Annotated in this window: 45 protein-coding genes and 2 pseudogenes (1 of these 47 running past the window's edge); 30 read left to right on the plus strand and 17 right to left on the minus strand. The window is 51.1% G+C overall.

The genetic code is table 11. The features are described 5' to 3' along the window. From PJI16_18570 to PJI16_18600, 7 genes are all read left to right on the plus strand, one after another. Nucleotides 1-788: the 3' portion of a phosphomannomutase/phosphoglucomutase gene (locus tag PJI16_18570; GenBank protein ID MDT3779572.1), read on the plus strand. The gene continues 610 nt to the left of window position 1, outside the view; the window shows 788 of its 1398 coding nt (coding positions 611-1398); its start codon lies off the left edge, out of view; the stop codon is at nucleotides 786-788. 257 nt (nucleotides 789-1045) lie between these two features. Next, nucleotides 1046-2053, plus strand: coding sequence for a class 1 fructose-bisphosphatase (gene fbp, locus PJI16_18575; GenBank protein MDT3779573.1), 1008 nt, complete (start codon nucleotides 1046-1048; stop codon nucleotides 2051-2053). Between the two features lie 16 nt (nucleotides 2054-2069). Continuing rightward, nucleotides 2070-3095: a TRAM domain-containing protein gene (locus PJI16_18580; GenBank protein ID MDT3779574.1), complete on the plus strand. Its 1026-nt coding sequence runs from the start codon at nucleotides 2070-2072 to the stop codon at nucleotides 3093-3095. Further along, nucleotides 3088-3792 carry a 2-C-methyl-D-erythritol 4-phosphate cytidylyltransferase gene (ispD, locus tag PJI16_18585; GenBank protein MDT3779575.1) on the plus strand — a complete coding sequence of 235 codons (705 nt, stop codon included), beginning with the start codon at nucleotides 3088-3090 and terminating at the stop codon, nucleotides 3790-3792. Before PJI16_18580 ends, ispD begins: the two co-directional genes overlap by 8 nt. A 58-nt stretch (nucleotides 3793-3850) precedes the next feature. Further along, nucleotides 3851-4333, plus strand: coding sequence for a 2-C-methyl-D-erythritol 2,4-cyclodiphosphate synthase (ispF, locus tag PJI16_18590; protein MDT3779576.1), 483 nt, complete (start codon nucleotides 3851-3853; stop codon nucleotides 4331-4333). Nucleotides 4334-4380: 47 nt separating this feature from the next. Next, nucleotides 4381-5025: a serine O-acetyltransferase gene (cysE, locus tag PJI16_18595; protein ID MDT3779577.1), complete on the plus strand. Its 645-nt coding sequence runs from the start codon at nucleotides 4381-4383 to the stop codon at nucleotides 5023-5025. Between the two features lie 131 nt (nucleotides 5026-5156). Then, the gene (locus PJI16_18600) at nucleotides 5157-6080 is read left to right on the plus strand and encodes a class I fructose-bisphosphate aldolase (protein ID MDT3779578.1); all 924 of its coding nucleotides are present in this window, start codon (nucleotides 5157-5159) and stop codon (nucleotides 6078-6080) included. Between the two features lie 36 nt (nucleotides 6081-6116). Here the strand turns inward: PJI16_18600 and PJI16_18605 are convergent, their stop codons facing one another. The 3 genes from PJI16_18605 to PJI16_18615 all read right to left on the minus strand — a co-directional run bounded on the left by PJI16_18605 (nucleotide 6117) and on the right by PJI16_18615 (nucleotide 9725). Further along, nucleotides 6117-7391 carry a Glu/Leu/Phe/Val dehydrogenase gene (locus tag PJI16_18605; GenBank protein ID MDT3779579.1) on the minus strand — a complete coding sequence of 425 codons (1275 nt, stop codon included), beginning with the start codon at nucleotides 7389-7391 and terminating at the stop codon, nucleotides 6117-6119. A 265-nt stretch (nucleotides 7392-7656) separates the two neighbouring features. After that, nucleotides 7657-8391: a tRNA pseudouridine(38-40) synthase TruA gene (gene truA / locus PJI16_18610; GenBank protein MDT3779580.1), complete on the minus strand. Its 735-nt coding sequence runs from the start codon at nucleotides 8389-8391 to the stop codon at nucleotides 7657-7659. 89 nt (nucleotides 8392-8480) lie between these two features. Further along, a complete protein-coding gene (locus tag PJI16_18615) occupies nucleotides 8481-9725 on the minus strand; it encodes an N-acetylmuramoyl-L-alanine amidase (GenBank protein MDT3779581.1) in 1245 nt (414 codons plus the stop codon). A gap of 138 nt (nucleotides 9726-9863) precedes the next feature. Between PJI16_18615 and PJI16_18620 the strand changes: the two genes are divergently transcribed. Further along, nucleotides 9864-10409 carry an NYN domain-containing protein gene (locus PJI16_18620; GenBank protein MDT3779582.1) on the plus strand — a complete coding sequence of 182 codons (546 nt, stop codon included), beginning with the start codon at nucleotides 9864-9866 and terminating at the stop codon, nucleotides 10407-10409. Here PJI16_18620 and PJI16_18625 read toward each other — a convergent pair. Beyond that, a complete protein-coding gene (locus tag PJI16_18625) occupies nucleotides 10393-11175 on the minus strand; it encodes a TatD family hydrolase (protein ID MDT3779583.1) in 783 nt (260 codons plus the stop codon). The genes PJI16_18620 and PJI16_18625 overlap by 17 nt on opposite strands. A gap of 105 nt (nucleotides 11176-11280) precedes the next feature. Between PJI16_18625 and PJI16_18630 the strand changes: the two genes are divergently transcribed. Further along, a complete protein-coding gene (locus PJI16_18630; GenBank protein ID MDT3779584.1) occupies nucleotides 11281-11823 on the plus strand; it encodes a phosphatase PAP2 family protein in 543 nt (180 codons plus the stop codon). On the opposite strand, the gene PJI16_18635 is transcribed toward PJI16_18630, so the two are convergent. The 6 genes from PJI16_18635 to PJI16_18660 all read right to left on the minus strand — a co-directional run bounded on the left by PJI16_18635 (nucleotide 11820) and on the right by PJI16_18660 (nucleotide 18023). Next, nucleotides 11820-12776: a cation diffusion facilitator family transporter gene (locus PJI16_18635; protein ID MDT3779585.1), complete on the minus strand. Its 957-nt coding sequence runs from the start codon at nucleotides 12774-12776 to the stop codon at nucleotides 11820-11822. The two genes, PJI16_18630 and PJI16_18635, sit on opposite strands and share 4 nt — an antisense overlap. Before the next feature lie 154 nt (nucleotides 12777-12930). After that, the gene (locus tag PJI16_18640; protein ID MDT3779586.1) at nucleotides 12931-13239 is read right to left on the minus strand and encodes a YtxH domain-containing protein; all 309 of its coding nucleotides are present in this window, start codon (nucleotides 13237-13239) and stop codon (nucleotides 12931-12933) included. A gap of 14 nt (nucleotides 13240-13253) precedes the next feature. After that, on the minus strand, nucleotides 13254-13529 hold the full coding sequence (locus tag PJI16_18645; protein MDT3779587.1) for a hypothetical protein: 276 nt from the start codon (nucleotides 13527-13529) through the stop codon (nucleotides 13254-13256). Beyond that, nucleotides 13526-16432 carry a malto-oligosyltrehalose synthase gene (treY, locus tag PJI16_18650; protein ID MDT3779588.1) on the minus strand — a complete coding sequence of 969 codons (2907 nt, stop codon included), beginning with the start codon at nucleotides 16430-16432 and terminating at the stop codon, nucleotides 13526-13528. The genes PJI16_18645 and treY overlap by 4 nt, the downstream gene beginning before the upstream one ends. A 10-nt stretch (nucleotides 16433-16442) precedes the next feature. Continuing rightward, a complete protein-coding gene (gene glgC, locus PJI16_18655; protein MDT3779589.1) occupies nucleotides 16443-17735 on the minus strand; it encodes a glucose-1-phosphate adenylyltransferase in 1293 nt (430 codons plus the stop codon). A 6-nt stretch (nucleotides 17736-17741) separates the two neighbouring features. Then, on the minus strand, nucleotides 17742-18023 hold the full coding sequence (locus PJI16_18660; protein MDT3779590.1) for a LapA family protein: 282 nt from the start codon (nucleotides 18021-18023) through the stop codon (nucleotides 17742-17744). 56 nt (nucleotides 18024-18079) lie between these two features. On the opposite strand from PJI16_18660, the gene glgB reads away from it, so the two are divergent. After that, nucleotides 18080-20284, plus strand: coding sequence for a 1,4-alpha-glucan branching protein GlgB (gene glgB / locus PJI16_18665; protein ID MDT3779591.1), 2205 nt, complete (start codon nucleotides 18080-18082; stop codon nucleotides 20282-20284). Between the two features lie 157 nt (nucleotides 20285-20441). On the opposite strand, the gene treZ is transcribed toward glgB, so the two are convergent. Next, the gene (treZ, locus tag PJI16_18670) at nucleotides 20442-22319 is read right to left on the minus strand and encodes a malto-oligosyltrehalose trehalohydrolase (protein MDT3779592.1); all 1878 of its coding nucleotides are present in this window, start codon (nucleotides 22317-22319) and stop codon (nucleotides 20442-20444) included. A 201-nt stretch (nucleotides 22320-22520) separates the two neighbouring features. On the opposite strand from treZ, the gene glgX reads away from it, so the two are divergent. Beyond that, nucleotides 22521-24656 carry a glycogen debranching protein GlgX gene (gene glgX / locus PJI16_18675; protein MDT3779593.1) on the plus strand — a complete coding sequence of 712 codons (2136 nt, stop codon included), beginning with the start codon at nucleotides 22521-22523 and terminating at the stop codon, nucleotides 24654-24656. Between the two features lie 152 nt (nucleotides 24657-24808). On the opposite strand, the gene PJI16_18680 is transcribed toward glgX, so the two are convergent. Both PJI16_18680 and PJI16_18685 read right to left on the minus strand, forming a co-directional pair. After that, the gene (locus PJI16_18680; GenBank protein MDT3779594.1) at nucleotides 24809-25036 is read right to left on the minus strand and encodes a YtxH domain-containing protein; all 228 of its coding nucleotides are present in this window, start codon (nucleotides 25034-25036) and stop codon (nucleotides 24809-24811) included. Nucleotides 25037-25113: 77 nt separating this feature from the next. Then, nucleotides 25114-25446 (minus strand): DUF2934 domain-containing protein, encoded by a 333-nt coding sequence (locus PJI16_18685; GenBank protein ID MDT3779595.1) that lies wholly within the window; start codon nucleotides 25444-25446, stop codon nucleotides 25114-25116. A gap of 531 nt (nucleotides 25447-25977) precedes the next feature. Between PJI16_18685 and malQ the strand changes: the two genes are divergently transcribed. The 6 genes from malQ to PJI16_18715 all read left to right on the plus strand — a co-directional run bounded on the left by malQ (nucleotide 25978) and on the right by PJI16_18715 (nucleotide 34157). Next, on the plus strand, nucleotides 25978-28212 hold the full coding sequence (gene malQ, locus PJI16_18690) for a 4-alpha-glucanotransferase (protein MDT3779596.1): 2235 nt from the start codon (nucleotides 25978-25980) through the stop codon (nucleotides 28210-28212). 205 nt (nucleotides 28213-28417) lie between these two features. Continuing rightward, complete coding sequence (locus PJI16_18695) at nucleotides 28418-29266, plus strand: mechanosensitive ion channel (GenBank protein MDT3779597.1); 849 nt, start codon at nucleotides 28418-28420, stop codon at nucleotides 29264-29266. Between the two features lie 3 nt (nucleotides 29267-29269). Further along, on the plus strand, nucleotides 29270-30106 hold the full coding sequence (locus PJI16_18700) for a CBS domain-containing protein (GenBank protein MDT3779598.1): 837 nt from the start codon (nucleotides 29270-29272) through the stop codon (nucleotides 30104-30106). Then, the gene (gene mgtE, locus PJI16_18705) at nucleotides 30103-31437 is read left to right on the plus strand and encodes a magnesium transporter (GenBank protein ID MDT3779599.1); all 1335 of its coding nucleotides are present in this window, start codon (nucleotides 30103-30105) and stop codon (nucleotides 31435-31437) included. Before PJI16_18700 ends, mgtE begins: the two co-directional genes overlap by 4 nt. 170 nt (nucleotides 31438-31607) lie before the next feature. Beyond that, a complete protein-coding gene (locus PJI16_18710) occupies nucleotides 31608-32375 on the plus strand; it encodes a CBS domain-containing protein (GenBank protein MDT3779600.1) in 768 nt (255 codons plus the stop codon). Between the two features lie 165 nt (nucleotides 32376-32540). After that, a complete protein-coding gene (locus tag PJI16_18715) occupies nucleotides 32541-34157 on the plus strand; it encodes a Do family serine endopeptidase (GenBank protein ID MDT3779601.1) in 1617 nt (538 codons plus the stop codon). A gap of 145 nt (nucleotides 34158-34302) precedes the next feature. On the opposite strand, the gene PJI16_18720 is transcribed toward PJI16_18715, so the two are convergent. From PJI16_18720 to PJI16_18730, 3 genes are all read right to left on the minus strand, one after another. Further along, on the minus strand, nucleotides 34303-34902 hold the full coding sequence (locus PJI16_18720) for a hypothetical protein (GenBank protein MDT3779602.1): 600 nt from the start codon (nucleotides 34900-34902) through the stop codon (nucleotides 34303-34305). A gap of 120 nt (nucleotides 34903-35022) precedes the next feature. Further along, complete coding sequence (locus tag PJI16_18725; GenBank protein ID MDT3779603.1) at nucleotides 35023-35463, minus strand: hypothetical protein; 441 nt, start codon at nucleotides 35461-35463, stop codon at nucleotides 35023-35025. Further along, entirely contained in the window at nucleotides 35460-35840 is a 381-nt protein-coding gene (locus PJI16_18730) for a hypothetical protein (protein MDT3779604.1), read from the minus strand. Before PJI16_18730 ends, PJI16_18725 begins: the two co-directional genes overlap by 4 nt. 490 nt (nucleotides 35841-36330) lie before the next feature. Here PJI16_18730 and PJI16_18735 point away from each other — a divergent pair, with 490 nt between their 5' ends. The 10 genes from PJI16_18735 (at nucleotide 36331) to PJI16_18780 (ending at nucleotide 49448) form a co-directional block, all read left to right on the plus strand. Further along, nucleotides 36331-36519, plus strand: coding sequence for a hypothetical protein (locus PJI16_18735; protein ID MDT3779605.1), 189 nt, complete (start codon nucleotides 36331-36333; stop codon nucleotides 36517-36519). Nucleotides 36520-37138: 619 nt separating this feature from the next. Continuing rightward, nucleotides 37139-37624: a hypothetical protein gene (locus PJI16_18740; GenBank protein ID MDT3779606.1), complete on the plus strand. Its 486-nt coding sequence runs from the start codon at nucleotides 37139-37141 to the stop codon at nucleotides 37622-37624. Next, nucleotides 37621-38133, plus strand: coding sequence for a hypothetical protein (locus PJI16_18745; GenBank protein ID MDT3779607.1), 513 nt, complete (start codon nucleotides 37621-37623; stop codon nucleotides 38131-38133). Before PJI16_18740 ends, PJI16_18745 begins: the two co-directional genes overlap by 4 nt. Nucleotides 38134-38413: 280 nt before the next feature. Further along, entirely contained in the window at nucleotides 38414-39820 is a 1407-nt protein-coding gene (sthA, locus tag PJI16_18750; GenBank protein MDT3779608.1) for a Si-specific NAD(P)(+) transhydrogenase, read from the plus strand. Between the two features lie 457 nt (nucleotides 39821-40277). Beyond that, nucleotides 40278-43457: an efflux RND transporter permease subunit gene (locus PJI16_18755; protein MDT3779609.1), complete on the plus strand. Its 3180-nt coding sequence runs from the start codon at nucleotides 40278-40280 to the stop codon at nucleotides 43455-43457. Next, nucleotides 43450-44700 carry an efflux RND transporter periplasmic adaptor subunit gene (locus tag PJI16_18760; GenBank protein ID MDT3779610.1) on the plus strand — a complete coding sequence of 417 codons (1251 nt, stop codon included), beginning with the start codon at nucleotides 43450-43452 and terminating at the stop codon, nucleotides 44698-44700. The genes PJI16_18755 and PJI16_18760 overlap by 8 nt, the downstream gene beginning before the upstream one ends. A gap of 47 nt (nucleotides 44701-44747) precedes the next feature. Beyond that, nucleotides 44748-46337, plus strand: a complete 1590-nt coding sequence (locus tag PJI16_18765) for an efflux transporter outer membrane subunit (protein MDT3779611.1) — start codon at nucleotides 44748-44750, stop codon at nucleotides 46335-46337. A 324-nt stretch (nucleotides 46338-46661) separates the two neighbouring features. Then, entirely contained in the window at nucleotides 46662-48005 is a 1344-nt protein-coding gene (locus tag PJI16_18770) for a cytochrome ubiquinol oxidase subunit I (GenBank protein ID MDT3779612.1), read from the plus strand. 12 nt (nucleotides 48006-48017) lie between these two features. Further along, a complete protein-coding gene (cydB, locus tag PJI16_18775; GenBank protein ID MDT3779613.1) occupies nucleotides 48018-49052 on the plus strand; it encodes a cytochrome d ubiquinol oxidase subunit II in 1035 nt (344 codons plus the stop codon). Nucleotides 49053-49316: 264 nt separating this feature from the next. Further along, nucleotides 49317-49448 carry a hypothetical protein gene (locus tag PJI16_18780; GenBank protein MDT3779614.1) on the plus strand — a complete coding sequence of 44 codons (132 nt, stop codon included), beginning with the start codon at nucleotides 49317-49319 and terminating at the stop codon, nucleotides 49446-49448. Between the two features lie 456 nt (nucleotides 49449-49904). Here PJI16_18780 and modA read toward each other — a convergent pair whose 3' ends face one another. Continuing rightward, a complete protein-coding gene (modA, locus tag PJI16_18785) occupies nucleotides 49905-50708 on the minus strand; it encodes a molybdate ABC transporter substrate-binding protein (protein ID MDT3779615.1) in 804 nt (267 codons plus the stop codon). Nucleotides 50709-51258: 550 nt separating this feature from the next. On the opposite strand from modA, the pseudogene PJI16_18790 reads away from it, so the two are divergent. The 3 genes and pseudogenes from PJI16_18790 to PJI16_18800 all read left to right on the plus strand — a co-directional run bounded on the left by PJI16_18790 (nucleotide 51259) and on the right by PJI16_18800 (nucleotide 57562). Continuing rightward, a pseudogene (locus PJI16_18790) lies at nucleotides 51259-54445 on the plus strand (efflux RND transporter permease subunit). A 1-nt stretch (nucleotide 54446) separates the two neighbouring features. Further along, a pseudogene (locus PJI16_18795) lies at nucleotides 54447-55610 on the plus strand (efflux RND transporter periplasmic adaptor subunit). A gap of 335 nt (nucleotides 55611-55945) precedes the next feature. Next, on the plus strand, nucleotides 55946-57562 hold the full coding sequence (locus PJI16_18800) for an efflux transporter outer membrane subunit (protein ID MDT3779616.1): 1617 nt from the start codon (nucleotides 55946-55948) through the stop codon (nucleotides 57560-57562). Nucleotides 57563-57671 lie beyond the last annotated feature (109 nt).

Genomic DNA, 57671 nt, shown 5'->3' on the forward strand with positions numbered 1-57671 from the left:
ACCATCATCCAGACCCCACTGTGCTGGATAATCTTAAGGACCTGATTGAAAAAGTCAGAGAAATCGGAGCAGATGTGGGAATCGGGTATGATGGTGATGCTGATCGAATTGGCGTCATTGATGAACAGGGCCAAATTATGTGGGGTGATCGGTTGTTGCTTCTTTTTGCCCGGGATGTGCTGGATACCAATCCAGGGTGTTCCATTATTTCAGAGGTGAAAGCCTCACAGGGGTTGTATGACGATATTCACAAACAAGGTGGACGGGGTATTATGTGGAAGACCGGACATTCCATCATTAAGGCCAAAATGAAAGAGGAAAAAGCGTTGCTCGCTGGAGAGATGTCGGGTCACCTGTTCTTTGCCGATCGGTACTATGGGTATGACGATGCTATTTATGCTTCTTGTCGGCTAATCGAAATTCTTGTGAAGCGGAAAAAGCCATTGTCTTCCCTGTTGGCGGATATTCCCCAAACGGTGGTGACGCCTGAAATTCGGGTAGATTGTCCGGATGATCAGAAATTTTCATTGGTAGAAATCGTCAAAAATCGGTTGAAGCACGCGGCCAGCACACAGAATCTGAAGACCTCACCTTTACCCATTCGTGACATCATTACGATTGATGGCATTCGTGTCCGATTCGATGAAGGGTGGGGTCTGATTCGAGCCTCAAACACTCAACCAGCATTAGTCCTTCGCTTTGAAGCCACTTCTCACGCTCATCTCACTCAAATCCAGTCCTATCTGGAAGGACAACTTTCTGAAGCCACAGCCGGCTCCACGGTCTAACTCTTATCACGGTATTTCACTTTTTCGATTTCAGTTTGTTTTTGAGCCCATTCTCAATCATTCCTGGTGATGGCATCGTCGATCGGATCAACGATTGGTGATGTCCGTCATTCAGGCTCCTCATTCAACAACGCAGCCGAGTCCGTCATTGGAGTTTTTTCAATATCGAAGCCATATTTCTGTCAAACGTGCGTTGCTCCTTTATGCGGAAAAGCATATAATGAAAATCCTCTAGAATTCCATTTGGATCGTGATTGATGACTCCGCGTTTTTCCTTATCGACACATACCTTTCGTGAGCAAGCGCTTATTCCCGGAACCTCCGGAGAATTTTCTCGTATCATCATGCAAATTGCCCTGGGTGGGAAGCTGATTGCCCAGGATCTGAGAAAAGCCGGATTGAGTCAATTTCTGGGTTCTACAGGGTTGATTAATGTTCAAGGCGAAGAGGTCCAAAAGTTGGACGAACGAGCCAATCAGATATTCCTGGATGTGTTTGAGCATATGGAACTGGTGAGTACGCTTGTTTCAGAGGAAATGGAAAAACCCTACCTCATTAAAGAAGCTGATGGTCAAGGGCGATATGCGGTCTTTTTGGATCCTTTGGATGGCTCCTCTAACATTGATGTGAACGCGTCCTTAGGGTCAATTTTTTCTATTCATCGACTTTCCGTTGAGGGGTTTCCCACTTCTGAAGATGCCCTGCGAAAAAAAGGGAGCGACCAAGTTGCGGCTGGATATATCCTCTATGGATCGAGTGTGCTGTTAGTCTATACCTGCGGCCATGGGGTTCACCAATTTACCTTGGATCAGGAGGCAGGTGAATTTTTTCTCTCAGCCAGGAATATTCAAATCCCCAAACGTGGGAAAATTTATAGTGTGAATGAAGGCAATCACCAAAAGTGGTCTACCGGCACACAGCAATTTCTTCACTATCTACAAGAAGTCGATGTCCAGACAGGCAGACCCTACACCAGTCGTTATTCCGGGTGTTTGGTGGCTGATGTGCATCGTGTTCTATGCAAGGGTGGCTTATATATGTATCCGGGAGAAAAGAAAAACCCCGAGGGGAAATTGAGGCTCATGTATGAAGCCGCCCCCCTATCATTTTTGGTTGAACAGGCCGGTGGCTTGGGGAGTACGGGAGGCGGGTCTGTCAATCAACTCATTCCCAAAGCCCTTCACCAGAGAGTCCCTCTATTTATTGGCAGTCAGGAGGATGTGACCAAAGCTGAAGCGTTCCTGCGGTCTGAGTTACCGATCTAGGGAAGGAGAATCTCTTATGGTGTTGCGAATGATATTTCTGGTTATTGCTGTGGTTCTGGGCATGGCCTTGGCATGGGGGGAAACTGACGGACAGACAGTCTTACTGCTCCTCGGCGCGGGAATAGGGGCCGCAGTCGGCGTAATAATTCTGGCCGTAGAACAGAGATTGAAGGTTATGTCTTTCCCGTTTGTCTTGTGTGGAGGGGGCGGATTAATCGTTGGTCTCCTTGTGGCAGGACTGATTGGGTCGGTGACGGGATTCGGCGCACGCTTTCCTTATTCCATCTTTAATATTTTGACGAGCTTGGTGTTCTTTTTGGGAATTCCCTATTGGGGATTGATCATGGGAGTCCGATTTGCCACTGAAGGATGGGACACACCAACTATTTCAACTGGAGATAGGGATTCCGTTCGCATCAAAAAACTTCTGGATACCAGCGTCATTATTGACGGCCGGATTGCAGATCTGTGCGAAACGGGCTTTATCGAGGGAACCCTTGTTGTTCCGCATTTTATTCTTCAGGAGTTACAGCATATTTCCGATTCCTCTGACGGATTAAAGCGGGCTCGTGGAAGGCGAGGGTTGGATATTTTGAATGTTCTTCAAAAAGTGAGCAATGTCAAGGTGGAACTGGTAGAGGATGATTTTCCTCATGTGAAAGAGGTGGATACGAAACTCATTGAACTGGCAAAGCAGATGGATGCAAAAGTGCTCACAAACGATTTCAATCTGAATAAGGTAGCTGGGATCCAAGGCGTGAGAGTGCTCAATATTAATGACCTCTGTAATGCGCTGAAACCGGTGGTACTCCCAGGTGAGACGATTCGAGTCTTTGTCTTGAAAGAGGGGAAAGAGTCAGGGCAAGGTGTGGCCTATTTAGATGATGGCACCATGGTGGTGGTTGACCACGCCAAACGATGGATCGGCAAAAATGCGGATGTGATTGTCACAAGTGTCCTGCAAACAAGTGCTGGCCGAATGATCTTTACCCGTCTGAAAGAAGAAACCGAACACGAGGAGTTAAGCTTTTCGCGTGTTTAATTCTGTTGTGGCGGTCGTCCCCGCCGCGGGTCTTGGTATCCGCATGGGGGGAAACACTCCCAAACAATACCTTTCTCTTGGAGGAATACCTCTCCTAGTATATTCACTAAAAGTTTTTCAACATCTCGAGTGTATCCGCGAAGTGATTCTTTCCGTGCCGGCTTCGGATCTGGATTATTGCCGGCGTGAAATAGTGCAGCTCTTTGGATTGAAGAAAGTCACTCAAGTTGTGGCGGGAGGACTACGGCGCCAGGATTCTGTCAGAAATGGACTTGAGGCCATTTCCGATCAACCTGACGGAGTTCTGGTCCATGATGGTGTCCGTCCCTTTATCGACCAGCCCATTGTTAGGAATGTGATCGACCGGGCCGGGCAAACAGGGGCTGCGGTGGTGGCGATGTCAATTCATGATACCGTAAAACGGGTCGATCATTCTGGGATTATTCAAGAGACATTGAAAAGGGAGGAACTCTGGCAGATTCAAACTCCCCAGGTGTTTCGGTATGACTGGCTCGTAGAGGCACATAAACAGGCTCAACTCCATCAATGGGCCGTCACCGATGATGCTGCCCTCATCGAACGGATGGGATACCCCGTTTCCGTAGTGGAGGGAAGTTGTTTTAATATAAAAGTGACCAAACCGGATGATCTGGTTCTGGGGGAAGCTATTTTGAAAACGATGGGAAGCCGAGGGTGAAACCTCTAGCTAGAATTCATCAGGTGTGTTTTCTTTCTCTCCTCATTCCTAATTCAATATGAGAGTTGGCCAAGGTTATGACATTCATCCCTTGCAAGAGGGCCGTCCACTGATTCTAGGTGGCGTGGCTATCCCACATACACAAGGGTTGGATGGCCATTCCGATGCTGATGCTCTGACCCATGCCGTCTGCGACGCCATTCTGGGAGCTATGGGAGAAGGAGATCTTGGAACACGCTATCCAAGCAGTAATCCGGAATACAAAAATCTCTCCAGCTTGGTGATGCTACGGAGTGTCGCTCAAACCCTTCGTGAAAAAGGATTTTATTTGGTGAATCTGGATACGGTTATTCTGGCCCAGGCTCCGAAATTGGCCCCGTATATGGTTTCGATGCAAGAGAGTCTTGCAGGCGTGCTGCAGGTTTCTCCTTCTCAGGTAAATGTTAAAGTTAAAAGTGGAGAGGGAATTGGAATGATTGGACGGGCAGAAGGTATTGCCACGTTGGCAATTTGTCTCATTGAAAGTATCTCGCCGTTATGAAATGATACCACCTTCTACTTCTTGGGATATATCCATATGGTGGGCCTATGCGGTTGGTTAAACGAATTACTGAAGATCTTCACGCTGTTTTTGAGCGCGATCCGGCGGCAACCAGTCGTTGGGAGGTGTTGCTGGCCTACTCGGGTTTTCATGCGTTATTGGCCTACCGGGTAGCGCATTGGTTATGGAAGAAAAATGTTCCGATTGTCCCTCGGTTGATTTCGCAACTGGCCCGGTGGCTAACCGGTATAGAAATTCATCCAGGAGCGCAGATTGGACGCGGATTTTTTATTGACCATGGAATGGGGGTGGTGATTGGCGAGACTGCCGTCATTGGTGAGTCTGTCACCCTCTTTCAAGGCGTCACACTCGGAGGAACCGGCAAGGAACGGGGTAAACGCCATCCTACATTGGGTAATCATGTCGTTGTCGGAGCCGGAGCAAAAGTGCTAGGGAATATTACGATTGGGGATTTTGTAAAAATTGGAGCCAATTCAGTTGTTCTTCGGTCAGTTCCTTCGAATTCAACAGTCATTGGGATACCTGGCCGTATTATCAAAACCATTGGAGACCGGGTGCCAGAAGCGACCATGGATCATGCTAATATTTCAGATCCGATTGCTGAACGGTTTGATGCGATGGAACAAGAACTCATTGCTCTAAGAAAACAGGTGGAACAATCTGAAAAATGACCGTAACGGATGTGGGAGAATTGTTATTATTGTCTTAGGCCGTGAGGTCTTCTACACTACAGGCGAGGGTCTGAACAAAGAGAAGGTACTATGTTGAAAGGGAGGGAATTTTTGTGAAGGAACCCAACGTAATCACGCCACGAGTCAAGGAAATCTTACGAAATTATGAGGGGAATGTCCCTGGAGTGCTTGCAAATATTGCCCGTTTATTGATGACGGGACGATTGGCCGGGACTGGTCGCTTAGTTATTCTGCCGGTGGATCAAGGCTTTGAGCATGGTCCAGCCAGAAGTTTTGCGGTCAATCCTGCAGGGTATGATCCTCACTACCATTTCCAGCTTGGCATTGATGCCGGATGTAATGCCTACGCGGCTCCTCTCGGATTTCTAGAGGCCGGAGCTGCAGAATATGCCGGTCAAATTCCCCTTATACTGAAATTGAACAATAATGATTCGCTGTTTGAGAGCAAAGATCCTAATTCCGCAATTACGGGCAGCGTCCATGATGCCCTGCGGTTAGGATGCTGTGCGGTGGGATATACGATTTATCCAGGGTCTGCCCATAGCCAAGAGATGTATAACCATTTGCGGGAAATTGCTCAAGAGGCCAAATCCCATGGATTGGCGGTAGTTGTATGGTCATATCCTCGAGGTTCTGGACTGAGCAAAGAAGGGGAGACGGGAATTGATATTGTTGCCTATGCCGCGCAAATTGCCGCCCAACTAGGGGCCCATATCGTCAAAGTGAAGGTGCCATCGAATCATATAGAGCAAGCGGCTGCTAAAAAAGTATACGAATCCGAAAAAATTCCCATTGGCACGCCAGCTGAACGTATCCGCCATGTGGTGCAGAGTACATTTCAGGGAAGGCGTATTGTCATTTTTTCGGGCGGGGCCAAAGGGGAAGATCAGAAAATTTTTGATGAAGCAAGAGGAATACGGGATGGTGGAGGATTCGGGTCCATTATTGGGAGAAACTCCTTTCAACGGCCGAGACCTCAGGCTCTTGAATTTCTCTCAACCGTCATGAAGATCTATGGTGAAGAACTCATTTAGAGAGTCCCCCCCTCGCCAGGATTTAGAATGTATGAACTAGGGGTACAATCCTCGACATTGGTGGGCTTGAGCGACTTCCTGAATTCCTGCGATTAATGCGGCGGTTCTCATTGTCAGTTTTTTCTCCTCAGCATGTTTGAGGATACGGTGAAACGCTACGGTAATGATGTTTTTGAGCCGGCTGTGAATATCTGATTCCTGCCACGAAAAACGTTGGGCGTCCTGGACCCATTCAAAATACGAGACGATCACTCCGCCTGCATTGGCGAGAATATCCGGAACCACAAAAATTCCTCGTTCCCTCAAAATGGCATCGGCCTCCAGAGTTGTTGGGCCGTTGGCTGCCTCGATAAGGTACTGGCATTGAATGCCAGAAGCGTTGTTAACCGTGATTTGTTCGGACACGGCAGCTGGAATGAGCACATGGCACGGTAACATGAGTAACTCTTCGTTACTAATCGGTTCACCAAATTGCGTGAGAGAAGGGATCGACGCTTTCTCGGTGGCCAGATGAGAAAGAATTCCTGGGATATCCAGACCTTTTTTGTTGTACAACCCGCCCAACTGATCGCTGATTGCCAATATTTTTACGCCTTCCTGATGTAGAATTCGTGCAGTATGGGATCCGACGTTTCCAAACCCCTGAATGACCACAGTTGTGTCTGAAGTAGACAGACCAAAATTACGTAGGACTTCCAACGTGACATCCACCACTCCACGCCCTGTCGCCTCCTCCCGGCCAAGGGTGCCTCCAATTGAGATTGGTTTCCCGGTGACCATTCCCCTGACGGTATATCCTACCTGCTGACTGTAGGTATCCATCACCCACCCCATGACTTGCTGATTGGTCCCAATGTCGGGGGCGGGTATATCTTTGTCCGGGCCCAATAACGGAAAGATTTCTGCGATGTAACGGCGGGTCACACCTTCCAATTCTGCGGCTGAAAGCATTGAAGGATTGACCGCCACCCCGCCTTTTGCTCCACCAAATGGCAACCCGGCTAGCGCTGTTTTCCAGGTCATCCACATTGCCAAGGCTGCGACTTCGCCAAGGCTGACGTCTGGATGGTAACGAATGCCGCCTTTGGTGGGGCCGCGGGCTACATCATGATGCACTCGATAGCCACGAAAGACTTGAACCTGTCCGTTATCCATCCGGACAGGGATACTGACACAGAGAGACCGCTGAGGGGCTTTGAGTCGCTCAAGGAGACCTGAGTCCAGATTCATATGGTGGGCTGCCTCATCGAACTGGGCCACTGCTAAGCGAAACGTTGGGTGGTTGAATTCTGGAGCAAGGTCATTGGTCATGGGGGTTATCCAGCGAGTTGAAAATGTTAAATCCTACTTTTTAGTATATCAAGAATGCGATTTTAAATAATTCCTTTTTACATCGGCATTTGAGTGGATGAAAAGAAAGCAAGAAAAATGCTGCGGTATTCAAAAATGTTCGTCATGTCCTGCCCTGAGTATTGCTGAAGGGGAGGCCGCCTATTTTTTGACGGGGGGAGCGGAAGAGTAGGCGAGAACGATCAATGGGTGGGAACGCAGGTCGGGCCATGTTTCAACTCCTCAATTAATACAACACATGAATGAGGTAGAGCCCTTGGGGAGGGGCGGTTACTCCTGCTGCGCGTCGGTCTTTAGCCTGAAGAATGTCTGTAATCGAGTCCGGTGATCTTTTGTATCGTCCGACTTCGGTCAGTGTGCCAATAATCGCCCGAACCATTTGCTTCAGGAATCGATTAGCCTGAATCTGAATGGTGAGAGACATAAGATCCGAAGTGAGGGAGACTTCGGACACGACGCATATGGGATCCGATGTACTCGCACGTGGGCCTTGGAACGAGGTGAAGTCATGTCGGCCAATAAATCCAGACATGGCCTGTCGCATGGCCTGGGTATCCAACTCGTAGGGTAAGTGCCAAACTCGATGGCGATCAATGGCCGGGCGGGCAGGATGGTTGGATATTCGATACTCGTACAGCTTTTCTTTTGCGCTATATCGAGCATGAAACGATTCAGGAACCCGTTCACTCGTCACCACCGAGATATCAGGCGGAAGAGCGCTGTTGAGCGCCAGTTTCCATTTATCTGCCGGAATAGATTTGTCAGATTGAAAACTGGCGACTTGACCACGGGCATGGACCCCGGCATCCGTTCGTCCCGCGGCGATGATAGAAATGTGTTGTTGTGTAATGCGGGTAAGCGCTGTTTCTAAGGCGGCTTGGATCGTCGGCTGATTGGGTTGGCGTTGCCATCCCGCGTAAGCCGTGCCGTCATATTCGATGGTCAGTTTAATGGTGGACACGGGTTACTGTGTTACCAGGGGATGAGCGGGGTAATCTTCATAAACAGGAGATCGGAGAATCCGATGGAAGAGGCCGGGGGCTGTCCTGGCTATCGAGAAGCGGTTTGTAACGGGGTAATATAGGATTGAAGTCCCTTAAATATTCCCTCGGCCACTCGTTTTTGATAGGTTGAACTTTGTAATAGCTTTTCCTCCGTAGGATTGGAGATAAAGGCAATCTCTGCCAATATGGCAGGCATGGTGGTCATTCGCAGCACAAAAAATGGAGCGGTTTTGATCCCATGATCTTTGATCTTATAAAAGGCATCCAAAAATTTCACCAGGGAATTTTTGGTTGTCCATGCTAACTCGCGGGAATCATCAATTTTTTTGTCGTTAAGCTTGTCGGCAAGAATAAATTGCCAGGGTGCCGCATTTTTTTCAAGCGGTGTGCCATTTTCTCTGGCAGCGACGGCAAGTGCTCGTGGGTCACTGGCTTCACCAAAGTGATAGAGTTCCATCCCTTTCACGGAAGCTTGAGGATGGGAGTTAATGTGGATCGAGACAAAGAGATCCGCTTTATGTGTATTTGCGAATTTGGCCCGGTCTTCCAATTCGATGAAGACATCCGTTTCTCGGGTCATGAAGACTTTCGTGGATTTTTCTTTGGCGAGCAGGTCTCTCAAATGATTTGCGATAGTTAAGACGACATCCTTTTCCCTTGTGCCTTTGCGACCTAAGGCCCCTGGGTCTTTTCCTCCGTGTCCGGGATCAATCACGATCACCAGATCTTTTTTTATGACAGGTGGTGGCGGAGTGGGTGGAGCCACCACTGGAGAAGCTGGTGTGTTACTTGGTGGCGCCTTAATGCCAGCCGCCCCCTCAGCTATAGGATACAAATCAAGAACGACGCGAGCAGGATTTTTGAGAACATACCACTTATAGTGTTTCCAGCCGTCAATGGGTATGGTCAAGAGGATGGATCCAGAAGAATTTCTGGAAAGATCCAATTGTAATGGAAATGAATCTGCCGTTGATTTGGCGACAGTAGACTTAGGTAATTGTGTGTTGGGAAGTTCTAATTGAAATGTTGTGGCCGTTTGATGCTCTTGAGGAGCAGGATGGACGGGGCGGTTCAGATCTAACACAACACGGGTATACTGTTTATGGCGATGAGCACGAATGTTGCGAATGGAGGTTGAGGGTGGTGATTGTGCAATAAGATGAATCAGTGGGGGGATTTCGTCCCCAGAGAAAGGTCGAGTGTCTGTCGCTCCCCCAGACGAGGGAAAAGACGTTGACAGGACCAACATACCGATGCAGGAATAAAGGGGTATCATTCGAGTGGAAGGCATAGGTATTAAACCATTCCTCTCTTTTTTCGCAGAAGATCGTCTTCTTGTCAAGGGAAGAAGCGCTTTCGAACCGGGTCCTGTTGCGGGTAGACTCAGTCATTATGGCTTGATCATGCTTCGCATCATGAGGGAATCACAGTGGCACCGAAACATTTGATCATCGATGGATATAATGTGTTGGGTGCAATGGGGCTTCCCCCCCATAAGGTCGTTGAACAGGGAGAGCATAATCGAGAGGAGTTTATTGTACGTGTAGGCCTCTATGGACATAAACTCCGCAATCTGATCACCTTAGTCTTTGATGCCTGGCAACAATCGGGAATGAGTCGGCAAGTCATTCATCGTGAGGGTGTGACAGTTATTTATACAGCTCAGGGTGAAAAGGCCGATGGGGTAATTCAAGATTTTATCCGAACCCATGGAAAAGGGACCGCAGTAGTCTCATCCGATCTTGAAGTGATCGCTGTTGCGAAAGCTTTTGGGGCGTTTTCGATCAGGTCGCAAGAATTTGTCAAACGCCTGTCTTCTGCTGGTCTTCAAGGATCAGCCGTGAGTCGATCCCAAGGTGGACGCTTGTACAAGGGGGATGATGAGGAGCCGGTTCGATCAAAAGAGAAGAAGGGCAATCCCCGAAAACTTCCCAAGAAGTTACGTCAGCGTAATCGGATTATGAAGAAATTTTAAAGAGCTGGCAGGCATTAATGGTCGTCAGTTCGGCCACACGAGCTAGTCCTGCTTCCGAGTCACCATATTTAATTTCCGCAATCTGTTTTGCCACGTAGGTGACGTAGGCGGATTCGTTGCGTTTTCCTCGAAACGGGACGGGAGTTAAATAGGGAGCATCGGTTTCAATGAGCAACCGGTCATCGGGGACCGTGCGAATCACTTCATGTAACTGCGAGGCATTTCGAAAGGTGATGATTCCTGAAAATGAGAGATAAAACCCCAGGTCCAAGGCCCGTTTGGCAAATTTCAGATCCTCCGAAAAACAATGAAAGACGCCGCCCACCTTTTCGGCATGTTCTTCATGCATGATTGCCATCGTATCCTCCTGCGCCTCACGTGTGTGAATCACCAGGGGAAGGGCGAGTGATTGCGCTAGGGCAATTTGTTCACGAAATCGTTGACGTTGGGTTTCTCGAGGAGAGTGATCATAATGATAATCAAGCCCGATTTCGCCGAAGGCGACGACTTTTGGTTGCTGGGCCAGTTGACTCAATTCTGCATACCAGCTGGGCTCGATGCGTTTGACTTCATGTGGGTGCACGCCGATCGTGGCATAGACATTAGGTCGGGTTGAGGCTAATTGCACTGCTGCATGACTTGTGGAAAGATCACATCCGATAGTGACAAATTTCTCAACACCGGCTTCGTGGGCACGTTGAAAAATTTCGTCCCGATCCGGATCATAACGGGGATCGTCTAAATGAACATGGGTATCAATCAGCATGGAGAAATCCTTTCTCGTTAAAACCTTTACCTTATCATACTCGTTCAATTTCTTGCAGAATCTCGTTTTTTTTCAGTCCAAGTACGAAAGAGTTAAGGAACAATAATGAACTATGATGAACTATGGTTTGCCTATATTAATGGTTGGGCCGGCCGGTTTGCTGAATTGGATTGGTTCATGCTTCAGGTATCACGGGAAAGTAACCTGTTGATTCCTGGCTTTTTACTCGTGGCGTATTGGGGATGGATGAAATGGGGAGAGGCTAAATTCGCCATTCCCTCTTTAGCACTCCTGATCGGCTTCAGTGATTTTCTGGGCGGACAGCTGAAAACATTGATTGGCCGTCCACGGCCCTGTCAGGTCCTCGATCACATTCATGAATTGGTCGGATGTGGTGGCGCTTTTAGTATGCCGTCCAATCACGCGTTGAATTCAGGTACGGCTATTAGCTTTCTTGCGATACTTTATCCCTCTCTAGGGTGGATATTGTGGCCATTCCTTGGCCTGATCGGATTGTCCCGGGTATTTCTAGGTGCCCATTATGTCACCGATGTGTTGTTCGGGATTGGTCTGGGCGCGCTCTTGGGAGGAGGGGTTGGATTTTTACTCAAGACGCGCGTGTTTCGAAGGAAGCCTCTTCCGGATTAGTGATGGTGCAGGTGAGGAAGTGTGGGTTCTGTGCCGGTTGATCCGTTTGTCAGGTAACTGAGATTGCAATGCAGGTCCTCATGCTCAGGGCATTCGTTTTCCAGTTGGACGGTTAAGTGATGAATGCCAAATTTCGAGGAAAGTGTTGATTGAATGGGTTGAAGCAGTTGATCTTTATCTGGAACCGCCGCGTTGTCCACCAACACGTGACAGGTCAACATCACAATGCGGGGTTCAACCGACCAGATATGCAGGTCATGAACTTTATTGACACCAGGAATATTTTCAATGGTCGCCACAATATCGGAAGTTTTGAGATGGGGGGGAGTCGATTCCAGTAAAATGTCCAGCGACTCACGAAAGAGTGGCCAACTCCCTTTTACGATAATGACGACTATAAGGAGACTGATCAGGGGATCCAAAATGGTGAGGCCGGTCAGGGCGATACCCAACCCCGCGATAATGACGCCAAGAGACATCCAGGCATCCATCACCATATGAAGAAACGCCCCGCGAATATTCAGGTCATCTTCGGCTCCTCTTCGCAGTAACAGGGCGACGGCAAGGTTGGCGATCAGGCTGATCCCAGCGATCACCATCACCCAAAAACCAGGCACGTCAACCGGTGAAAACATCCGATCGATGGCCAGAATTCCGATAATCGCCCCTGTGAAAATTAACAGAAGGCTATTGATGAACGCTGCAATGGTTCCGGCGCGATGGTAGCCAAACGTGCGATGTTCCGTGGCGGGTTGGGTGGCCAGAATATGTGCATACAAGGCTAACAAGAGAGAGCCTTGATCGATCAAATTGTGTCCGGCATCGCTCAGTAACCCCAGACTATTGATCACATACCCGCCGATGAATTCAGCGAGAATGATAACGCCATTGATGACAAGGCCAAGCTTCAGCCGATACGTGAGAGGGGAGGAGGTCAATTCTGAATTCGTCATAGGATCTACTCTCGCATGAATCTTGGGCCTGGACAATGGGAAGAGGCAAGCCTACTTCACTCTTCCCATAAACGGAGTGGAGGGATCCCGGTACTTGCGAGGTTGAGAATGGTGAAGGGGAAGCACCTCCCCCTTCTATGCGGAGGGTGCGAATTTACTCGTCGATAGAATCAGTTTTGACGGCCTGTTTGGTGGCATCCACTGCGGAGTTGACTCGAGTGGCCGCTTGTTTCATGGTTTTCCTGGCTTCTTCAGACCAGGCATGTACGGCCTCTTTCGTTTGGCAAGCCATATCAGAAAATTCGTCCTGTGCGGTCTTTGCGCCTCGTGCCAATCGATTACGCACGTGAGTTCCTGTCTCCGGTGTCAGGAGTATGGCTGTACCCGCGCCCAAAAGAAACCCTGCGATGAAGACAAAAGTATTCACCCAACCTGAGTCGTTTTGCGTCGTATGTTCATCCATCGTGAAAATTCTCCTTAGTAATTCTTCGATTGTTCTGACTCATCCTGATGATCTTTTGATGAGGCCATTGCCATGATGGCTCCTCCCAGGAGGACCCCGGAGGCAAAAATAAGACTGTAGGATAAGCCCGTTCTGAGCTCAGGCCATGTATCCAGAATTCGTTTCCATAACGGGACATCTTCAGAGAAATGGACGTGTCCCTCCCAGCCCAATTCTCCCTCCGGCGTAGATTGATCAGAGTATGATTCTTGGTCAGAAGCATGTGCCGTGTTCAATTTGCTCATAGTCATGAAGCAGGCTCCAATAGGGCAAAAGGAAAATGTTGGAAAAGCGTTCCTAGGGGTAATCCTACCATGCCCGGACCATTTTGTGGAGTGACAATTTCTTGGGTCAGAATATTACGAACAGAGTGTGTCGCGAATTCCGGAGGGAGCGACATCGAGGTTTGTCCCCATATAGATTCGCCGAGCGGACTGATGGTCTGATCCGGGATGAGATTGGTTAAAAATCGTGGAAATATGACCATGCAGATATGTGAGTGATGCTGTCGAATGAATCCACACACATGATGTGCCTGTTCACCTTTGAATTCCAATGGCAGATACAATCCTTCCAAAAACAGGTGGGGATGGCTCTTTCGTACATGAAGTGCTGTTGTGGTCAAAAACATTTTAATCAGGCCGTTTTCCGCTTCCTGTAATAACGTATGGACAAGGTCGAGAGGAGGGGTGGTTTGTCGCATGTGCTGTAAATCGGACAGCCGTTGTTGCCTGAGGAGGTAATTCACGGGTTGTCGGTTGTCCGGATCGACCAGACTGAAGTCCCAAAGCTCTGTGCCTTGATAGAAATCGGGGACACCCGGAGCAAGAATTTTAATAAGCACCTGACTCAGAGAATTATACATACCATATTTGGCAATGCGTTGTTGAAAGGGAATGAAATCTTGGAGAAAGGTATTTGTGGGCCTGAGAGAAAGAATCCGGGAAAGAAATTCTCCGACGGCCTTCTCCCAGGTTTCATCGGGGTTTAACCAGCTGGTGTTGACTTTCGCTTCCCGCAAGGCTTTTACCAAATACTCCTGTATACGCGTCAAAAAAAGAGGTTGAGCCGGTTCCGAGAGCCCGCCCAATGGCCAGGTGCCGAGCAGTGTCTGGTAAATTAAATATTCTTCATTCAAGCTCGGTGCCAGTTGATCATTGATTGGTTGTTTCGCTTTTTTGTTCAGCCGGCTCCAGAGTTTAAGATGCTGCCGCCATTCTGTAGGAATTTCCGACAACACATTGATTCGTGCCCGGACATCCTCGCTCCGTTTTGTGTCATGCGTGGAGGTGGTGGAGAGGCTTGTTGGCCATTGGGTGGCGCGCTCCTGCATGTATTGGTGAAATTTTGAAAGGGGGACACCAAAATGTTGCGGTTCTCCGCCGACTTCATTCAGTGATGTGAGGCGGTTGTAGCTATAGAAGGCCGTATCTTCAACGCCTTTCGCGGTGACCGGACTGGTCGTTTGCTGGAATTTCATGACAAAAGGGCGAATTGTCTCCCAATCAAGATCGGGAGATTCCTGGGGAATTCTCAAGAGAAGATCGCGGATGAAATCGAACACCAGATTGCTGATGGCGGGATTGCGCCGTTTTGCTCGCGCTACAGCCAAGCGGATATACACACGATCACGATCCAGCGGGCCTTCGAGAGGGTCCGGTCCAATATATGTTCGATACACGGGGAAACAGGCAATGATTTCGCGGATGGCATGGATCAGGCTGTTCAACGTAAAGTCCCGTGAGCGCCGGTTTCGCTCGGAAAGTACGTTGAGTTGATGTCCCAATGCATTGATTTCTCCTGACATGGAACTGGTCATGATGAGATTTTTGCATTCGTAGATCAGGTCGTCATATCGGAGAGACTGTTTGGTAAATCGGCTGTAGATTTGTTCGATCTGTCGTTGATGGGTTTCCTGGATGAATAATTGATTGACTAAGGCCAGGTAGTCATATCCGGTGGTGCCATGGCAGAGCCAATCCTGAGTGAGACGTTCCTCTGTACCCAGGATTTTTTCAACGAGGAGATAGAGGGAGCGACCTTGTGTGTCTGCCTGAACTTCCAAGTGTTCAGCCGCCCATTGTTGCCATTGGGCCAGAAAAGCTCTTGGGTTGTAGAGTCCATCGACATGATCAATCCTCAGTCCATTTACCGCACCGGATGTTAATAATTCAAATATTTTTTGATGGGCCGCCTGAAAGACTTCCGGTTGCTCCATGCGAATGGCCGCCAGTTGGTTGATGTCAAAAAACCGGCGATAATTAATTTCTTCAGCGGCTACACGCCAATAGGCCAGGCGATAGGCTTGGTGACTCACCAGGTGGTCGAGGATATCGAATGTGCGCGGAGAGTTCTTGATGCCATTGAGTAATCGAATGTTCTCCAGCAGAAAATTGCGAATGGTTGAATTTTCTACAATCACCGTGGAGAGGCGGCGGCGGATTACCTCCTTCTCCCGGTATCGTTCGGCAACCCGCTCGGTCTCCGTTTCGGTTCTGGCTGGTAAATGGGAGAGGGCGGTGATAATGCTTTGGAATTCATGCAAGTGCGGATCGGAATTTTCCAGGCATTGATTGAGTGTGTCTTGCCTAAAGGTCAGGATGGTACTCCACGTACAAGGGTCAATAGGCAGCCGATTTTCATAGTATGTGAGGAAAAATTGCCCGTCGTCATAGTGGAGAATGATTTCCTGGTTTTCGAGAACAATGCCGTATTGATCGCCCAGAATGGGAAGAAGGACTTTGTTTTCCAATTCCGGCTTCACCGGTATCCAGTCAATATCGAAAAAAGTGGCGTAATGAGAAGACGGACCATTTTCCAAGACATCCTGCCACCAAAGATTCGTCGATCCGGCTATTCCCATATGATTTGGCACGACGTCCAGAATCTGCCCCATGCCATGCTGGTGTAGTGCTTGGATAAATGCCTGATACTCAGTTTCCGTTCCAATCTCTGGATTTAATTCCGTGGGATCAACCACGTCGTATCCATGAGTGCTTCCTGGAGCGGCTTTCAGATAGGGCGAGGCGTAGCAGTCGGTGATACCAAGTTGAGACAGATAGGGAAGAATGCGAGAGGCGTCCTGGAATGTGAACGACGAGTTAAATTGAAGGCGATAGGTCGAGAGCGGAATGTGCAGAGACAGAGGAGTCATGCTCCCTCCTTTATGTTAAAGAGGAGGGTGAGGAGTGAATGGCCCGTCCGCCATACGATTGCCCACGAGGGAAAAGGGTGAGGCCGAGCTTTCCGGCTGTGGATCGTCGACCGTCTCGTCCATGTTTGTCGCCTAGGGTGGTTCCGGACGAGATAATGTTAAATCGATCAATGATACAACGATGGAGATGGCAATTGGAGCCGATGAGTGTCCCATCAAGAATAATCGATTCTTCAATGGTACAGCCTTCTCCAATCCTGACATTACGTCCGATGATGGAACGTTTCACTGTACTGTCTACGACGAGGCTGCCTTGGCCGACCATGGCATCATCCATGTGGGATCGGACTAGACTGGCAACGGGTTCAACCGACGCATCGGTCAGAATAGGCCATTTGACATTTCGTAAGTCAAGGATCGGCGACTCTCCCAAGATGTCCATGTTGGCTTGCCAATAGGCCTCCAGCGTTCCGACATCGCGCCAGTACCCCCATTCTTCATAAGGATGAATGCCGGGAACCACATTGTCCATGAAGTCATAAGCCAAGACCCGGTGAGATTTGATGAGGGAGGGAATAATGTTCCTGCCAAAATCGTGAGTGCCGGCTTGACTGGCGTCTTGTTCAAGGATTTTCACAAGAATGTCGGCGTTAAAAATATAATTCCCCATCGAACTAAACGCCATCTCAGGATTTTCAGGCATGGGTTTCGGCGAGGCTGGCTTTTCCTCAAACCCGATGATTTGATGGTTGGCATTGACTTCGACAATTCCAAACCCTTTAGCTGCCTGAATCGGAACGGGAAGCGACGCGACGGTCACATCCGCTTCCTGGTCAAGATGAAATTGGATCATTTGCCGGACATCCATCCGGTAAATATGATCGGCTCCGAAGACGGCCACCAATCCTGGCGCGAAGTCCTGAATGAGGTTAATATTCTGATAAACGGCATCCGCTGTCCCTTCATACCATTTGCCTCGTCCCTTCATTTGTGGAGGGACGACCGTAATAAAGTTTTGACGGTTGGTGCCACCAAAACGCCAAGCCCTTCTGAGATGTTCAATTAAGGATTGCGAACGGTATTGCACCAAAACATACATGGATTGGATGCCGGAATTAATGAAATTGCTAAGAACAAAATCGACAATTCGATAGGTGCCGGCAAAGGGCACGGATGGCTTACTCCTTTGTTCAGTTAACGGCATTAGCCGTTCACCTTTTCCACCAGCCATAATCATAGCCAGGATTTTTTGGGGCGTCCGTTCTGTGATTTTTTTGCGACGGGATCCAGAAGAGGTTTTCATAGAGATTTAGGTGTTGGACGGAGGGTTGGTTAACTCGGCGACGGATCGTTCCAGTGCCGCGATCGTTTTTTGTTGTTTGGCAATCAACCGGCTTTTTTTTATGTAGGAGGGCAATGAAGCCAGTAGGGTCAGGCTAACACCTAACCCCAAAGCCGTGAGTAACATGACCGCCCGCGACCCGTGGAAGGTCCAGGCAAAAAAATTCAGAATGATGGGTTCGGAATTTTGTATAGAAAAGGCAACAGCAAAAAATAGTAAAAGCAGCAACGACAACAGTGCAGAATACATAGTCCCTTTTGGTATGTTAGGATATTGTTAATTAACACAGAAAGGACTCATTGGCAATGCCAATACTCTCAAATCGTTTTCAACGACTGGTTTCTGCCAACGAATGGAATCCGTTTTCGGTATTAGGTCCTCATAAGGACGATTCGACGGATTCTTCTGATATCTGCATCAGGGCATTTCTGCCTGAGGCTTCCGAAGTGGTGGTCCTTCATGGGAAAAATGAGAGCACCCCTATTCCCATGAAGCTCGTCCACCCTGATGGAGTTTTTGAGGCTAGGTGGAACGGTCATCCACTTGGCACGGATTATCAATTCCGCATTGTCGATCGTCAGGGGAAAGCCAGCCAACGCCATGACCCCTATGCGTTTCCCCCGCTCATCTCAGATTTTGACTTACATTTGTTCGGTGAGGGCAAACTCTATAAAGCTTATGAACAGCTTGGGGCGCAAGTCTGCATCCATCAGGGAATTCAAGGGGTGAATTTTGCTGTGTGGGCTCCAAATGCTAAGCGAGTGAGCGTGGTCGGAGACTTCAATGAATGGGATGGCCGTCGGCATCCGATGAGGGGTCGGGGAGGGGGAGGAATCTGGGAGTTATTTATTCCGGATATGAATGATGGTGCGGTCTATAAGTTCGAAATTTTACCGCAAAATGGTGATGGGCCGTTTTTGAAAGCCGACCCGTATGCCTCTTCCGCTGAACTGCGACCAAAAACGGCCTCTGTTGTTCGTGATCTTTCGGAGTATGAATGGCGGGACGGGCAGTGGATGACCGCCAGGCAAACCTGTAATCCCCTCACTCAGCCTTGGTCCATCTATGAGGTGCATTTGGGATCATGGAAACGTGTTCCAGAGGAAGGATCCCGATGGTTGACCTACTCCGAATTAGCTCAAAACCTCATTCCGTATGTGAAGGACATGGGGTTTACCCACATTGAGTTGATGCCGGTGACCGAACACCCGTTTGACGGGTCCTGGGGGTATCAAGCCACCGGGTATTTTGCACCAACAAGCCGGTTTGGCACTCCTATGGACTTTATGGCATTTGTGGATGCCTGTCATCAGGCGGGCATTGGGGTTCTGATGGATTGGGCTCCGGCGCATTTTCCCGAAGATCCCCACGGGTTGGCCTGGTTTGATGGGACAAATTTATATGACCATTCCGACCCGAGGCTGGGATTTCATCCAGAATGGAATAGCCGGATCTTTAATTACGGCCGGACTGAAGTCAAAAACTTTCTGATCAATAGCGCACTGAGTTGGTTCGACCGGTACCACATCGATGGTCTTCGTGTGGATGCTGTCGCGTCGATGCTGTATCTCGATTATGCGAGAAAATCCGGTGAATGGATTCCCAATAAATTCGGGGGCAGAGAAAATCTGGAAGCGGTGGAATTTTTGAAAGAGCTGAACACCGTGGCTCATCAGGAACATCCGGGCATTGTGATGATTGCGGAAGAATCCACCGCATGGCCTGGGGTCTCCAGGCCGACCTATGTCGGAGGATTGGGATTTACGTTTAAATGGAATATGGGGTGGATGCACGATACCCTGGATTATTTCAGCCTGGATCCCATCTATCGGAGATATCATCAACATAACGTGACTTTCGGATTAGTCTATGCCTTTACCGAAAATTTTGTACTCCCGCTTTCTCATGATGAAGTCGTGCATGGCAAAAAATCCCTTCTGGATAAAATGCCCGGGGACGAATGGCAGCGATTTGCGAATTTGCGGGCGTTATATGGACACATGTGGGGTCATCCTGGGAAAAAAATGTTATTCATGGGTTGCGAAATCGGCCAATGGTGGGAATGGAACCATGATGATAGCCTGCAATGGCATTTGCTTGAGTACGATCCGCACCGGGGTCTTCAGCGGTACGTCGCTGATCTCAATCGATTATATGCCTCACAACCTGCACTCCATCAGGTCGACTATGATTGGACAGGTTTTCAGTGGATTGATCTTCATGACAGTGATAATTCGACCCTCACGTACTTCAGGCGCGCCGAAGATCCTTCCGATATTGTGGTCTGTGCCCTGAATCTTACCCCAGTTCCTCGAGAAAGCTATCGAATGGGCGTGCCGACCCCCGGATATTATCGAGAGCTTTTGAACAGTGATTCAGAGGCATACGGTGGGAGCAATATGGGGAATGGTGGTGGGGTCCAATCCGAAGACATGCCTTGGCATGGGCAACCATTTTCCGTGCTCATCACGATTCCACCCTTAGCAGCGGTCTTTTTTAAGCCTGTCTAGATTCCCAAGATCTCGGTAAGAAGTATGTCCTTCTTCTTACTTGAGTAAATTAGGTTTGTGAGTCCACAACGATCTCCATTCTTCACTGGACGTACTTTAATGGTAGAGATGCGTACTCTTCATTCTCATGCTCGTCATTAATGGTTTTGGGCTGAATCTAATCAGCTTTCAGAAAAACCCAGGCCGGATAGGGAGGAAGCTTGAGAGAGACCTGTTCCACAGTCTGAATGTTAAGGTTGGAGGGAGCCAGAAGTTCTTCCTGATCGCCAGCGGCGAAGGATCCACTATCAAGTCGGGATTCCCAATTCCCTTTTGGAAGCTTGACTAACGCTAATGATGCCTTGGGGTGAAACCCTAGAAGCATGAGTGCGTCAGGTCCCTGTTTGGCACGGCGATGAATGATCAGCAACTGACTTTTCGCATGGGACCCAATCTGGATTCTATGGCCTTTCGCTCCGGTGCCTAATGCTGGGATAGACTTGCGCAGGTGAATCAACGCCTGGCACCACCGAGCATGGGCCTGGTGTTGGGGATTGGTCTCAAGACAGGGATGAATGGTGGAACGATCGAAGGTCTCTTGAGCATAGGGGTCGGGAATGTCCGTCCATCCGAACGCCGCGAATTCTCTTGTTCTCCCCTGTCGGACGGCTTCAATTAACGCAGGATCCCCGTGGTCAATGAAATATAAAAATGGCGCCGTTTCGCCGTATTCTTCTCCCATAAATAAGAGAGGAAGATAAGGTGAAAGCAGCACCGTGGCATTGGCGACTTTGAGGGCTTCAAAGCTCACCATGGTACTGAGGCGATCTCCTTGTGCGCGATTGCCGATTTGATCATGATTTTGGGCGCACACCACAAGTTGGGTTGGTAAACATGGCTTGAAGGAATTGCCATGTTTTCGTCGCCGATGTGGAGAATATTGTCCTGAATAGACCACGCCTTCTCGTATGGCCTTAACCAAATCTTTTAGTTGCCCAAAGTCTTCATAGTAGCCCTTACGCTCTTTTGTGAGTACGGCATGCAGGGCATGATGAAAGTCATCACTCCATTGCCCGTCCAGCCCATGCCCCCCTCGTGAGATGGGCGAAATGATGCGAACATCATTCAGATCGCTTTCGGCAATCACTTGTACCTGCCGATTGAGCCGTTGTCCCGCCGCATGGACCGCTTCACCAATATCCTGAAGAAGATGCTTGGCGCTGAAATCGAAGATCCCGTGAATCGCATCCAGGCGTAACGCATCAATGTGATACTCTTGAATCCAATAGACCGCATTGCTGATCATGAACTGTCTGACAGCGTCGCTCTCGGAGCCATCGTAGTTGAGGGCGCTCCCCCATGGAGTTTTATAGGTATCGGTAAAGTAGGGGCCAAAATCACCAAGGTAATTTCCCTCTGGACCCAGGTGGTTATAGACCACGTCCATGATCACCGCAAGACCGGCTGCATGACAGGCATTGACCAATCGCTTGAGGCCGTCGGGTCCACCATAGTTGTGCTGCGGAGCAAAGAGAAAGGTTCCGTCGTATCCCCAGTTTCTGGACCCAGGGCATTGGGCTACCGGCAAAAGTTCAATGGCGGTGATACCAATCTGGTCACGCAAATAGGGCAGACGATTGATGATGGCGTCAAAGGTCCCGTCCTTTGTAAAGGTGCCGGTATGAAGCTCGTAGAAAATGTATTGCTCCAGAGGCAGGCCACGCCAGGACGGATCCGTCCAGGAAAATGAAAGGGGATCGATTATTTCCGAGGGGCCATGCACGCCATCCGGTTGCGACCGGGAAGCCGGATCAGGACGCTCAATGGTATGATTTAATACATATTGATAGCGGGTGCCTGGAGAAATGTCTTGCACGGTGCCTTTCCAATATCCAAAGGGTTCCTGGCTGAGAGGAGTTGGTTCCTCAGCACTCCCCATGATGTGGACGGCCACCGACTGAGCCTTGGGTGCCCATACCCTGAACTCTACAGAAGAGGCGTCGATGCACGATGCGCCCAATTCTAATTGCCATCGTACGGCCTTTAATTTTTCCAAACGTGGTTCCTCCCTGCTGGTCTTTTCGATCATTTTAATTGTGGGGGAAATGCCTGCTGCTGATGGAAAGCTTAACAAATAGGCGAAGACCAGGGAACCCCGGCAGCGGCTTATTCCCTTTGCTGCATCTTAAGATATACTGTATTATCGTCCTCCGCAATTTGTCATAATCAGAAACACATTTCCAGGAGAGCAGAATCTATGAGAATTTGGCCAGGTCGATCATACCCGCTTGGTGCCACATGGGACGGGCAGGGAGTCAATTTTGCGCTGTTCTCCGAAAATGCGACTGGTGTGGATCTTTGTCTGTTTGACGATGAACTTCAGGATCGGGAAACCCATCTGATTCCTATTGAGGAACGAACGGATCAAGTCTGGCATGTATATTTACCTGAGGTGCGTCCGGGTCAACTCTATGGATACCGGGTACATGGGCCTTATGATCCTGGGGCTGGGCACCGGTTTAATCCTGCCAAGCTTCTCATCGATCCATATGCGAAGTCCTTGACGGGGGTCGTGCGATGGTCCGATTCCATGTTTGGCTACCGTCTTGGAGATCCGGCAGGTGATCTCTCCATCGACGATCGCAATAATGCGGCAAACATTCCGAAAGGGGTGGTTGTCGACCAGGCCTTTAGCTGGGGAGGCGACCAACTTCTGAATACTCCCTGGGAGCAGACCGTGATCTATGAAATCCATGTCAAGGGTATGACGATGCGGCATCCGGATGTTCCTGAATCACTGCGGGGAACCTATGCGGGTTTGGCGTCTCCGCCGATTATTGAATATTTGCAAGCGCTCGGAATTACCGCCGTGGAATTGTTGCCGGTCCAACATTTTGTGAATGATCTCTATCTGAAGGAAAAGGGCCTCACCAATTATTGGGGGTACAATTCCATTGGGTATTTTGCCCCGGACATTCGGTATTCGGCTTTCCCCGGTGGCGGAGAAAAGGTTGACGAGTTCAAGTCCATGGTCAGGAAACTTCATAGTGCCGGCATCGAGGTCATTCTCGATGTGGTCTATAACCATACAGGAGAGGGCAATCATTTCGGGCCGACCCTATCATTCCGGGGGATTGATAACGCCTCCTATTATCGCGTGTCCCCGGACAATCCACGCTATTACATGGATTACACTGGTTGTGGAAATACGCTGAATGTCCGACATCCACGGACCTTACAGCTGATCATGGACAGCTTGCGGTATTGGGTGATCGATATGCATGTGGATGGTTTCCGTTTTGATCTGGCATCCGCACTGGCACGTGAGTTACATGATGTGGATCGACTCAGTGCCTTTTTTGACATCATTCACCAGGATCCCGTGTTGTCGCAGGTGAAGCTGATCGCGGAACCTTGGGATCTGGGAGAAGGCGGCTATCAGGTAGGAAATTTTCCACCTGGATGGGCGGAGTGGAATGGAAAGTACCGCGATTCTATACGCCGGTATTGGAAGGGGGATGGTGGATTACTTGGGGAAGTCGCCAATCGTTGGTCCGGGAGCAGCGATCTTTATGGAGAAAGCGGGCGGCAACCCTATGCCAGTATCAATTTTGTGACAGCCCATGACGGATTTACCCTCCAGGATTTAGTGTCTTATGACCACAAGCATAATGAAGACAATCAGGAAGGAAATCGGGATGGGACCGATGACAATGATAGTTGGAATTGTGGTGTCGAAGGTACGACCGATGATCCCGCAATTCAGGAATTACGTGATCGACAGGTCCGGAATTTTTTCGCCACCCTGTTGTTATCTCAGGGAGTGCCGATGATCTGTGGTGGAGATGAATTGGGTCGCACACAGCAGGGCAATAACAATGCCTATTGCCAGGATAACGAGTTAAGTTGGGTGAATTGGAACCTAACGCGATCCCAACTCGGATTGCTGGACTTTGTGAAGCTGCTCATTGACATAAAAAAAACCCATCCGGTGTTTCAACGCCGGAGGTTTTTTCAAGGGCGCCGGGTAGAGGACTCAGAGGTAAAGGATATAGCCTGGTTCGGATCGCATGGAAAAGAAATGTCCCATGAAGATTGGCAGATGGGGCTTCGAACCTTGGGAATTCGGTTAGCAGGGGATGCCATTGTGGAGAAAGATAGTCAGGGGCGGCCCATTGTGGATGAGACGTTTCTCGTATTGATAAACGCCCATCATGAGGATGTGGATTTTATTCTCCCTGCTCACACCAAGTCGGTGCGGTGGGAGTTGGAGTTTGATACGGCTGTGCCTGTTGACAAGAAAAGTCCCAAACATACGAAATTGCTGAAAGGAGGCCAACCCTACCATTTAGTTTCCCGAGGGCTTGCCTTGTTTCGAACTCCGAAATCCTGACCAAAGACTCCAGTGTCACCTATCACTGGGCCTGATGGAAAAAGGATGGTGTCGAACCGAATCAGCCACCATGCCCTCATCTGGGCAGGTAGTTTTAGGACATGTCCGGAGACATGAGCGTTTTGGTGGCACAGTACCTTTGCATCAATCCGTTAGACAACAAATTTTTTGCTGCGCTCGACAATGCCAGTGACCGCTTCTTTGGCATCATCCGCAAATTCTCCGGCCCGTTCGCTGGCATCTTCCATCATGTTCTTTAACTGACGACGGGTTCGGGATCCTGACTGGGGAGCCATTAACAGACCCAGTCCCGTTCCGAGAACCACTCCGACCATTAATGAAAGTCCAGCGAGTAAGACGTATCGAGTGTCGTTATCCATGTGAGATATCCTCCATTGTTAGAATGTCAGTTAGTAATAGGTGTCTGGTTTTCAAGAAGCAATGTTTCGATTGTCCACTAAACTGGGGGGGGCTGCTGTAAAAGGATCTCACGCTCGGCTTGAAGCCAATCCTCCCAATCACTGCCATGTTGGCCTCCGCGCCGGTGATGAATTTCATAGGCGCGTTGGGCAATGCGTTCCCGCAATTCTTCGGATAGAGCCATAGAGGGACCTGGATAGGAGGTCTGGGGATCCTGGTGTTTAGTCTGAGACATCGCTGGGCCTTTGGTGGTAGCTGATGCTACAGATTTTCCGCTGGTTTTTGAGGCCGTCTTGCCTGCAGTGGGCGTTTTTTTTGTGGTTGACGTTTTCTTCTTGACTGGTTTTTCGTCTGGTGTTTTAGGGGGCATGATTCGGTTCTCAGCTCCTATACTTGTCTGAATTTAGAGGAACCCCAATATGACTCATATTATAGGTTATTGTACCGGATATAGGGCTCTTCGTCCAAGCTGCCTGGCTGGATTGAGTCATTCTGCATGGCCATTGCAGAGTTACGAAAAGAGGAAAAGGAGTTTTCCTGTGAGTGGGTGGAAATGTTCCCATGCCAAGGCCCAGGTGAGTGGTGAACGCGCAAAATTTTGATTTATGCGATCTGTTTATTTGGTAGTTAACAAAGAGGTTTGTAGAAGACACAAGATGGATCTTCCCTTACAATGGTTAAACGCAAGGAAAACATAGGTTTGTGAATGGAGAATACCCTGCCACAGGGTATGACGGGGAAACCCTTATGACCTGGGTTAGCGAATATGAATAATGCGGTGGATGCGTGGTTCGTCATCAAGCCACCTTCACTCGTCGGATGCAACCAACTGAGTATGAGGAAGGGTTGAGAGAGATTTTCTCACTAATAGCCATCAAAAAATATTTTTTGAGTAACAACGATGAATAACCATGAATTTGCCACGAAGCCGATTTGGCAGTTAGGTCAGCAGTATGGCATTGGATCCGTTTATCATGATGGATTAGGTGTTGAGCGACAGGTCACGGTGCCTCATCTCAGGAAAGTACTGGAAAGTATGGGGGTGAAGGCCTCATCGAAACAGGAAATTCATGACTCCCTTTCTCATGCGGAATCACAATCCTGGACACAGGTTATTGACCCAGTGGTGGTGCGGTATCCTTCTGATTCCCCGTTCGAATTACCTCTGTCTCTTCCTCTTGATGATATCAGTTTGGAGAAGGTATCCCTCACTGTCCAGGTGACGGATGAGAAGGGGGGCTGTCGGCACCTAACACTGCGAGGTGCCGGTGGTGAGGTGAAAGCTGAGAAGGCAATCCAAGGAGTTAAATATGTCCAGGTGCATTTCCCTCTTTCGGGAAAATTTCCGCTCGGATACTTCCGTCTGTCGGTCCGTGTGAAGTTTGATTCTAAACGAACAATTGAGGCCCACACGCTACTCATTGTGGCACCCAGGAAATGTTATCTTCCATCTTCGCCTAAGCGGCCTTGGGGAATTTCTCTGCAACTCTATGGCTTACGATCCCGAAAGAATTGGGGGATTGGAGATTTTCGAGATTTAGGGGACGTCATGAAAGTGGCAGGGGCTCGTTGGGGGGTGGCCACCATCGGGGTTAATCCTCTGCATATCCCGGCGTCAGGATTAACAAGCCCCTATTCCCCTTCCAGCCGCCTTTTCTGGAGTCCCATGTATTTGAATCTGGAAGGCGTGGACGAATGGCGGACTTCGACTGGTCTTCGCCAAAAAGCCAAGGGTGCAAAATTTCAACATACCCTCCAACAGCTTCGGGAGAGTCCACTGGTCGATTATGCAGCCGTAGGGAAATTGAAATGGACAGTCCTGGAGGAATTATTTCGAGTCTTTCGACGGCATCATCTCCAGCCTAAAACCCTCACGGCACGTGGGAGGGCGTTTACCAGATTTGTGTCCGGCTTCCACCCGCATCTGACAATGTTTTGCACGTTTCAGGTCTTGACTGAACATCTGGAAACGGTGGCTTGGCGTACCTGGCCGAAAGCCTTTCAGCATCCCCAGTCTCCTGATGTGGAAGTTTTTCAACGATCCTATGCCACTCGCGTACAATTTTATCAATATGTTCAATGGCTGTGTGAGTTGCAATTACAGCAACTTGATCATGTCGCGAAGAAACATTCGTTGTCTCTCCGGCTGTATCACGATCTACCGGTTGGCATTCATCCGGATGGAGCCGACGCCTGGGTCTTTCAAGATCAGCTTGCATCGGACATCACCGTCGGTGCGCCGCCGGACTCCTTTAATCTCAATGGACAAAGTTGGGGACTGGTCGTTCCCAATCCCGTTCGATTGCGGGAAGACGGTTATCGATTTTTTAGGGAAACCTTACGGCAAAACATGCGACATGGAGGAGTCCTCCGGATCGACCATGCTCTGGGCTTGTTTCGGATGTTCTGGGTTCCCCAAGGCGGAACAGGTAAGGATGGCGTCTATGTCAGAACCTATGTGGATGAAATTTTGGCGATCCTGGCTTTAGAAAGTGTGCGACGAAAGGTGATGGTGGTTGGGGAAGATCTTGGTGCGGTCACTCCTGCCATTCGAGAAAAATTAGATGCGGCCGGACTTCTATCCTATCGCCTGCTATTTTTTGAACGAGAGAACGGAGGAGCTATGATCCCGCCACATGCCTATCCTGAGCAGGCGCTTGTGGCCGCCACGACACATGACCTCCCTACCCTTAAAGGTTTTTGGGCTGGACAAGATATCCTCATTAGGCAGGAAGCGGGTGTATACCTCAGGAAAATGGATATCGAGCAAGATCAGCGAGGGCGTGCTGCTGATCGGAAACGGTTATGGGAGGCTTTACATCGTGAGGGCCTCTGTTCTGCCGAGGCGATGCCCTCTAGCCTTTCGGTCGACATGATTCAAGTCCTGTACCGGTATTTAGCCAGGACACCTTCCCGCCTGCTTATCGTGCAGCTTGAAGATCTGTTGGCAGAAATTGATACACCTAATCTGCCTGGAGCACCGGACTCAGTCTATCCTTCGTGGCGGGTTCGGATTGGTCGAGACTTGACTGCCTGGCTGAAAGATCCGGCCATCCTGCGTTTTGCTCGGGCTATGCAACGCGAGCGAAGGAAGGGTGGAGGTACGCATCGGATGTCCAGGGAAACGGTTTCATGAACTCTTCCCTTTTTTAAGGATGGCCAGTCAGGTTGTATACCCAATTGAATCAAATGGGGTATCTCGCCCGAATGTCAGTTGCGTGATGTCTAAGAGGGGACTATGATCAACGATTGTCAAATATTCCCATGACCATCGAATCTGGTTAGGAAAACACGGTATTTCCTCTAAGTAGGGCGATCAGGAAGAGAGGGCGATCCTTCATATGCAAGAGAAAAAACTGACGATGGCCGGATGGGTGGATGGCTTAGCCGAGGCGGTTACTGCGAGCCTGGCCCAAATAGTTGCCTATCTACCCACTTTGATTTTGGCCTGTATGTTGTTGGGTCTCGGCTATGTGCTGGCCAGGCTGGTGTCTGTCGTGGTGACCCGCTTGCTGCAATTGATGGGGTTTGACCGGTTGCTGAGTCGAACCGCCGTGCAAACCTTGTTGGAACGATCTGGAACCAAGCAGAAAAGTTCCGAAATATTAGGGATGATTGGTTTTTGGATTATTTTCCTGGTCTTTCTCATTCAAGCGTCTGACACTCTGAGTTTAACGATGGTCTCGGATGCGTTGACGAGTATTGCCTACTATATTCCCAAAGTCGGTATTGCCGTGTTGGTGCTGGTTTTGGGTTTGATCGCCGCGAACTTTGTCCGTGAATTGATTACCATGACGTGTAGCTCGGCAGGGATTACCCACGGGACGATGGTGGCCCAGGCGGTCTATGTGGCCGTGGTCCTGTTGATCGTGGTGACGGCCATTGATGCACTCGGGATTAATACAGAATTATTGAACAATACCATTGTTATCTTATTGGCGGGATTGATCGGAGGTGCAGCGTTGTCGTTTGGGTTGGGGTCACGAACTGCCGTGGCCAATCTCATTGCTGCTCATTATTTGGGATCAATGGTTCGGGTGGGCATGACCGTAAAAATCGGGGAGAACCAGGGAACCGTGGTTGCGGTGACACCCATCTCGGTCGTGTTAGAAACCAGGGATGGACGAGTCATTGTTCCTGCTACCCAGGTCACCGAATCAACAGCCGTCATCACCCATACTGAGCATTAGCCTATGGAACTCGAACATCGGCTGACTCTTGGGTATCTGCAGGCCCATCCCGTGGAAGCGGCTCGTCATTTGGAATCCCTCGATCCTCATGAATCGGCTTCGCTCCTGGAGGCCTTGCCCGGCGAAGAAATCGCTGGTGTGTTAGAGCATTGCTTGCCGGTGTCCACTGCCAAAATAATCGAAGAGCTTTCGAAAGATCTCGGAGCGGGTGTCTTAAGCGCCATGAATGCCACATCTGCTATCGGGGTTCTTCGGCAATTTGAGGAACCTGTTCGCCAGGACATATTAGACCGGTTGGATAATCCGATGGGGGCTACCCTTCGCCGTGCCTTGCGGTATTCACCCAACACGGCCGGAAGCTTAGCGGATCCTCAGGTGTTCACGCTTCCACCTGATATTGCCGTCGAGGAGGCTATAGACCGTATTCGTACCTATGGCCAGAAAGCCATGTACTATGTCTATGTCATCGATCGCGATAGCAAATTGGAAGGTGTCCTCACATTGAGGCAACTGCTCATTGATCGGTCTGATCATTTAGTCGGAACATTAATGGAGACCCAGATCACCACGTTATCAGCAGAGGCCAATCTGGAAGAAATTCTCAAACATTCTGAGTGGAGCCGGTTTCATACATTGCCGGTGGTGGATCGATGGGGAACCTTTTTTGGCGCCTTGCGATATCGAATGTTACGCAGGATTGAGAAAGATGTCGGAGGCAAGGCTCCATTGGGTTCGGTGAGTGATTCGCTCATGCAACTTTGGGAAGTGTATTCGTTAACCGGCATTCGTTTAATGACTGATGTCGCGGAAACCCTGCAAGAACGGAACAAAATAGGGTGAGGGATCTGACCACGCAGACCAGCACAAAAGTTCGGGGAAGAGGTCATCTTCTCAACGAGGCGTTTTTTCAGAACCATCATGAGGAAGCCGCACGTATTCTGGAAGGGTATCCGGTGGAGGATATTCTGCGAGTCTTGCAAGGAACCAGTCCGAAAAATGCCGCGAATCTACTTGCCTGTATCACTCCTCCCGTCGCCGCGGATACGTTGGCGATCATGCCCACCGATCTCCTGAAGCAGGTTGTGCCGCATCTTTCGCCGTCATTGGCTGCCTCCTTGTTTCAACGATTGGACGACGATTTGCAACGGGCGATTCTTTTCCGAGTCCCTGAACGGTATGCACAGGAAATCCGGTCCTATATGACTTACCCGGAGGAATCCGTCGGTCGTATTATGGATCCAAAATTTTTTGTGTTACAGGAGGAAAGCACGGTTCGGGAAGCCATGGTCCAGGTGCGGATCAGGGCGCAAAAGGATGTTCACGATGTCTATGTCATTGATCGAACTCAAAAGCTTGTGGGCCGGATTTCCGTTCGTGACTTGCTGCTGGTGGATCCCGAAGAAAAATTGCAGTCGGTCATGGTTCAGGATCTTCCCACCATTCATCCTTTGGAGTCACGTGAAGAGATTGTCGAACTCTTTGGTGAACGTCATTTTTTTACGATTCCCGTTGTGGATTTGGACAAACGGCTGTTAGGCGTTGTCCGAAACGAAGCCATTATTAAAGCCAGTCAGGAAGATGCGAGTGCGGACCTACTCACGATGGTGGGGGCGAATAAGGATGAGCGTGCGCTTTCCCCTGTATGGTTTTCTGTCCGAAAACGATTGCCGTGGTTGCAGCTCAACCTGTTAACGGCATTTGCGGCTGCCTTTGTGGTGGGAATGTTCGAAGGAACGATTGCCAAATTTACGGCCCTGGCCGTCCTGCTTCCGGTTGTCGCCGGGCAATCAGGCAATACCGGGGCTCAATCTCTCGCTGTAGTCATTCGCGGGTTGGCTTTACGGGATATCCGACCATCCCAATGGCTCCGGGTCAGTGGAAAAGAAGTCTATGTCGCATTTTTAAATGGGCTGGCCGTCTCTGCCACAGCCTGTTTCGCCGTGGGCTTATGGAGCCGGTCGCTGGGCATGGTCTTCATCATCGGATTGTCCATGATTATTTCGATGGTCATTGCCGGGTTATCCGGCGCGATCATTCCCATCGCTTTGAAGGCACTCAAACAGGATCCGGCGCAATCCTCCTCCATTGTGTTAACGACGATCACCGATGTGGTCGGGTTTTTTAGTTTCTTAGGGCTTGCCACCTTGCTTTCAAGTTTGTTGGAAACTTGATCATTGATCGGTTGGGGGCGGTGTCCGCTTCATCTCTGCTCCACCACTCCCATTCCGCCTCGGGAGGGGCTTTTCATTCCAGGAAAACTTCTGATTGCCTACTCATTAATGGTAGGGTAGTATCGTTTTTTCGCTCATTTTTATCTTAATCATTGAGGAGAGGAGGCTTTATGGAATCATCCAAGACGTCTAAAACGGATCGAGTGGGAACGTTGGATCAAGATATTTCTCGAATTCGTAAGCAGTTAGAGATCATAAAAAGATTTCTGATAGATGAGCCTTCTCCCGCATCCTTGAACGAATTTGATTCGACCACGGAAGACATTCTCGCCGATGCATTCGGAAGTTCTTCCCCGCTATTAGATACGTATGACTATGCTCAACTTGGGGAGGCAGCGGGGCTCATGAATCTTCCAGAAGGAGCGCCGGAAGGCACCACCCATCAATCCCAACGCGAAACGGTCCGGCAACGTCAGCGAGTTTTGGAAAGCGGTATTGCCGATCTTGAGGCCAGGAGGGCCTCTCTCTCACAGGAATCCAGGAAACGGAAAGGTTCCGGTCCAAACGTTGCGGACTATATGGCAAAAACTGTTCGATCTGTATCGCTTGATGCCACCTTGCAGGAAGTCGGACAATGCTTGCAAAAATGGAAAATCGGTTCCGTATTGGTTCAAAATGGGGATGAGTTCTTGGGATATATCACTGAAACAGAATTGACTCGAGAGGTTGTTGCATCCGGAACAGACCCCGTGACAACTACGGTGAAGACCTGCATGCGTGAACCGTTAGTCACCATTGAGACCAGTGATCCAATTGTGGAAGCTGTGCGCCTGATGAAAGAAAAAGCGACACGCCATCTTGCGGTCACAGAAAGTAACCGGATCGTCGGGGTCGTCTCCGTTTCGGATATTATCCGGTATTATTCCGGGGTTAAATAATCGTTGCTTGAGTAGAGACTCTCCCTCGCCTTCTAACCTCTGGTTGCGATGCTCTCCTATTCGGGGAAACACATGCTTTTTTGCCGTCGTGTTCCTTGAGGAGGGCGTCACCCTCATTTGAAAAAATCTTCGATCCGCTCATATAAAAAAAGCTTGAGGATGGGGATGGCATACAGTGAAGAGGGTGTAAGAATAAATTACCTGATGGATTATTGGGGACATTCGGGGATTTACCCCATCGCAGATTCTATTCCGGGAATGCAGTACAGGCATCTAGAACTAGTCATGGGGATGAAAATGGGCAATAAAAAGAGGAAGGTGAGGGGTCATTGGTTCCGACAGGTCTTTAGTCCGGCCTTGGCGATGTGGATCGGTTGTGCCGGTGTTTTTGCCATGAGTATCGGAATGGAGGGAACTCTGGGGTGGGCGGGCGAACCATCAGAGTCGGCCATAGAACGAACGGAGGAAAGGACCGTAAAGCAAGGAGGATTCGAAGACGTGGCTCAGGCGGTGACCCCGTCTGTGGTCAATATCACCGCAACCATTGATATTGTTGATTCTCGGGGTGGAGGCGTGCCACTCCCGTTTAGAGGTTTTGGTGAGGGCCAACCGCCACCGGGTATTCGCAAACGTCAAAAGGGTTCAGGGTCAGGAGTCATCCTGTCTTCCGACGGATATATTGTGACCAATAATCATGTAATTGCCGAAAGCCGTGATCTCCTTGTTACTCTTCCAGATGCGCGTGAATTTTCAGCCAAGGTGGTTGGTGCGGATCCGGAAACAGATTTGGCGGTTATTAAAATTCAGGCTGAAAACCTTCCAGTGATTCCCTGGGGAAATTCCTCCTCGTTAGCTGTTGGCCAATATGTACTGGCTGTTGGCAACCCGTTTGGTCTGAATTCAACGGTGACGCTTGGTATAGTCAGCGCTCTTGACCGAGGAGGCATGGGGTTAGCCCGCTTTGAAGATTTCATTCAGACCGATGCGGCAATTAACCCTGGGAATTCAGGTGGAGCCTTGGTGAACACACGGGGAGAATTAGTTGGCATTAATACGGCAATAGCCTCTCAAAATGGAGGGTATCAGGGGGTGGGGTTCGCTGTGCCCTCTTCATTAGCAAGACCTGTGTTAGAGGAATTGATCAATAATGGAAAGATTGTCCGAGGATATTTAGGTCTGGGGGTGCAGGAAATGACGATGGAGTTGGCTCCGTGGTTTGGCCTGAAAAACAGTGAAGGGGCGCTAGTGACCGATGTGGTTCCTGGTGGACCCGCCGATAAAGCCGGCATACACCGGGGAGAGGTGATTCTTCAGTACCAAGGGAAACACGTGAAAGATGGACAGATGCTTTTGGAGGGAGTGACACGTGCCAATATTGGAGAACAGATCGAATTGGGTATTATCGAGAATGGAAAAGAGCGTAAAGTAAGAATGATCATCCGTGAGCAACCACCGATCCCTCAGGTGCGGCGTATTCGAACGCCTCGGGTGGAGCATCCGCTTGCCGGAGTGGAAGTGGCCGATGTCGATGAGGCGGCCATTCAGGAATATGAGTTGAATCCTGTCACCAAGGGAGCTGTGGTCTCATTCCTTGAAGAAGGGTGTGCTGCTGAATTAGCGGGGATCATAGAAGGAGATGTCATTATTGAATTGAATATGCATTCCGTGGAATCCGTCAGGGAGTATTCCTCATGGTTTAATCGGCTTAAAAAGGAACAAGCGTTACTGGTGGTGCTTGTCCGTTCTTCGCGTCATTTGTATGTGGTGGTGAAATCTTCCTGAAAGAATCAGGCTGAGAAGGGTTTCCGGAAATTCACGGATTTATCAGAGGAGCTTTTGTCTGCGGCATTTAAACTCTTTGTCCAAGGGTTCTTTATTTTTGGCCGGGGATGTTTGAAGATTCCTGGTTGAAAATAAGAGCACCGGATCAAAATGGAGCGATCAAATCGGTAAACTCAAAGTCGAAAAAAAACAGGATGGTATATTCGTTGAAGTAGGTTGACCCTTGGAACCAGGGAGTGGAGCGAACAAATTGTCCCGTCGCCGTTTCGTAAATATCCAGGCGGAATCGGGAATATCCCGACAATTTTTGGGATGCGTATATCGCAATCTCGGGCAAGGCAATTGGGAGGAGTGCACTCTGTATTGGAGGTAACCCGAACAAGGAGGACCGTTGCTCGACTCCTAGACCCTGAACAAGGATGTGGATTCGGTACTTGGCTTTAGCTGGATCCGCAACGATTTTCAGTCCGCTTTCTCCCAGCCAACCCCCAATTGCACCCTTGAAAAAACCTTGGGCAACGGGCAATCCATCTGCCACGTGCAATCCAGAGATATCGAGACTTACCGTCTCTCCAGGGGTTAAGAGGATGGGCATGGTGTTCTCTCCATGCAGACTTCGCTCCACAGCTTGAGCCATGAGGAGTTGTTGGACTGCAGTTGGCGATTCAGGAAGGGGTATGGCATTCATGGCACCGCAGCCGGTCAGTATTCCCACTAACAGGAGAACTGATAGAATCCATAGCATGGACCTATTCCACTGACGTACTTCGGTTAACCAAATCACTTTCACCTCTTTTTTGTTAAGACCAGAGAAATATGGGAGTCAACTTCAAGGAGAACAGGTGTTCGATACGGCCTCGTTAGTTTAGGGAGCAGATCCTGGGGAATTAATCATTGAGTCGGATTCCTTTGTCGGGGCAGATGGAATGGACGGATTCGGAGGTGCCGCAAGGGCAGGGTTCATCTCCTTGTGTTTGGTGACCCGAAGCAAAGTGGGATCGTGAATAAAAGGTTCGTATTTCGGCACGTCTAATGTTACCAGATCACGTTCCTCAATAAGGAGGTCGATCTCAGGCGCCTGCTGTTGAAAGGTGGCTAAAATGCTTCCGTCTTGAGTCGTCATGGTGACCAGTAAACGATCCTCTTGGCGTTTTTTGTGTGTCACCGATCCTTCAAGTGGATGCATGGCGTCCTTCAAAAAAGCGGGAAGGTAGGAATCCAAATACCGTGAGGCTAACATCGGGCTACTGAAGCCAAGGCCTAATCCTAGAAAAAATACCGTCGCCGGTATGACCCATGGTCTCATGGTTTCTGTTCCGTGTTTGGAGGTTCGTCTATGGGTTTTTCCCATTCTGTTGAAGGAAAGGTCTGCTGTGTGGTTGGAGGTTCGTCTTTTAGTTTTTCCGGTTCTGTTGGAGAAGAGGTCTGCTGTGTGATTGGAGGTTCGTCCTCCAGGGGTTCCTGCTGCACTGGAGAAGGTTTCTGCTGTCCGCGAATAAACGTTTCCAGGCGACTGAGGGCATCAGCGGTCATGTCGCGAGCCCCTTTGGTCGCCTGCTCGGATTTTTCGGTGAGGTCTTCTATTCGTCTGCGGAGATCCCGCATTCCCCCGCCCGTTCGCTGAAACGCCAGAATTGCAATTACTAACGCGACGATAGCAATGAGTAATGTGAGCACTTCCATGATGTCCTCCTTGTGGTTCTCAAAATGACTTCATCGATCAATGAAAAAGTCTTTGATGGATTGCGACCGAACCCTTTCTGATTCTGACATACTTAAAGGATGAAAGATAAGGTGATTGATCTGGTTTCTCAAAATCTCACCGTGTCTCTGAGGTCTGTGTGCGGAAAATTTGCTGAAACTTGAAATGAACTGTTTTGGATCTATATTTATGGCTTGGCTCTAAACGGCGCCTGTCGATAGCCTACACCATCGAGCTAGGACGATTACACCACATCTACCTGGCGAGGTAACAATTCTCCTCTCATGCATGAAGGGAGATCACAGTTGAGTTCGTAGTCATCTGGCCTTAGCATCTGAATCCCAATTGAATGATCGTTTCCGGGATAAAGGATAAGCCCTCAGGACTTTTCCCATAGACCTGCACACCATTCGAGAAGGTGCAAACCCGTAAACTTTTGAATAATTGAGATGCGAATCGGTGTTGAATACCATGGTCGATTCTGATACAGAGGAACGCTCCGTAGGGGGGAGGCCATTTTGTAATAAAATATTGGGACTGACCAATGGTGAACTCGATTTCCATCTCGGTGGGCTGAGCAATCCTGAAACGCCGCTTATCCATGCTCAAGACGGTGTGGCTACGGCAAATGCAAGAATAGACCAGCTTTTGCTTTGGTGATTCATCAGGGATTTCCCCACGGCTGGGGAATCAGATCCTGGCAGAGATAATGCCCTTCGCTCCGGGCATTGAAGTAGATGAGTGGTATTTTACAGTCCTAGAAGGGGAAGCATGGACGAGGGGCGGTTGGCAAAATCCCGGCCTTTGGTATTTTGACATGTGGGTGGCTTGTCTATAATCCAGTCATTCCCGATACAAAAGCTACACCGTCTCGGGATTAGCGGGAAAGGGGACACCGCGCATAGTCGTGCCTTTTCCCATACCCATCGATCCTATAATGTGCGAGATGTTTCAGCGTTCAAGTACTATCGTGATACGTATTCCAAGTGATTTGCCAAAATGCACACGTACAACAAAATCATTGAAACCTTAAGTTTGAGGGCCATACACTACCAATCGACGCAGTTTTCCGAACGTAATAATTATTCGGTGCTTTGCGGTGTTTTAGTGTATGGGTTCTGTGATCAATGGACCCATGAAAAAAAATCGGCCAACGGGATGACGGTGACGAGTGTACATGGCCCTTGTGGCAATTTGATACGGTGATTCAGAATGGGAAGAGATCGGTTTGTCCGGTATACATAGGGGAACGCACTGTTGGAGGTAAGAGAAAGGAAACATGATGTCTATAGCCAAAAGATTGAGGGTGCTTCTGGTGGTTTTGACCGTGATCGTCACGGGAATGGGAACCGAGGCGGGACTCGCCGAAGAAATTCGGCCCTTACAATCCATTCTCAGTGATGTGGAAAGACACATTGGAGAATTGACCATCAACCTGGATGAAATCAGAAAACGGATAAATTTTTTGCAAAATCTCCCTGTCACACATGACCCAGTCATTCAGGAACTACGAGCACTTGATCTTCAAGGATGGACACTGCACCTGGAACAATGGGAACTGCAACTTGAACATTTGCGATTTGCGAAGACCATGCTACAAAAAGTGCAGGGAATTTCCGGTGAACCGCATGAGTTAATGGCTGCCTGGCGTCTCCATGAAGACCAGTACCGGACGAGCCTTGAAGTCTACCGCCGACAACGGGATACAATCGAAGAGCGCCGCCTGATCACAGAAGGGCACATGTTTGAGCGGTACCTTCCATGAGCGAACGTCATGCCATCAAGCACATGCCTGTGTGGCGGGACATGGTTTTCATAGGGCTCCTCGGTTTCGGAATATTCATGACCGGATGTACGTCCGTCAATACGCTTCTTCTCACTTCCCAGACCTTTCCGCCCAAAGCCTCATGGCAGGAAGTTGAAATTTTAATTCGTGAGCCCTCCTGTGCCCATATCGACATTGCACAACTGAGTATGGAAGGTAGTGGGTCGGGCAGTTATGCCACCGAGCAGACCTATATTCTTAAAAAGGCAGCTTCATTAGGCAGTGATGCGGTCGTGTTTACCAAATCTGAAAAATATTTGGAGCATGGAGTCAGCTACCAAAGCCCCATGATGATGGGAGGACCCTGGGGAATGGGAAGTTATGGGTATCCTGGTTGGGGTTACGGAATGGGTTACGGAAGAGGCATGGCGATTCCCTACAGTTATACTGTCACGTCACTAACCGGGATCGCCATACGATATACGAATAATGAGCAGACTAAATGCTAATGTATTGAGAATATAATTACAGGAATGTTAATTTCCTTGCCCTGATGGGGCTCAATCCGGATTAAAAGCAACGGGCAGATAAAGCATTGCCAGCCCGTTGATATGGTCACAATTTACTCGGTATTTTGGGAAAAATAATTGTGGTAACATTGAGGGAGCGTTTTAGTGAATAGGTCTGAGGCTCTTCCCTATTCCATGTCCACATTAAGGATGTCATGTAACGTCCCTAATGCATTTTTTGGCATGGCCTCAAATTTGGCCTGATATATTTTGGATCCCGATGACTCATCAATTCGATTTTGATTTCTTATGCATCGGCAGCGGCCCGGCAGGCCAACGAGCTGCGATCCAAGCCGCTAAGTTCAGGAAGCGGGTGGGAGTGGTTGAACGTCGGCAGTGCGCGGGGGGGGTATGCATAGAACTCGGAACCATTCCCAGCAAAACCCTACGCGAGGCCGTGTTATCCTTCATGGCTACCAACCATCCGTTTGTTCAAGAGACAAGAAATCGGGAACGGCACCGTCCCACAGCGGAACAACTCTTTTCCCGTGTGCAATTTGTCCGCAACCGGGAAGTCGATGTTGTGGAGGATCAGCTTTGGAGGAATGATATCGAACTCATTTCCGGCGAAGCCGCCTTTACCGATGCCCATACCCTCGTTATTCACACAGAACAGGGAACGAAAACGGTCACTGCTGAGAATATTCTGCTTGCCGTCGGAACCGTAGCCGCCCCGCCGCCTGGTACCGGCGTGGATGGTGAAATCATTGTTACCAGTGATGAGATGGCTCACCTCACATCTCTGCCCAAACGTTTAGTGGTTGTCGGAGGGGGCGTCATCGGGATGGAGTATGCCTCCATGTTTGCCGCACTCGAAATCGACGTAACCGTGGTGGATAAACGAGAGCATTTACTGGAATTCCTCGACAATGAAATCGTTGAGGAACTCATTCATCAAATGAGAAACCGGGATGTGACCTTCCGATTGGGAGAAACCGTGGGCGCATTGACTATTGCTGAAGGCCCGCCCAAACAAGCGGTGATCCAATTGGAGTCCGGGAAGCGCCTCGTGTCCGACATGGTTCTGTATTCCGCCGGGAGAATCGGCGCAACCGACCGATTGAATTTGGCTGGAGCGGGTCTTATCGCGGATGCCCGGGGGCGCCTCGCAGTTGATGAGGATTTTCGAACCCAGGTCCCCCATATCTTTGCCGCCGGGGACGTGATTGGGTTCCCCAGTCTCGCCTCCACTTCTGCCGCGCAGGGCCGACGGGCGGCGTGCCATGCCTTTGGAGTCAGTGCCGGTCCGATGGATACGCACTTTCCCTTCGGCATCTACGCCATTCCGGAGATTTCCATGATCGGCGCGCATGAACATGAGCTGACGGAGAAAAAAATCCCTTATGAAACCGGAGTGGCTCGCTATAAGGAAATCGCCCGTGGGCAAATTATGGGGGATGACAATGGTTTGCTCAAGATGCTGTTTCACCGGGAGACCCGGAAGCTTCTCGGTGTCCATGTGATCGGCACGGGTGCCACGGAACTCATCCATATCGGGCAAGCGGTACTGGAATTAGGGGGTGGGCTGGACTATTTTCTTGACCGGGTCTTCAATTATCCGACACTGGCCGAATGTTACAAGGTGGCCGCCTTAAATGCCTTTAATAAACTTTCACAAATAGGTTAGAGTCTTGAGTCGACCATAAATTGAATTCGAGAATTATATCCAGAAAATCCATCAAAGCAAGATCAATGCCTCTTTTATGATTCCTGAAAAAGGATTCAGGAAAACCTTTCTGATCCCACATTTTCACGCGACTGAAGAATTCTCTCACATTTCCGGTCCAACAGCCTAAGCCGCCAGTCCGAATTTTTCATGGTTGGCTATTCAAAAATTTGGAAATGACTAGATGGCCACGATCTGATCCCCATAATGTGCGCGCATCTTTCCATGCCCTGCCGGATGTCGAGGCCATCCAATTGGTTAGGTTTTTTGCTATTCGCTAATTCAATTTGCTAAGTAGTTCCCTGTTTGTTATCCCCTAGAGGACGCGAGAGGAGGTATTTTGGTTGGGAGATGCTATCTCTTAGGTCAGCTCTGCATCAATGATGGAGAATTGAAAGGCTTTTAATAGAGCGTACGCATGAACCAACTTGTCCTTATTGCCCTCCGAAGGCCTTTAACCTTCGTCGTTCTTGCCATCTTAATCGTGATATTCGGGACGAAGTCGGTGCTCCAAACGCCAACCGATGTCTTTCCGAATATCAGGATTCCCGTCATCTCCGTTGTCTGGTCCTACGCAGGCTTGTTGCCGAGTGATGTATCCGGTCGTATCACGTTTTACTTTGAACGGGCGTTGACCTCGACCGTCGAGGGCATCAAGAAGATTGACAGCAAATCCTATTTCGGCATCAGCATCATTAATATCTTTCTTCAGGAGGGAGTCAACCTTGCCGGCGCCGAAGCCGAGGTTGCGGCGATTGCGCAGACTGTCGTGAAAGCGCTGCCGCCAGATATTTCCCCACCAATGATTATGCGTCTGGAAGCGTCCTCAGTGCCGGTCGCGATGTTGCAGGTCACCTCAGACACATTGACACCCGCAGAGCTCTATAACCTTGCCTTTACTCAAATCCGTCCCCTTCTTGTGACTATTCCCGGGGCCATCTTGCCACATCCTTATGGGGGACAGCCGAAACAGCTTCTGGTCTCGCTTGATCAGCAGAAATTACTTGCTCGTAACCTTACCCCAGCAGATATTTTCCATGCTTTCGACAAGCAGAACAAGGTGCTGCCGGCTGGCGACCAAAAGATTAAGGCCACCGACTGGATGGTCCAGACAAACGCGATGCCGTTGCAGGTCGAGGATTTTAACGATATTCCGATCAAGAGAGAGGGAAACGCCTTCATTTATATGCGTGATGTGGCCAACGTGACCCTCGCCGGCCCTCCACAAACGAATGCCGTGCTGGTGGAAGGCAAACAGGCCGTCACCCTCGTCGTCATGAAGAGCGGGGAGGCTTCGACGTTGGAGGTGGTCGATGGGGTCAAGAAGGCGATTCCTCGCATTGAAAAGATCGTGCCCAAGGGCGTAGAGGTTAAGATTCTCAACGACGCCTCGCTTTTCGTGAAGGAATCGATCGCGGATGTGGTAAAAGAAATGGCGACGGCTTCCGCGCTGGTGGCTCTTATCGTCCTGATGTTGCTGGGCTCATGGCGGCCAACCGTTATTATCGCCACTTCGATCCCGCTCTCCATCCTGTCCGCACTCATCTGCTTAAACTTAGCAGGAGAGTCGCTGAATCTCATGACGTTAGGAGGATTGGCGCTGGCCGTCGGCATCCTCGTCGACGACGCGACGGTGATGATTGAGAATATCGATACCCATATTGCCATGGGTAAACCCCTTGAGGAGGCGATCGTGGACGCCGCCAACCAGATTATCGTCCCCACGTTGGTTGCCACGTTAAGCATCGCGATCGTCTGGCTCCCGCTCTTTGAGCTCAGCGGCGTATCCGGCTGGCTGTTTGCACCAATGGCAAAGGCGGTCATTTTCGCCATGCTCTCATCGTTCATCTTGTCGCGTACGCTGGTGCCGACCATGGCAAAATATATCCTCGCGGATCACCACGCGCCGCAGGCCACTGAAGCCGGTGGAGGGGGCGAACCGGAAAAACCCCAGAGCTTCTTCGTCCGCTTCCAGCAGGGTTTCGAACGCGGCTTTGACCGGTTCCGTGAGCGCTATAATGCCCGTCTCGAACAGGTAATCCTCCATCGTCGCACCTTCGTCGCCATCTCTCTCGCACTCGCGCTTGCCTCCCTTAGCCTGTTTTTCTTTAATGGGCGGGATTTCTTCCCTGAGGTCAAGTCGGGGACAATGCAGATGCATATGAGGGCACCGCTCGGTACGCGTATTGAGGTCTCAAGCCGTCTCAGTTCTCTCGTTTCGAAAGACATCGCGCAGATGCTTCCCGGGCAGGTTGAAGGGGTCGTCAGCAATTGCGGCCTGCCGGTCGGACCGCATAACCTCGCTTTTATTCCGACCCCGACGATCGGGTCGCAGGATTGCGACCTGACGATCGACCTGAAAAATGAAAAGTCACCGGTTTGGGACTATCGGCGTATTCTCCGCAAAGGTCTAAGTGAGCGGTATCCAGGAACCGAATTCACATTTCAGCCGGCTGATCTGACCGCCAAAATTCTCAATTTTGGCTCGCCCGCGCCGATCGATGTGCAGATTAATGGGATGGAGATGTACGCCAACTACGAGTTCGCACGAAAATTGGCAGGAGAGCTTCGCAAGATTCCCGGCGCCAGGGACGTGACGATACAGCAGACGATGCGCACGCCGACCCTTTTCGTTGAAGGCCAACGCACGTTCGGTCTTGGCACAAACCTGAGCGAGGGGGAAATCGCCGACAATCTGCTGCTATCCACTTCGGGTAGTCAACAGATTGACCAGCAATATTGGCTCAATCACAAAACGGGTATCTCCTATCAGATCAACATTTATACGCCGCAGCCTCAGCTCACGAGCATTAAAAATCTCATGACGGTCCCTGTCGATCAGAACAATCTCGATTCGTCGCAAGATAACGTACAACTACTCGGTAATGTGACGACGCATTCAATGATCGGAACGCCCGGCCTGATTTCGCACGCGAACATTATGCCCCTGTTTAATATCTACGTGTCTGCCGAAGGGCGCGACCTCGGAGGGGTTCTGGCGGATGTCGAGAAGGCTGCCAAAAGCCTGGAGGACGAGTTGCCACGCAGTGCAGCGCTTGAAATTCATGGGCAAGCCGAAACCATGTATGAGGCGTATGTTGAGTTGATTGTCGGTCTCATCTTTGCCGTCGTGCTGGTGTACCTTCTGATCGTTGTCAACTTTCAATCTTGGCTGGACCCCTTTATCATTATTACCGCATTGCCCGGGGCTTTGGCGGGTATTGCATGGGCATTGTTCCTGACCCATACGAATATTTCCGTGCCGGCGCTGACGGGGGCTATTATGACGATGGGCACAGCAACCGCCAATTCGATTCTTATCGTATCGTACGCCCGCGAACGGCTCGAAATGCACGGAGACGCGATGCTGGCTGCTGTCGAAGCCGGGAAAGCCCGCATCCGTCCGGTGCTGATGACGGCATCGGCCATGATCATCGGGATGTTGCCGATGTCGATGGGCAATTCCCCCAATGCGCCGTTGGGTCGGGCTGTCATCGGCGGTCTGATGGTCGCGACCGTGTTTACCCTGTTTTTCGTGCCTTGCGTGTATGCCATCATCTACAACAGGCGAGGGGCTCGCCAAAAGGACCATGGATAATATGAAGATCCTGCGTGGAAGAGGCCTTGTGATCTTCGCAATTCTGCTGAGCCTTCTATACATGGGCTATCGAATCTATGCACACAACAGCGGCGCCGCTACGCTACGCGAGGAGACACTTGAAGACGCCGTTCCAATCGTGGCCATCATCAATCCCAAACCCCTACCACCAACTCAGACCATTACTCTACCAGGCAATATCCAAGGTTGGTTTGAGGCGCCGATCTACGCCCAGGTCTCGGGCTATGTGAAAATGTGGTACACGGATTACGGAGCCAAGGTGAAGAAAGGCGACATTCTGGCCAAAATCAACGCGCCGGCTCTTGACGCTCAATATCGGCAGGCCAAGGCGGATCTGGCGTCTGAACGCGCCCTATATGGTCTTGCCAAATTGACCGCAAAACGTTATCTGGCGCTCCGCGATAAACATTCCGTCTCCGAGCAGTCGATTTCGGTAAAAGTAGCAGAAGCGAACGCCCAAGCAGCAAGGGTCAATGCCGCGGAGCAGCATGTCAGAAATTTCGAGGCGCTGATTCGGTTCAAAACGATCGTGGCGCCCTTCGATGGGGTGGTGATTGATCGCAACATCAATGTCGGTGACTATGTCAACAAAGAAGGCACGATCAGTTCTCCCAGTGCGATCAGCAACCTCTTTACAGTGGCCGACGTCAGCAAGGTGCGCCTATTTATCTCTGTGCCGGAGTCTTTCGGGGCATTTCTCAAGCCAGGCCTGACGGCTGAGGTAACCGTGCCGCAAATGCCCAGTCGTCGTTTTACAGCAAAATTCCTTACTGTCGCAGGCGGATTCCATGTGAGCACCCGCACCGCGGTTACCGAATTCGTGCTGGACAACGAAGATAAAGCCCTCTGGCCTGGCTCATACGCCAAGGTAACTCTCACGACGTCCGTTGATTCTGATTTCCTCACGATTCCAACCAGCGCGATGGTGTTCCAGGAAAATGGCACCGAAGTAGCCATGTTGACGGATAACGATCGCATTCATTTTAAATCGATCACCGTGGGCAAAATCCTCGACGCCACGGTTGAGGTCACAGAGGGGATTACTTCCACCGACCGCATTGTGAATAATCCCAGCGCGGCATTGCTCGAAAACGAAAAAGTGCGCATCGTCACACCAGCACCTGGTTATGACCGCCTCAATACCGAGGGCCCTGCGGCAAAGGAGGTTTCTGTGCCAATGGACAATCCTGCGCCAACGGAGGCCGCGGCTTCAACGGAATAATTTCCACCATGATCGTCCCAATACACTCAATGGGCAAGCGCTTACACATGAGACTAGAAGGATCACCCATCTTTCGGGTTTGTGCCTGGAGCAGCAGTATCTTACTCCTTGTGCTCAATTTGTCGGCCTGCTTGCCCCACGTTGATCTGGCGCCGGACTATCAACCGGCCGAATTCGTCGTACCTGCTTCATGGCATGGGGCAAGTCCCTTCGTCCAGGCCAGGCCATCGGATGATGCATTGAGACAGGACTGGTGGTCCCTGTATGACGATCCGGTTCTGAACAAACTTGTGGATCAGGGCATGGCGGCTAACCCGGATCTGCAGGCGGCCGCCGAGCGGTTTGTTCAGGCCCGCGATATGATGATGAAAGCCCGTTCACGCCGCATCCCACATGTGGGACTGGGGTTCGGTGCCTCCGATAATAGGCAATCCGACAATCATCTGTTTCGCAATCCCAATATTTCGGACACCGCATCGACTGTCTCTATGGGAGGGGTAGCATCCTGGGAGCCGGATTTCTGGTCGGCGATCCGCAACGCCACCCGCGTTGAGATCTACCGCGCCGAAGAACGCGCCGCTGAATATGGGCTTGCGCGGCTCAGCCTACAAGCGGAAATTGCGGCAAACTATTTCACGCTTCGCGGCTTCGACGCGCAGCTTGCGATTTATACCCAATCCATCGACCTCTATAAAGGATCGCTGAACCTGATCACAAATCAGTTCACAGTCGGGATCGCGTCCCAACTCGACATTGCCAGAGTCGAATCTCTGCTGTTCAGCACTCAGACGAAAGAGGCCCAGGTTCAAGGTCAACGCCAGGTGACGGAACAGGCGATTGCCATTCTCCTTAATATGGTGCCGGCCAGTTTCACGATCGAGCCGGTCGACGACCTTCGAATGGCGGATTTCACGATTCCGCAAACCATTCCCTCCACCTTACTGGAGCGTCGACCGGACATCGCCGGGATGGAGCGCCGGATGGCCCAGGCGAATCGCGCGATCGGCATTGCCCGCGCCGCCTTTTATCCTAATGTGACATTCCTGGCCGGCGGAGGGTTCGAAGATACCGGCTTCAATCTTATAAAGCTTGCCAATAGTTTCTGGTCCTACGGGTCCGCCATAGAGCTCCCGCTCTTCCAGGGTGGATTTCGCCGCGCCCAATTGCAGCAGTCCTGGTCGGTTTATCGCGAGACAGAAGACCGATACCGTTCGACGGTGCTTAATGCATTTCGCGAAGTTGAGAACAATTTAAGCCTGACCAACCGGCTAACCGCCGCGGCCAATCGGCAGGATGCCGCAGTCGGAGCATTTTTCAAAACACAAGACCTGACATCGAGCCTCTATATGGGTGGCCTGGCTTCAAGTCTTGAGCTCATTTACGCCCAGGTGGCAACGCTCACGGCGCGCATCGAGTCAGTGATGATCAAGGCCGATCTCCTGAAATCCTCGGTTGCTCTTATTCGTGCACTCGGCGGGGGGTGGAACAGAAACCAATTGCCGGCGGACGACGAAATCCAGCCTTTCGATACATTCCAATATGTCGACATTGACAAACCGGCGCCAGCCGGAGGGATCGATGTCAACGCGGGTAATAACTCGGTGAATAATGATTTGACCACACCTTCCATTCCTTAATCGGCATTCAACCCGTGTTGACTCGGCTATATTGGAGAGCCATGGCCGCATTGAAAGCCCCTTTCTTTGAAAGATTCGAATAAACAATGAGCTATCCGAAAATCGTGTCCATGTTCGATACTTTCCCGGACAAGGTCCGAACATGTTTGGCAAGCTGTTTGGGTATATGGGGTGGTCTCCGGGCCACCCCTCCCGGACGCTCCACTCCATCTGCTGGATCTGTTACGATGACAACGCAGATGAGGGAGAGACCAGGCTCCTAGAAGACGTTTTTCGGCCGGCCGGTTCCCGTTCCGAGGTGTCACCGTTCAGTAAAGGAATTCTATGGCCAGTGCGCTACTTTACGACCGTCTACAATTTGCTTTCACCGTCACATTTCATTATCTCTTTCCCCAATTGACGATCGGGCTGGCCTTGCTCCTCCTTTATCTGAGGAGCCGTGCACTCGTTTCCGGTGACGAGCATTATCATCAGATCGCCAGGTTCTGGACAAAGATCTTCGCCTTGAGTTTTGCCTTTGGTGTCGTGACCGGTATCCCTTTGGAATTCCAGTTCGGGACCAATTGGGCAAAATTCTCCAACTTCGCCGGCGGAGTGATCGGCCAGACACTCGCGATGGAAGGCCTGTTTGCGTTTTTTCTGGAATCGTCGTTTCTCGGCATCATGCTGTTCGGCGAAGGGCGATTCAGTCGGCGGGTGCAATGGGCCGCATCGCTGATGCTCTTTCTCGGTTCCTGGCTTTCCGGCTATTTTATTCTGGCAACGAACTCCTGGATGCAACATCCGGTCGCCTATACGGTGGCTTCGGATGGACGGTTGTTCGTCGACAGTCTTTCCGGTCTGCTCACGAATCCCTGGCTGTTCTGGCAATTCGCCCACAACATGACGGCCGCCGTCGTGACGGCTTCATTCGTCATGGCAGCGCTCGGTTCGTTCTATCTCCTGTCTGGGTTGCACGTGAAGGAGGCAAAGACATTCCTCCGCACCGGCGTGGTGGCGGGGGCCATCGCCACCGCTCTGATGATCTTTCCGACCGGCCACGAAAATGCCCGGCAGGTGTTTGAACACCAACCGGTCAAAGGCGCTGCCTTCGAAGGGCTCTTCAAGACCGAGCGTGGCGCGGGTATGGTGCTCATTGGCCAGCCGAACATCGAAACCATGACAATCGACAATCCACTCGTGGTGCCTGATGCGTTGAGTATTGTGCTCTTTGACGAACTCTATGCCGAGGTAAAAGGGCTCGATGCTTTTCCACGTGCAGAGTGGCCGGACAATGTGGCGCTGCTTTATTATGCCTACCATGTGATGGCCGGGCTTGGAACCATACTCGTATCGGTCATGGGATTGGCGCTGCTCTGGCTTTGGCGGGGACGATTGTTTGCCGCGAACTGGCTGCTCTGGCTGCTCATGCTTGCCGCCCCGTTTCCTTATCTCGCCACCACGGCCGGCTGGATGACCGCCGAACTTGGCCGCCAACCCTGGCTGGTGTATGGCCTGCTCCGCACGGCTGACGGTGTCTCACCGCTGGTCCATTCTGGGAATGCACTGTTTACCTTACTCGGATATCTCGGAATCTATCTCGTTTTGGGACTGCTCTTTCTATTCCTGATCGCTGATATAATCAGGCATGGCCCGGAAAGTTCTATTCCTAAGTCTGCGAACCCGTAGGAACCAGTACAAATGGAAACCTTCTGGTATGTTTCCGTCACGTTCATGTTGGCGGTCTATGTTGTCCTTGACGGCTTCGACTTCGGCCTGGGAATCGTCTACAGCTTCGTGGCGAAAAATGAAACGGACCGGCGTGCGGCGTTGGCCGCCATCGGCCCTATTTGGAACGGCAACGAAGTGTGGCTGATTGCTGCGGGTGGACTGTTATTTTTTGCGTTTCCCAAGGCCTATTCGGCGGGGTTCAGCGGTTTCTATCTGGCCTTGCATCTGGTTTTGTGGCTGCTGATTGCCCGTGGACTCGCGCTCGAACTCCGGTCGCACGTGAATCACCCCCTGTGGCGGCAGTTTTGGGATGTGGCCTTTGCCGGGGCGAGCCTCCTCTTGGCTGTCGTGTTCGGTGTGGCCTTGGGTAATCTCATTCGCGGTGTGCCGTTGAATTCCGAAGGCTATTTCTTCGTGGCGCTCTGGACAAATCTCATGACTGGACCGGATCCGGGGATACTGGATTGGTTTACCATCCTCATCGGAGCCACAAGCGCGTCGATCCTCGCCATGCACGGCGCCAATTTCCTGGCCATGAAGACGGAGGGCGAGTTGCGAAAACGGGCGCGACGTGCTGCCTGGCTGACTGGATCGGCCGTGGTCATTCTGGTCGTGCTGGCCCTCACGGCTGTTCCCTTTGTCCAACCCTTATTCTATCTCAACTATGCCGCCCATCCCATGGGGTATGTTTTCCCTGTTCTCACCATGGTGACGTTGTTGTTGGCTCTTGAAATACGAAGGCGTGATTGGGATGCGGGAGCATTTTCCGCAACGAGTCTCTTGATCCTGACTATGCTGGCCAGCACAGCCTGGGGGTCATACCCGAACATCCTGATTGCGACGAGTGAGCCGGCGAACAGCTTGACCGTGACCAACGCCACCGCCGGCGTCTATGGCATGCAGATCGGCCTTTGGTGGTTTCTCGTTGGATTCATTCTGCTCCTTGTCTATCAAGCCTGTGCACATCAGGCGTTCTGGGGAAAGGTCAAGCTCGACGCAGAATAAATCTTTCTGTTCTGGATGATCCCTTCCCCCGGACTCGCGATCAGGATCTCTCTATTATCAGCCTCTGAGCCAGGAGTCGCCACTTACCGGTTCTTCGAAGGTCCGCCATACCTGGAGGACCAAATCTCCAAATGAACTGATTGGCGAACCATCTGTCTATCCTTGAGCTGGGTCAACCTTGGCTGTCCTGCCGGGGATGCACAGACCCTGTAGGGTAAGAGGGAATTGCAGGACCTTGTTGACGAGGGAGAAGGCGGTGAAGGCATGCATGACGCGGCATGGATTATGGCATTGTCGACAACCAAAAAACGCTTGGACTCTCATGTGCGCAATGTGTTTCCACGCGTAGGACAATATGCGGGGGATCTCCAGGTACTCCGAATTTTTCAACAGTAGATTTCACCCTTGAGCGCATTGGTGACCTGCTGCGCTATGACCGGCAGACACTACTTGCTGCCTCGAGAATGACATGACCACACAATTGCGACAGGCTGCGAGAATGACGAATCGCAATTTCCAAGGCAACACGCTTCCCGATTAGCATACCGCTGCCTGTCCCGCCTGGTGCTGTCTCGGTATTCGATCTAAGTCGTGACAAACTCCACAGCCTTCCAGAGTCCCGATGAATCCGTTTATATTAAGCGGGGTAGCAGGGGTACTTTGGTTTCTGGGTCAAAGGGAACTTTCTTTTCTCCTTCGATGAGCACAGAGTGAGTTTTCTGCGAAGCAGGTGTCGCATAACCTACCGTCGCGACGAGAGGCGAGAATGGTGGATAGTTCCAAGGCTTTTCCTCGGCAGCGCTTAAACATGCCTCTAGGGCATACGTAGGCTCAAAATCCTTTCTACCCACGTCATCCATTCGATGAGACGGAATCAAAACCATGATCAAAGCCATATTTGACGAGAAGTTTTTGTATGCGAGGACTCATGATGAAATCGAAAAACTCCTCCGCGACCTTCATGGATGCCTCTCGACAAGTCGACACTACCGCTTCCCCTAGTAGGACCGGTATATGCATTCCGGCAGGATTTTCTTCAATGATGCGCACTTGGGGGTTGTTGATCGCATCCACGCGATAGATGATACCCATGTCCGCCTTCCCTGTGTGAATCAGGTTCACGATATCCTCAGCATGCGCCGCATGGACCAGCTTGAACCGGTTCTTATATGCGGGATCACGCTTGGCAAGTGCCTGTGCCGTGATTTCTCCCAATGACGACGTTCTCGGATCGCCAAGGGCCATGCGGATCGCTCCATTGGGCAGTGCCTCACGAAAGGAAATCGGCATGATGTGTGAACTCGCTGACATGACGAGTACGAGAGAGGTTTGTGCATAGATCCGAGGTCCCCCATTGAGAGTCATTCTCTTCTTTTGCAGTTTTTCGACTTCCCCAACCGCGGCAGGGAGAAACACATCGATCGGAGCTCCCTTTTCAATTTGCCGCCGAAATGTTTGTGACGGACCGTACACGACCTTTACGGCCGCATCATATTCTTTCTCGAACATCGGCACAATTTCCTGTAGTGCCGACCTCAAGCTTGGGGCGGCCCCAATAGTCAGAGCTTCAGCTTGAACAGGCTCTCCGGTTGGCACGATACCGAGGATGCCACCTACCAGCGCTATCGCCATACTAAGTTTCCGAATTCCTCTCATGATGCTCAACTTTCCGACCTCTGACGTTATTAGAGGTCTAATCCGCAAAATGAATAATGAGGCTGAATCAATTTTCAAGCAGATCCGCTGATCTTTGTGCGGCCTACTGCATAACTGCAATTTATGTAATAGCAAGATAAATACCACTTGGGAAATGCTTCGATGGCCTGTAGAAAATCGAGGTAACGCCCATGTTTTCGAGCATTTCTCTATGTCTCCTTCCAAGACAACGTTCTCTCGCCTGAATAAATGGTGAGAATTCGCACAATGCACTCAGTGCAAAAACTCACACCGAATTCCTTATAGCTTTGTTTGTTCAACACTTTCGACGTAGAGCGGATGACGACGGTTTGCGCCATAAAGTGCGCACGTTCTGCTGTGGTTAATCTGTGAAGGTCAACTAATTTTAATTTGGTAAGGATTTTGCTAGGAGCTAGGAGGGAATGCTTTAGAGTTACGGTGCCCGGATCACAGAAACCAAAAGAGGTTGTTTAGATAAAATGGCATCCAACATGGCAGAAATTCCAACCGATTTTGGGAGGCTTCGCGCATGAACCAACTCGTCCTCATTGCCCTGCGGCGGCCCTACACCTTCGTCGTCATGACCATCCTCATTATAATATTGGGGGTCAACACCATACGCCACATGCCGACCGACATCTTCCCCAATATCACGATTCCCGTCACCTCCGTCGTCTGGATTTACTCCGGCATGCTGCCGCAGCAGGTGGAAGGGCGCATCACCTATTTGTTCGAACGCTTCCTGACCTCGACGGTGGAAGGCATCAAGTACATCCATAGCCACTCCTACTTCGGCAGCAGCATCACGAATATTTTTCTCCAGGACGATGTCGACGTGGGGCGGGCCGAAGCGGATATCGTGGGCATTGCCCAGAACGTCGTCAATGCGCTGCCGCCCGATATTTCGCCGCCCATGGTCATGCGCCTCGCTCCATCCTCCATCCCGGTGGCCATGCTCCAAATCAGCTCCGACCACCTGACGCCCGCGGAACTTTACAATCTCGTCTACATGCGAATCCGCCCCCTGCTTGTGACGGTACCCGGGATCGTTCTCCCGCACCCCTACGGCGGTCAGGACATGCAGGTCATGGTCAATCTCGATCAACAGAAATTGCTTGCCCGTCAGCTCACTCCGGCGGACATTCACAATGCCCTCCAACAGCAATACCTCGTGCTGCCTTCCGGCGATGTGAAGATCAAGGAGACCGACTGGATCGTTATGACGAACGCGTCACCTTTGAAGATTGAGGATTTCGCCGATTTCCCGATCAAGCGGGAAGGCAACGCGTTTGTCTACTTGCGCGACGTCGCCACTGTTCGTCTCATGGGGCGGGTGCAACAGAACTCCGTCCTGGTGAAGGGCAAACAGACCGTCATCCTGGTCGCGATGAAAAGCACGGAGGCCTCGACTCTCGACGTCGTCGATGGAATCAAGAAAATGATCCCGCGCGCCGAGCAAATCTCTCCCGAGGGCGTGGAGATCAAGCTCGTCAATGACGCCTCGACGTTCGTGAAGGATTCGATCTCGGACGTCTTGCATGAAATGCTGATGGCCGGTGGGCTGGTTGGCCTCATCGTGCTGTTGCTGCTCGGCTCATGGCGTGCGACGGTCATTGTCTGGACCTCGATTCCGCTGTCCATTCTGACCGCCATCATCGGTCTTCATCTGCTCGAAGAAACGATTAATGTCATGACCTTGGGCGGGTTGGCGCTGGCCGTCGGCATTCTGGTCGACGATGCGACCGTGATGATCGAAAATATCGATCGCCATATCGAAATGGGCAAGCCGCTCGAACAGGCTATCATCGACGCTGCCAATGAGATCGTTGTCCCGACCTTCGTTGCCACCCTTTGCATCGCGATCGTCTGGCTCCCCCTCTTTGAACTCGGCGGGGTTGCCGGCTACCTGTTTAAGCCTATGGCAGAGGCGGTCATTATTGCGATGCTCGCCTCCTTTATTTTTTCACGCACACTGGTGCCGACTATGGCCAAATATATGCTGAAGGATAACCATGTCGCTGCCGCATGAACCTCACGGAGAGTCCAGTGCGGAAGGATCGCGGAATATTTTTCTCCGCTTTCAGAGTGGGTTCGAACGCGCCTTCAATCGATTCCGCGGGGGCTACGGTGCGCTGCTCGAACAGGCGATCGCCAACCGTCGCATCTTCGTCACGATCGCTCTGGCCATCGCGGTGAGTTCCCTGTCCCTCTTCTTTTTCCTCGGGCGGGATTACTTTCCCGAGATCAGGTCGGACATCATGACGATGCATATGCGGGCACCGCTTGGGACCCGCATTGAAGTTTCAGGACGCATTGCCACGCTTGTCTCCAACAGCATCGAGGAGTTGCTGCCCGGTCATGTCGAAAATATCGTGAGTAACTGCGGCCTGCCGGTCGGACCGCACAACCTCGCTTTCATTCCGACGCCGACAATCGGCTCCCAGGATTGTGACCTCACGATCCTCCTGAATGATGAAAAGTCACCGGTGTGGGAGTATCGGAAAATTCTCCGAAAGGGTCTGAGGGATCGCTATCCGGGAACCGAGTTCACCTTCCAGCCGTCCGATCTCACAGCAAAAATTCTCAACTTCGGCGCGCCTGCGCCGATCGATGTGCAAATCAACGGCCCGGACATGTACCCCAATTTTGAGTATGCCCGAAAATTGGTGGGCAAGTTTCGCGAAATCCCCGGCGCCGCGGACGTGGTGATCCAGCAGACAATGGCCACGCCGACCATCATGGTCGAAGGCAATCGCACATTTGGACTCGGGGTTAACAGGTCCCTGAAGGATATGGCCGACAACGTACTCATGACAACTGCCGGGAGCCAACAAACCGACCAAATTTATTGGCTCGATCCCAGTACCGGCATGTCGTATCTGATCAATGTCTATACGCCGCAGCCGCAGATCAACAGCGTCAACAGTCTCAAGACCATCCCGGTCCAGGCCTCAAGTCCTTCTTCGAAGGATCCGGAAGGGCAGGAGGTGCAGCTCCTCGGCAATTTAGCCGACATTACCGCGACGGGCACGCCGGGCGTGATCACGCATGGGAACATTATGCCCCTGTTCAACATCTATGTCTCTGCCGAAGGGCGAGACCTCGGTGGTGTGTTGGCGGATGTCGAAAAGATTGCCAAGGACATGGAGGACGAGATGCCTCATACCGCCGCGCTCGAAATCCATGGCCAGGCCTCCCTGATGCACGACGCCTATTTCGAGCTGATCGTCGGACTGTTCGCCGCGGTCGTGCTGATCTATTTGCTGATCGTCGTCAACTTTCAATCCTGGTTGGATCCCTTCATCATCATTACGGCCCTGCCCGGCGCGTTGGCGGGCATTGCGTGGGCATTATTTCTTACCCATACGCGTCTTTCGGAGCCCGCGCTGACGGGCGCCATCATGACCATGGGCACGGCCACCGCCAATTCTATCCTCGTTGTGACCTATGCGCGTGATCAGCTCAAAGAGCACGGCGACGCGTTGCGGGCCGCGATTGAAGCCGGAACGACCCGCTTCCGTCCGGTGCTCATGACGGCTTCGGCCATGATTTTCGGGATGGTCCCCATGGCAACAGGGTATTCTGCGAATGCGCCGCTGGGTCGGGCCGTCATCGGCGGCCTGCTCATGGCCACCCTCTTCACTCTGTTTTTCGTGCCCTGCGTCTACGCAATTGTTTATAACAGGCGAGCGGCTCGTCAGAAGGACCATATATAAAATGAAAAAGTCCCTACGTGGAAGGCTCCTGGTCATCTCAGTGGCACTTCTGTGTGTCCTCTACCTCGGCTATCGGGTTTATGAGAGCAAAAGCGACGCCTCTTTGCTACGCGAGGAGACGCACGAAAACGCCGTCTCCACCGTGGCAGTCATTTACGCAAAGCCGGTGCCGCCGACCGAGACCATTACGCTTCCCGGTAATATTCAGGCCTGGTTTCAGGCGCCCATCTACGCACAGGTCTCGGGCTATGTGAAGATGTGGTACAAGGACTACGGCGCGCTGGTGAAAAAGGGCGATATCCTTGCTGAAATCAACGCGCCGGCCCTCGACGCCCAATATGCACAGGCCAAAGCGGACCTGGAATCGGTGCGCGCCATCTATTCCCTCGCCGAAATCACCGCAAAGCGTTGGTTGGCCCTGCGCAAAAACCATGCGGTATCCGAACAGTCGATCTCGGTAAAGGTGGCGGAGGCCAAAGCTGAATTGGCGAAGGTCAGGGCAGCAGAGCAGAACGTCAGAAACTTCGAGGCGCAGATTCGATTCAAAACCATTGTCGCGCCCTATGATGGTGTGGTGACCGTCCGTAATATTAATGTCGGTGATTACGTGAACAAAGAAGGCACAATTAGTTCCCCTGGTTCGGTCAGTAATCTCTTTACCGTGGCCGACGTCAGTATGCTGCGCCTCTTTGTCTCCGTGCCGGAATCGTTCGGCCCCTTCCTCCAGCCTGGCTTGACAGCCGACGTGACGGTGCCGCAATTGCCCAATCGTCATTTCACCGCCAAATTCCTGACCGTCGCTCGTGGATTCGACGTCAGCACACGCACCGCGATCACCATCTTCACGATCGAAAACGAGGACAGGGCTCTTTGGCCTGGCTCCTATGCCCAAGTCCACCTCACGGCGCCGGTTGACAGGGAAGTGTTCATGATTCCGTCCACCGCGTTGGTGTTCCAGGAGCACGGCACACAGTTGGCTGTGGTGGGAGAGGATGACCGAGTGCGCTTCAACCCGATAATCGTGAGCAAACTCCTTGACAGCGCGGTGGAAGTAGCCGAAGGGGTTTCCACCTCCGACCGCATCGTGAACAACCCGAGCGCGGCATTGCTCGAGGGAGACACGGTCCGTATCGTGACGCCGGCACCCGGTTATGATCAATTAAACGCGCCGGTTTCAACAGAGGGTGCTGGGCCAATGGAAGGTCCTCCCCCAATGAAGAGTCCTGCGCCTTCGAACACTCCCGCGCCAATGGAAGCTCCTGCATCAATGGAAATTCCTGTACGTCCGAACACTCCTGCTTCGATGGGAGCTGCCTCGCCTCCGAACACTCCTGCGTCAATGGAAGTTCCTGCGCGTCCGAATCCTCCTGCGTCAAGGGGAGCTCCCGCACCTCCGAACACCCCTGCGTCAATGGAAGTTCCTGCACGTCCGAATGGTCCTGCGCCAATGGGAGTTGCGGCATCCAAGGAACACGTTTCACCATGAGAAGCCCTATACCGATGGTGGGCGAGCGCATACACCCGAGACCGGAAGTTCCGGGCATCTTGTGGAGTTATGCGTGGCGGTTGGCTTTGTTACTGCTGACGCTAAATTTACCGGCGTGTAATTGGTTTCCAGCCGTCGATCTGGCGCCCAGCTATGATCCGCCTCAATATGTCGTCCCCGTCTCATGGAAAGGGGCAAGTCCCTTTGTCGAGGCGAAACCCTCGGATGATGAACTCCGTCCGGATTGGTGGCAACTTTTTAACGATCCAATCCTGAACAGCCTTGAAGAACAGGCCATGGCGGCCAATCCGGATCTGCAGGCCGCGGCAGAACGGTTTGTCCAGGCTCGCGATGTGATGATGAGGGCCAGGTCGCAGTACCTTCCTCACGCCGGTCTGGGGTTTGGCGCTTCGAACAATAGACAATCCGACAATAGTCTGTTTCGCGGTCTCGGCGAGGACAACCGGGAAGTGGCCATTACCGCCGGGGGGCTCGCGTCCTGGGAACCGGATTTTTGGTCGGCGCTTCGCAATGCCACCCGTGCCGAACTCTACCGGGCCGAAGAGCGCGCTGCCGAGTATGGCCTCGCGCGGCTCAGCCTGCAGGCGGAAATCGGTGCGAACTATTTCACCCTCCGAGGATTCGACGCACAGGCGGCAATCTATACCCAATCTATCGACCTCTATAGAAGCGTGCTTAACCTCGTCAAGGCCCAATTTGCCGGCGCAATCGCGTCGGCGCTCGATGTCGCCCGCGTCGAATCGCTGCTGTTCAGTACGGAAACGAAATTAGCCCAGATTCAAGGCCAACGCCAAGTGACCGAACAGGCGATCGCCATTCTCGTCAACATGGCACCGAGCAGCTTCACGATCGAACCGGTCGATGATCTTCGGATGGCGGATTTTGAAATTCCCAAGACAATCCCTTCCACCTTGCTGGAGCGGCGGCCCGACATCGCCGGGATGGAGCGCCGGATGGCACAAGCCAACCGGGTCATCGGCATTGCCCGCGCGGCTTTTTACCCCGATGTCCGGTTCTCGGCCGGCGGCGGGTTCGAAGATACCGGGTTCAGTCTGATCAAGCTCGCCAGTAGTTTCTGGTCTTACGGGTCCACTGTTTCGTTGCCCCTCTTTCAGGGTGGATATCGCCGCGCTCAATTGCAGCAGGCTTGGTCGGCCTATCGCGAGACGGAAGATCGCTACCGTTCGACGGTGCTGAACGCCTTTCGCGAGGTCGAGAACAATTTGAGCCTGACTAACCGGCTGACGCTGGCGGCCAATCGGCAGGGAGCCGCCGTCGGAGCCACACTCAAGACGCAAAATCTGACGACGGAGCTCTATAGGGGCGGGCTGGCGTCCAGCCTTGAACTCATTTATGCGCAGGTTGCCACACTCGAGGCGCGTATCGACTTGGTAGTTATTAAGGCTGAACTGCTGAGAGCCTCGGTGGCGCTCGTCCGGGCGCTCGGAGGCGGCTGGAATCGCAACCAATTACCCACTGATGAGGAGATCCAACCATTTGGTACGTTCCAATATGTCGATCTTGACAAACCGTCTCCCGCCGGGGGGATCGATGTTAACGCGGGCAACAACGGGGTGGATAATGATTTGACCATACCTTTCGTTCCTTAACCGGTGCCCACCAAGTATTTGCTGATATGTCTTTTACCGAAATGATTCATTTGGGTCCTCCTCCGCTTGGAAGACTCATTCGAGAAATCCTACCGTGTGATGAAATATT

Source organism: Nitrospira sp. MA-1, from assembly GCA_032139905.1.
Lineage (GTDB): Bacteria > Nitrospirota > Nitrospiria > Nitrospirales > UBA8639 > Nitrospira_E.

Coding starts and splice junctions, on each gene's coding strand:
- malQ (MDT3779596.1), top strand. CDS start 25,978: ATGAATAACCATGAATTTGCCACGAAGCCGATTTGGCAGTTAGGTCAG.
- PJI16_18745 (MDT3779607.1), top strand. CDS start 37,621: ATGAGCGAACGTCATGCCATCAAGCACATGCCTGTGTGGCGGGACATG.
- PJI16_18800 (MDT3779616.1), top strand. CDS start 55,946: ATGGTGGGCGAGCGCATACACCCGAGACCGGAAGTTCCGGGCATCTTG.
- PJI16_18760 (MDT3779610.1), top strand. CDS start 43,450: ATGGATAATATGAAGATCCTGCGTGGAAGAGGCCTTGTGATCTTCGCA.
- treY (MDT3779588.1), bottom strand. CDS start 16,432: ATGACTCCTCTGTCTCTGCACATTCCGCTCTCGACCTATCGCCTTCAA.
- PJI16_18615 (MDT3779581.1), bottom strand. CDS start 9,725: ATGCCTTCCACTCGAATGATACCCCTTTATTCCTGCATCGGTATGTTG.
- PJI16_18630 (MDT3779584.1), top strand. CDS start 11,281: ATGAACTATGATGAACTATGGTTTGCCTATATTAATGGTTGGGCCGGC.
- PJI16_18695 (MDT3779597.1), top strand. CDS start 28,418: ATGCAAGAGAAAAAACTGACGATGGCCGGATGGGTGGATGGCTTAGCC.
- PJI16_18580 (MDT3779574.1), top strand. CDS start 2,070: ATGGTGTTGCGAATGATATTTCTGGTTATTGCTGTGGTTCTGGGCATG.
- PJI16_18725 (MDT3779603.1), bottom strand. CDS start 35,463: ATGAGACCATGGGTCATACCGGCGACGGTATTTTTTCTAGGATTAGGC.
- PJI16_18710 (MDT3779600.1), top strand. CDS start 31,608: ATGGAATCATCCAAGACGTCTAAAACGGATCGAGTGGGAACGTTGGAT.
- modA (MDT3779615.1), bottom strand. CDS start 50,708: ATGAGAGGAATTCGGAAACTTAGTATGGCGATAGCGCTGGTAGGTGGC.
- glgC (MDT3779589.1), bottom strand. CDS start 17,735: ATGAAAACCTCTTCTGGATCCCGTCGCAAAAAAATCACAGAACGGACG.
- ispF (MDT3779576.1), top strand. CDS start 3,851: ATGAGAGTTGGCCAAGGTTATGACATTCATCCCTTGCAAGAGGGCCGT.
- fbp (MDT3779573.1), top strand. CDS start 1,046: ATGACTCCGCGTTTTTCCTTATCGACACATACCTTTCGTGAGCAAGCG.
- PJI16_18770 (MDT3779612.1), top strand. CDS start 46,662: ATGGCCAGTGCGCTACTTTACGACCGTCTACAATTTGCTTTCACCGTC.
- PJI16_18740 (MDT3779606.1), top strand. CDS start 37,139: ATGATGTCTATAGCCAAAAGATTGAGGGTGCTTCTGGTGGTTTTGACC.
- glgB (MDT3779591.1), top strand. CDS start 18,080: ATGCCAATACTCTCAAATCGTTTTCAACGACTGGTTTCTGCCAACGAA.
- PJI16_18720 (MDT3779602.1), bottom strand. CDS start 34,902: ATGCTATGGATTCTATCAGTTCTCCTGTTAGTGGGAATACTGACCGGC.
- cydB (MDT3779613.1), top strand. CDS start 48,018: ATGGAAACCTTCTGGTATGTTTCCGTCACGTTCATGTTGGCGGTCTAT.
- PJI16_18700 (MDT3779598.1), top strand. CDS start 29,270: ATGGAACTCGAACATCGGCTGACTCTTGGGTATCTGCAGGCCCATCCC.
- PJI16_18765 (MDT3779611.1), top strand. CDS start 44,748: ATGAGACTAGAAGGATCACCCATCTTTCGGGTTTGTGCCTGGAGCAGC.
- PJI16_18735 (MDT3779605.1), top strand. CDS start 36,331: ATGGTCGATTCTGATACAGAGGAACGCTCCGTAGGGGGGAGGCCATTT.
- PJI16_18715 (MDT3779601.1), top strand. CDS start 32,541: ATGGCATACAGTGAAGAGGGTGTAAGAATAAATTACCTGATGGATTAT.
- sthA (MDT3779608.1), top strand. CDS start 38,414: ATGACTCATCAATTCGATTTTGATTTCTTATGCATCGGCAGCGGCCCG.
- cysE (MDT3779577.1), top strand. CDS start 4,381: ATGCGGTTGGTTAAACGAATTACTGAAGATCTTCACGCTGTTTTTGAG.
- PJI16_18730 (MDT3779604.1), bottom strand. CDS start 35,840: ATGGAAGTGCTCACATTACTCATTGCTATCGTCGCGTTAGTAATTGCA.
- PJI16_18660 (MDT3779590.1), bottom strand. CDS start 18,023: ATGTATTCTGCACTGTTGTCGTTGCTGCTTTTACTATTTTTTGCTGTT.
- PJI16_18640 (MDT3779586.1), bottom strand. CDS start 13,239: ATGGATGAACATACGACGCAAAACGACTCAGGTTGGGTGAATACTTTT.
- PJI16_18680 (MDT3779594.1), bottom strand. CDS start 25,036: ATGGATAACGACACTCGATACGTCTTACTCGCTGGACTTTCATTAATG.
- PJI16_18635 (MDT3779585.1), bottom strand. CDS start 12,776: ATGACGAATTCAGAATTGACCTCCTCCCCTCTCACGTATCGGCTGAAG.
- PJI16_18625 (MDT3779583.1), bottom strand. CDS start 11,175: ATGCTGATTGATACCCATGTTCATTTAGACGATCCCCGTTATGATCCG.
- PJI16_18780 (MDT3779614.1), top strand. CDS start 49,317: ATGCATGACGCGGCATGGATTATGGCATTGTCGACAACCAAAAAACGC.
- PJI16_18605 (MDT3779579.1), bottom strand. CDS start 7,391: ATGACCAATGACCTTGCTCCAGAATTCAACCACCCAACGTTTCGCTTA.
- PJI16_18645 (MDT3779587.1), bottom strand. CDS start 13,529: ATGACTATGAGCAAATTGAACACGGCACATGCTTCTGACCAAGAATCA.
- PJI16_18685 (MDT3779595.1), bottom strand. CDS start 25,446: ATGCCCCCTAAAACACCAGACGAAAAACCAGTCAAGAAGAAAACGTCA.
- glgX (MDT3779593.1), top strand. CDS start 22,521: ATGAGAATTTGGCCAGGTCGATCATACCCGCTTGGTGCCACATGGGAC.
- PJI16_18755 (MDT3779609.1), top strand. CDS start 40,278: ATGAACCAACTTGTCCTTATTGCCCTCCGAAGGCCTTTAACCTTCGTC.